Here is a 41,201-nt window from a genome sequence, read left to right on the forward strand (position 1 = left end):
ATAATCATAGAATATTCAGAAAATAACCTTTGTGGTTATCTCATATTGATAATCAAAACATTTTCGATAGAGCTCTTTTATTTCATCATAAGATGGAACTCGTGGATTGTTACTTGGACTACCACTTGCAATAGCATCTTTCGCCATTTTAGAAATAGCATTTTCAAATTCAACTTCATCAATTCCGTATTCTCTTAAATTTGGAATATGAAGATCAAAGCACAGTTTTTTAATTTCAGCAATCGTATAGTTCGCCACTTCTTCATCAGAATACGAATACAAATCTTTATTTAAGCTACGTCCTACTTCAGCTAACCTTTTTACTGCACTCACTTTTGTAAACTCTAGAACTGTAGGTAATAGTATTGCATTCGATATTCCATGTGGCACATGAAATAATGCTCCTACTGGCCGGGACATACCATGGACTAATGTAACGGAAGCATTTGAAAAAGCAATTCCAGCTTGTAATGAAGCAATCATCAGTGCTTCTCTCGCTTCCATATTATCCCCATCTTCATATGCAATACGTAAATATTTCATTATACTTTCAATAGCTGAAAGAGCGAGCACATCTGTTAGTGGTTGTGAAACTTTAGAAATATATGCTTCAATCGCATGGCATAATGCATCTACTCCTGTTGCTGCAGTAATTTGAGGTGGTAACGAACATGTTAAAATTGGGTCTATAATCGCCACTTGCGGGATAAAGCTCGGATGCTTCACCATCATTTTCACATCCGTTGTTTTACTCGTAATTACTGTGACACTTGTTACTTCCGATCCAGTGCCTGAGGTTGTTGGAATTGCGATAAGTGGCAGCGGATCTTTTTCTATTTCCACATCCTTTTGTACGTAATCTTCAATTTCTTCACCGTTTGTATGTAACACTGCTACTGCTTTCGCAGCATCAATACAACTTCCACCGCCAATAGCGATAATAAAATCACATTTTCCTTCTTTACAAATAGATAGCGCTTCTAATACGTGTAAATTTGTAGGCTCAGCGTTCACTTTATTATACGTAATAGCTGTAATCCCTTTCGCATTTAATTGCTTCAAACAACTTTCAATATACCCTAATTTCTCCATAATTGAATCACTAACTATAAAAGCACGTTTCCCTAACTTTTTTGATTGCTCCCCTAATTTTTCAAGCGAATTTCTCCCATATAATACAGACTTCGGCATACGAAATTCAGCAACTTCTTGCAAGTACTCCACCCCTTCTATTTCTATTGAATATTTTATTATATAAAATATCAATTTGATAAATCTTTTCTTTTCATCTATTAACTATTTATTAATAGATTCCTGTTAAAGTATAGAACGCGATGACTAAAAATACAGCAACCGTTTTCAAAATTGTAATAGCAAATATATCTTTATATGACTGTTTATGTGTTAATCCTGTTACCGTTAGAATAGTAATAATTGCCCCATTATGTGGTAATGTATCCATTCCGCCTGATGCCATTGATACAATGCGGTGCATAACTTCTAACGGAATATCATATTGATTGGCCGCTGCAATAAATTTATCTCCCATCGCACTTAAAACAATCCCCATTCCTCCTGATGCTGACCCAGTAATACCAGCCAAAATATTCGTTGTTACTGCCCCATTTACTAATGGATTCGTGAAAGTTGCAGAGATGCTATCTCTCATAATTGCAAAGCCTGGAAGTGCTGCAATAACACCACCAAATCCAAACTCCGCGCCTGTATTCATTGTTGCAAGTAGCGCTCCACCAATACTTGTATTCAATCCAGCTTGAAATCCAGTTACTACTCGTTTCCAATATAATAAAAGCGTTGATAAAATCCCAATAATAAGTGCCAATTCTACAGACCAAATTCCAACTACCGCACTTAATTCTACTTTTCCAAATGCTTTCATACCGATTGCTGAGAAATCAAAACCATTTGGATACCACTTTGGTATCATGATTGTGAAAACTTTATTCATTACACCTACTAAAATAAGTGGTACAAACGCAATTACTTGCTGTACTCTTGTAATTTCAATACCGCTTAGTATCGGCATATCTTTTTGTTCTAATTGTAAAGATGCTGCCATTTCAGAATTTCCATCATTAAAACCAAAATACCCTTCTCCTGCTGCTTTTGCCTTCTTACGCCTACTCTCTAAATAAAGTAAACCTAACGTTAGAACAAAGATTGCTCCTAAAATACCAAGTATCGGTGCTGCATAAATATCAGTTTTAAAAAAAGTTGTAGGTATTACATTTTGAATTTGTGGTGATCCAGGAAGCGCATCCATTGTAAATGTTGCTGCTCCAAGAACGATTGTGCCAGGAATTAAACGCTTTGGAATATCCGCTTGTCGAAACAACTTAGCCGCAAACGGAAATATAGCGAACACCACTACATACACACTAACACCGCTATACGTTAAAATAGCTCCCATTAAAACAATCGCTAAAATTGTACGTTTTTCTCCAACTAACTCTACAATCGTCTTTGCGATGGAATCAGCGATTCCTGACATTTCTACTACTTTCCCAAATATTGCTCCAAGTAAAAACACAGGGAAATATAGTTTAATAAATCCTACCATTTTCTCCATAAAAATATTAGAAAAGAAAGGTAATACAAAACTAGGCTCTGTTAAAAATACCGCAAATAATGCAAAAATCGGCGCGAATAATATTACAGAAAATCCTTTATATGCTACAAACATGAGTAAACTAAGTGCTAATAAAATAATAACTAGCTCCAATTATAACCCTCCTTTTAAACTGAAAATTCAATCTTTTAACAACGAACTTTTACTAGTATTTTGCACCCTTTTATTTCATGACATCCCTCCTCTTTTTATTACAAATTTTTCATGCTAAAAATGTCTAATTATAAGTATTCGATTACATATGTAAAATCCCTTTAAACAAAAATGATTTCATCGTCATATGTTATAAAGGGATTTCTAGGTTCTATTTCTATAATTTTACCGCACTATTCTCTATACAAAAGCTTTGTAACTCTTCGACATCTTTCACTATATGAATCGCCCTAGCATCACTCAATTCATTCTCATTACCATATCCATACAATACACCTATTGAAGCAATTCCGTTACTGTTCGCACCGATTACGTCATGCTTTCTATCACCAATCATCACAATTTCTTCTTTTTAAAGTTCTTCATTTGTTTGTAAAATATGAGCAATTATTTCTTCCTTTTTTATTCTTGTCCCATCTAAATTACTCCCAACAATCTCTTCAAAAAAAGATGTTAACTGAAAGTGCTCTATTACTTGTTTCGCAAATACAGTAGGCTTTGAAGTTGCTACAAACAAACGATTGCCAGCATCCTTTAATTCTTGCAATAGGGTTGGAATTCCATCGTATACTTTATTCTCTAATAAACCACTTTGCTTTAAATATTCCCGAAAGTAAAACACTGCTCGTTCTACTTCTATTTCATTCATATTATATCTATCTACAAAAGATTGTTGTATTGGTGGGCCGATAAATGAATCTAACTCGCTTATATTTACTTCTTCAATCCCGATTTTTTCTAACGCGTATAGAACAGAATTTATAATCCCTTCTTTCGGATCAGTTAATGTTCCATCTAAATCAAATAGAAATGTTGTATACATATTTCATTCCCCCACTGATTTTATATGTACCCCATTAAGGCCATTCTCCTACTTACACCTTTACTATAATATCACCATTTAACTTTTCAGAAAATTGTTTTTTCTAACCCTTATACTTTCAGTTACAAAATCACAAAAGATATGATAAAGTGAAAAAGTTATAATTAATTTAATAGAAACTGGTGAATCAAATGTCAATTACGTTAATTTTTATAATGGCTTTCACAATTGTTATCCACGCAGTTGAAACTAGCTCTTATAGTATTCGATTAGCTGGTGTACGTTTAAAAAAGATTGCCGTTGCCTTATCTGTCGTAGGAATGGTACTGCTTATTTCAAGAACATCTAACTTACTACAAGCCTTTTTAATCGGTGGTATTGTCGATGAAGCAAAACTAGATTCTTCTATTAATTTAGAGCATATTATACGGCTTGTTCTATTATCTGCTTCTGTCGGTACATTGCTCGCGATTATACTCTATCCAACTTTGACAAAGCTATTTGGATACGTCATTCAAAACTTTGAAACAGATGGTTCATTCATTCGAATGATGAAGACGAATAACATTCAAAAATTAAAGTATACAAAAAAATATGTACGCTTCCCCAAATTCGAAATGATTCATCGAATGAGGATCGGTGGTATCCCAAAGCGTATTATGCTTATCAACATGTTTGCTACTGCAATTTATACAGCGGGTGTCCTTTCAGCCCTTTACGCTTCCTTTTTAAACCCAGATTACGCAACAAATGCAAGTACAGCTTCTGGCCTTGTTAATGGTTTTGCTACCATTTTATTAACAGTGCTACTAGATCCACGCATTGCCCTTTTAACAGAACGTGCTTTACAATCAGAAAAGGGTGCTGAAGCAATGAGTAAAATGTATGGTTGGCTTATGATTTCTAGACTTCTCGGCACATTATTAGCACAACTACTATTTGTACCAGGTGCTTACTGGATTTTATGGATTATTGAACTGATGCATTAATTTACTAGAAAGGTGAATTTATCAATGAATATAAAAACAGAGCAAGATATAATTCGCTTAATAAAAAACGACAAATGGATGATGGACGTATTACAAATGGCAAAATCACTAGAGCTACCTGATTGGTGGATTTGCGCTGGATTTGTTCGTTCTAAAATTTGGGATACATTACATAACTACGAAGTAAGAACAGCTACACCAGACGTTGATGTTATTTATTTTGACACTTTTCATAAAGATGAGGCATACGAACAATCATTAGAAAAGGAACTGACAAATTTGGATGATTCTATACCTTGGTCGGTTAAGAATCAAGCTCGTATGCATGTAGTGAATGGAATGCCACCATACTCTTCTTCTGTTGATGCTATTTCTAAATTCCCTGAAACAGCAACCGCCCTTGGTGTTTCATTAGACGAGAAAAATAATGTCATATTAACATCCCCGTGCGGAATAGAAGATGTACTTTCATTACAAGTGAAACCTACACTTCATTTTCTTGAAACGAAAGAACGAATACATATGTACAAAAAAAGAGTTATGAAAAAGAATTGGCAAAGCAAATGGCCCAACATTACAATCACTTATCCAGAGATTTAAAGAGGGTGCTTCTCATTATTAGAAGCACCCTTTCCTTTTTCAATTCAAAAAATGAATGACTGTTTCAGCGAAGCGGTCTGCTTCTTCATAATGTGGTGTATGACCACTCTCTTCAAACACGATATACTTACCATTTCGAGTATCTCGATTAAATACTTCAATTTGCTTTTCACACGTTACTACATCATGTTCTCCTACAATTAGCAGCATCGGATTTTTCACTTCTTGCAGTTTTAATAGAAACGATTTATAAATCTCTCCCTCATCTTTTAATCTTCTAAAGTGAATCTCTGAACGTCTTGCAAATTCTCCCCACTCTTCATCACTATATAAACTATAGTCAGTTTTATCCTCCTTATTTTCATAAATCTCCATTCGATTTTCTTTTAATTCATCACTTAATCTTATATAAGCTTCTAGCAACTCTTCTGAACTAGCATTACTAGATGAATAAGTAAAACACTCTTCTGCAGCCACTTCTTTTCCATACTTCTTTAATAAATTCCCTGTCTTTTGTAAGAGGGATTTACTTGTTAATGCAAAATCAAAAGTCGGCCCTTCAAATATTATTTTCTCTATTGAATTTGGATATATCGACGCATATAGCAATGCTAAATATCCACCGAAAGAATGTCCAATTACAGACCATTTCTCAATTTGTAATAGTTTTCTTAGTTCCTCACAATCTTCAACTAAATCACTTAATCCAAACGATTCTTCTTCAGTAATTTCTTCTGAACGACAAACCCCTCTTTGATCTATCATAATTACATATAAGGAATCTTTTAATCGTTCCGCTTGATGAAATGAAAAATCATAGCAACTCTCTCCTGGTCCACCGTGCAAATATAATACTGGTTTATTTTTAGGACTTCCATGTGTTTCAACGTATAGTTTTTTCCCTCTAATGTTCATGTATTTCCCAACTTCAATCAAATTCGTCTTTATAATCATCACCTCATTTTTTACTGAATATTATAACATTTAACCCTAAATAATCCCTATTACATTTAAAAAGACGATAATTATTGCAAGTGGAGCTATAAATCGAAGTAAGAATGCCCAACAAGTAAATATTTTCTTTCCGTAATTTCCACCTACAAAAAATTCTGCTTCTAGCACTTTCTTCTCCATTTTAAATGATACGAAAATACTGATAAACAATGCTCCAAGTGGCATTAATATATTACTAGATAAAAAGTCTACTGCATCAAAAATATTCTTCCCAAAAATCGTAATATCACTCCATACTCCAAATGATAACGCAGATGGTATACCCACTAAGAAAATGCAGAAACCGATGATCCATGATAGTTTATTTCTTCTTTCCTGCTCACCATTTGCTAATGCTGAAACGACCGTTTCTAGTAGAGAAAATGCCGATGTTAATGTCGCAAATGTAAATAACGCAAGAAATACTGTTAAGAAGAGTCCACCGAATGGTATTTGACTAAATACAGATGGTAATACGATAAATAGTAATCCCGGTCCTTCTGTTGGCTCCATTCCTAATGAAAATACTGCCGGAAATATAGCAAGTCCCGCAAATAAAGAAACGAATAAATTCAATCCAACAATCGTAACTGCCGATTTTGGTAAACTTTCTTTTTTATTTAAATACGAGCTATACGTAACCATAATCGAAATCCCTATACTAATCGCAAAGAATGATTGCCCCATTGCGAACAAAATACTTTCTGAAGTAATTTTTGAGAAATCTGGCTGTAAGAAAAACTTCACACCTTGCATCGCATCATCAAGTGTTAATGAACGAATAATAAGAGCGACAAATAATACGAACAACGCTGGTAACATATATTTACTTGCTTTTTCAATTCCGTTTTGTACACCTTTTGATACAACCCATATCGTTATGAACATAAAAGCGAAATGGCCCATAATAGCCCAAACGGGATTTCCAATTGTTTCAGTAAATAACGAACCGTAATTTTGTCCCGGAGTAATAAGTTGTCCTGTTACTCCTCGGAAGAGATAAATTAAAACCCATCCACCTACAACGCTATAAAAAGATAACAATATAAAACAAGTTCCAACGCCAAGACGTCCAATCCAGTGCCATCCTGTATTTGGTGCGATACTTTTAAATGCTCCAACTGCTTGTTTCTGTGTACTGCGTCCAATCATAAATTCAGCAATAAGTAGTGGTAGTCCAATTAATACAGTAAATAATATAAAGATTAAAAAGAATGCTCCTCCCCCGCTCTTTCCAGCGATATAAGGAAACTTCCATATTGCGCCAAGTCCAATTGCTGATCCTGCTGCTGCCATTATAAAACCTAATTTCGAAGTCCATTGCTCCGTCTGTTTCATCTTATTTTCCTCCCAATTAAATCTTTTTATATAAATAATTAAATTTTATAAACCAATCCAAATAAACCCTCCATTTCTTTTTCTATAAAATAAAAAATGGCCCAGCATCTCTTTATATAAAGAGACGCTAAGCCATTTACTTAACGCGGTACCACCCTTATTGATTCCATTGTGAATCCACCTTAGTAGTAATCGTTTGATTACAAACCTAATATCGAAGGTTAACCGTTAAGATTTACTAAGAATGTGATTCCGTTCCACCTTACTGCTCCTAGGCGAGTTCAGGATGTCATTTGACTATGTCGCACCAACCCATAGCTCTCTGCACAAATACATGACCTTACTACTCCTATTCAACACATTTTAATATTTAGAATATATTTTCTTTTGAAATTAATATGAAGTATATCGGTTATATTTGTTACTGTCAAGGTATATATTAATTATTTTGTCGAAAAGGATTTTTATAGGTTTATATAGAAAATATTTACAAATAAAATATAAGGAGAAAATATGTTATGTCACTTTTAAAGAATGGATGTTTTTTTATTATCCGCTCATTTTTCATCATCTTTGGTATTATTGCGATTTGTTCTTTGCCACAATTGTTTTTTGGTACATCTCCAAGTGCATCAAGAGCGTTAGCCATGCCGCCAACACCAACTTTACAATTAAATTTTAGTAACTATTTAGATTCGATATCAAATGTTATTTCTTCTTTGTTCCACCCTACAGGTATTACTTATAAAATTAGCAATGCTGGTACTCAGTCGCCAGATCGTGATCTTTTTCCATATTTATTAGAATCATATACGCATTCATTAACTATTATGATTTGTGCCTTCCTTATCGCCGTATTCCTTTCTACTACTTTTACCATACTTACATTTTACTTTCCTAAACGCATTCAATCTCTTATCCTTAAAACTTTACACGTACTAGAATCATTGCCAGACTTATTTTTTGTCGTCTGTGTACAGTTATTTGTCATTTGGATTTATAAAAATACGAATTTACTCGTTACAGTACCTTTTTCTACTATGCAAGAAAAAACATATTTGTTACCGATATTAACACTGAGTATTTTACCGATTATTTACTTATACGAAATTTGCCTATTAAATTATAATGATGAGCTACAAAAGGATTATATAAACGTTGCGGTCGCAAAAGGATTAAAACCGTTTTACATTTTATATAAACACGTGCTTATCAACGCCTTACTCTCCATCTTTTATAATGCAAAATCTATTTTTTTATTTATGATTTCCAATATGATTGTACTGGAGTATTTATTTAATTCCTACGGCTTATTTAAATTTTTAATTATGCACCAAACACCGGAAATTATTACGGTAAGTATATTATTTTTAACAATTCCATTCTATCTCTCCTTTGAACTATTAAAACGCATTTTACCAGGAAGAAGGGATTTACATGCTTAAAAAGGTAGTTTTTAATATACGATTTTTAATCGGTCTTTTTATTTTAGTAACTATTATTATTTCAAGTTATATTACGAAAGAGAAAGTAGACGCAGGAAAAATCAAACCTGTACCTCCTTATCAATATGTCGATGGTAAACTAACTAGTACAGCTCCAGCACCGCCATCTTTTTCTCATCCTCTCGGTGTTGATCAAGAGGGGGATGATGTTTTAATTCGGACTCTCTATGATGCAAAAACACCCATATTTTATGCAGTGATTATTAGCTTTTTTCGGATTGTTTTTTCACTTATATTCGGTGTTCTTCATGCATATTTTTATCGATATGTACGCTTTTTAGATGTTCTATTCGAAACATTCCAATACGTTCCTACCACCTTATTAGCGATTTTTTTATTATCACCTGTAATGTTTGTATCTCCAGATGAAGAACATCTGTGGCTTACTTATATGATTTCGGTTTTAATTTTTATTAGCGTACCAAATTTAGTACAACTTTTCAGTAATGAAATTCGTTTATTACTACAAAATGAATTTGTGATAAGTTCTAAAACACTAGGAGGTAGTTTTTTTCACATTTGCAAGATCCATTTAAAACCCTTTCTTACGCCCAAAATTTTCATTTGGATTAATCAACAACTGCTGCAAACTTTAGTTTTATTACTGCATTTAGCACTATTTCGAACCATTTCATTTAACATTGCTGGTACACTTGTATTACTTGGGCACAATCATCAATTTTTAAATGTTTTACCTTGGGTAGCATTCGGCCCTGTTTTATTTTTCACTATCGTTATTTTAGCTGTATACATGATGTTATCTGGAATGCAAAGCGCACTAGAAAAAGATGTGAATTATATAGATAACTCGCTTTTATTAAGTGTTCTAGCAAAAGAAAAAAGAGAAAGGAAGAGTCAATATTTTCCCCTTTTTAAACCAAGTGTAAAAATAAAAGAACATTAAAAAAGAATCTTCGCGATTATCGCGAAGATTCTTTTTCACGGTATAAGTCGTGTACAATCTCTCGGAAAAGCACTCGCCTCCCGGATGTTTGTTAACTCTAAAAATTTATATACAACTCTTTCTAAACCTATACCAAATCCGCCATGCGGTGGACATCCATAACGGAATGTATCTAAATACGATTGAAATTTCTCTGGATGTAATCCTTTTTCTTTAAAAGAAGCAAGTAACATTTCATAGTTATGAATTCGCTGTGCACCTGACGTAATCTCTAGCCCTTTATACAATAAGTCAAAAGAATCAGTAATAGCTGAGTTCTCTTTATTTGGCATCGTATACATTGGTCTCGCTTCTTTCGGATACTGTGTAATGAATACAAATTCACTATTATATGTTTCTTTCACATATTTCCCTAGTAACTTTTCACCTTCTGTATCTAAATCCCCTACAGGAGATTCTTTTCGATACTTCATTTTCAAAACTTCTTGTGCTTCTGCCAACGTAATTTTAGGAATTTCTGCAATAACAGGTACTGTTACTTGTAATAGTTGTAGTTCTTTTTCACATTTTTCTCCTACTTGTTGAAACATATATCGTAAAATATCTATTTCTAATTGCATCACTTCATGAAAATCATGAATAAATCCAAGTTCTACGTCTAACGATATATATTCATTTAAATGTCTTGAAGAGTTATGATGTTCAGCCCGGTACACAGGAGCAATTTCAAAAACACGTTCGAGTCCTCCCGCTACCATCATTTGTTTATAAAACTGTGGTGATTGAGCTAAATACGCTTCTTTTTGGAAATATGGAAGATTAAAAACATTTGCTCCTCCTTCTGCCCCTTGTGAGACAATTTTCGGAGTAAATATACGTGTGAAATCGTTCTCTATTAGAAATTCACTAAAGCTTTGAACGAGTGTCGATTTCACTTTAAAAATCGCGGTGATTCGCTCATGTCTTAATGATAATACCCGTTCATTCAATAGTTGATCTAAACCAACTTGTAACTTCTTTTTATTTATTTCAAATGGAAGTGATTCTGCTCCATTTAGTACTTTCACTTCATGTGCAAGTACTTCAACACCTAATTCTGTTTTCGGTGTCTCTACTATTTCTCCAAGTATTTGGACGACACTTTCAACATCAACTTTGTATCCAGCTAACTCATTTTCTAATACACATTGAATAACTCCCGTTCGGTCCCTTAATAATAAAAAACTAACATTCCCTAGATGACGAATCTTTTTTACCCATCCTTGTAGTAATACAACCTTTCCGCTATGCTCCGTACATTCTCGTGTGAGTGAACGCTTCATTATTTGATCCATTATGTTTCCCTCCATTAATTTTATTTTTATTTACGTTATTGTTATTGTTGTCGTCATCATCATCCACGGTCACTCACCTCCTTTCAAAGAATACAAAAATCCGCCCCTATAATAGGGACGGATTATTCCGCGGTACCACCCAAATTGTCATAATGACCATCTTAGCCCTGATAACGGTAGGTACCGTTTGCTTTTACTAATTATCACGTTCAAAGCATCACTCACAGGTGTCTTTCCATCATGCAGTATCGCAATCTTCCCAGCAAACGATTGCTCTCTGTAGACCCTTGCATCATGTACTTTTCCTGATCATCACTTTTTATATTTACAGAGTATTCTATCTCTTTATTTTATAAAACGCAAGCGTTTTTTTGATATGTTCTGATTTTTCACATCCATCTTTGTACAATCTCCTCTAAAGCCATTCCACGCGAGCCTTTCAATAATACAATGTCCTTTTCATTCATTATTTCTAAAATCTTCTCTGCTACTTCACCTTTATTTTGAAATGATTGCACATGATTTTTAGGATAGTTCTTCTTTGCTTCTTCCGCTATCATCATTGAAAGCTTACCATACGTAAAAACGTATTGAATTTTCTCTGGATTTAATATTCTTCCGATTTCTCTATGATATGCCTCAGCTTCCGTTCCTAACTCCAACATATCCCCAATTACAATGATTTTTTTCTCATAAGTATGTAACTTCTCTAACGTTTCAATTGCTGCTGTCATTGAAGACGGACTCGCATTCCATGCATCATTAATAATCGTAAAACCTGTTGTAGCTGTTAGAAATTGAAAGCGCATATCTGTAATGTTTATTTGTTGTAATGTTTCCTGTATGTTCTTTGTAGACACATTATACAATTGACCTACAGCTATTCCGATGATTGCATTTAATATATTATGTTTCCCATACAAAGAGACGTCATACTGTACTTTTTTAAATTTATTTAATTTGAAATGACTACCATATTCATCCAATTGCACATTCGTAGGATAAAGATCATTTGTATCCTTTTCACCAAATGACCTATATTCTATACCTCCTTTTTTGTTATTTTGAGAAAGTAATGATTCATCACCATTATATAAAAACAAACCTTTTTCTTTTAATCCGTCTATAATTTCTAATTTAGCATTCGCAATTCCTTCTCTTGATCCAAGCGTTTCTAAGTGCGACTGTCCAATCATTGTAATTATCGCTACATCGGGCTGCGCTATATTTGATAATTTTCGGATTTGTCCTTTCTCACTCATTCCCATTTCTAGTATTAAAAACTCGGTATCTCGCTTCATTTCTAAAATCGTTAATGGTAATCCAATTTGACTATTTAAATTACCTTTTGTTTTATGTACGTTATACGTTGTATTTAATATTGCTCCTATTATATCCTTCACCGTTGTCTTTCCGTTACTACCGGTAATACCGATTACTTTCACATTCATTTCATTTCGATAAAATCGTGCTAATTTTTGTAGTGCGAGTAATGTGTCATTTACAAATATAATCGGTATTCCTTTTGGTGGATCACCGTGAGATTTTTTCCATAAGCAAGCAGCCGCTCCGTGATTCATTGCTTCGTGGACGTAGTCATGACCATCCTTCACTCTAATTATTGGAATGAATAAGTTTCTTTCTTGAATTTTTTGAGAATCAATAGACACTCCCGCTGCAACTAATTTATAAAACGACTCATGTAGCCCTTTACCATCTACTACTTCTTCAAGTTCTTTCAAACTAATTTGAATCATTATGCCACCCTTTCCATTTTATTACATAAAATCTATGTTTTTTACGCATATTAATATAAATTTTCTAGCGGAGGTGTACATATGAGAAAAACCATTAGCTTCTTTCTCCTATTGTTATGCATAGTTGTAGTTAAAGAAACGTATGCTTATTCCCCAAAATCTTTACCCGTCTCTCAAAACTCTAATCAATGGCAAGTGAATATTGATGAAGTGAAAAAAACAAGTGAAAAATTGTTACAACCAAAAAAAGGTGTATTTCAAACATATCATTTCTCTGTAAAAAATCTCGGAAAAAATGAAGTGTATAATGTACACGTTGAAGTTTTCCGCAGCGAGCCAAATACAAAAACAAAATATGAACTTTATTCTCAAAAAGAAGGCCGTTTAGCAAGTGGCAAAACTGGATTTAGACATGCTAATTTACCGATTTCTACAAAAGCCGATGAAGTTGACGTGATCATTACGTGGCAAGAACACCCTTTCCGCTCTATGAGAAACGGTCAAAAAGTTGAGGCTAGAAAATTTAAAGAGCATTTTGTTTTTAAAGACGCAAAAAAGTAAATGGAATGTGGATATATTCACACTATCATTGATATAACTGTATTTACTAGTACCAGTTCTTAAGCAAATTAAAAAGTCGTGGCTTATTAAACGCCACGACTTTTTATATTAATTCGTACTAATTCCTCTTGCTGCCCAAATACGATCGATATCAGCAGCATGTTGTCCGCCATATAAAAGAGCATCCGCTTGCTTAATTGCTTTCGCTCCATCACGGAATTTCGCATTTGGCGTTAAAGACCAATGTGATTGTAAAATAATTTTTGTTGCAACATCACGACCAAAAGCTTGTGCCATTTCGTATTGGCCTTGAGCCCAAATTTCCCCATCATCATGTACTTCGTTCGTAATATCTTTCGGATATACTTTATTCGTATCTAATCGGCGTAAGCATGTTGGATCTGAACTAGAGTAAGCAGTCGCATCCCATTCTCCAACACATGCTTTTCCGTATCCTGTCGTCGATACCGCATCTTCATAAGTAGCACCTAAGAAATCTCCAAATCCTTCTCCCATCGCTCCGCCTTCTGGTGAACTTCCGAAGCCAGGTACTTGATTATCTTGAATAGAATGTCCATATTCATGCGCAATAATGCCAGCATCTTCTGCATCATCTACTCCGCCAGTACCGAAAGTTAAAGCTTTCGTTGATGGAGAATAGAATGAATTATCGTCAGTTGTACCATTTACATTCACTTTAATCGAACGTTTATTAACATTTTGAAAGCCTAATCCTTGAATGTAACGCTGTAATGTATCAATATGATAATACGACATAACATCTTCAAAGCTATCATTTGCACGTGTATAGTTAAATTGTAAGTTTGTAGATTTCGTCTTCGCTTTTGATGAAATTGTTACATACTCCCCAATTAAAAACCCACTACCATCTAAACCTTTTAGAGTAACGGTTTTCAATTGATTCGTTAGAGCTGTAGAATCTGCATCATTATTATCCTTTAATCCTGCTAAACTACCACTTGTTACGACAGGATTAGGTAAAAATACTTTTCCTGTTCCTTCTGCTTTTCGGTTTATATCAACCTTTTTAATTAACTTTCCATTTTCTGCATCAATAAATGTTTCCCATGCACCAAATGGATTATTAGAGTGGACTAAAACTTTATAAACTGGGATAGCTACTCCATCCTCAATAATATATCCAAATTCTTTCTCTGTAGGAGCCCATAGATTTTGCTCACTTTCTCCTCCAACATACGCCATTGATTTTTGTTCAGCATCTTTTTCACTAATCTTATTCGCTATTTCTTTCACACTTTGAACCGCCTGGTAATCAGACACAGCAAGTACGCCTTGTCCCTGTCCATTAATAGTAACTGTTATTTGTTTTGAGAATACAGGTGCACCATTGACAACTTGTTGAAATCTAACGTATGAAGCTACTGACGTTTCTGTTGTAGAAATATATTGTAAGTCTGAAAGGTCTGGCTTTAATCCATACTGATCAGCATTTCCTTTTAAATATTCAATTGCTTTTTTCTGTGGTGAATAAGCTTCTAGCTTTACTTGCTGTTGTTTTTCCAATGCCGAAACCGTAGAAATCGTCCCCATTACTAATGGCACAGTCATTGCCATTGCCACCATTTTTTTGTTTAACATAAAACCACTCCCCCTAATAAATTGAATCCTTTACCCCATTCCTATAAGGCTATTACTGTCCACAAGTAACGAGATAAATTGAATCTACGAGTAATTCTATACGAGCAATTCTATTACCTTCACATTTATGGTGAGTGAAATTTTCTCAATAATTATGTATAAAATGAGAACAATACTTTAGAAATATATTTATTTCCCACTTCGATTAACTATATTTCACCAAAATAATGTTTTGAAAAATAGGTTATTTTTTACCTAACGATAGGTTGAAAAATACCTTAATAAATGATACGCTTTAATTAACCTTTTTTATTGGGAGGATTTATTATGAGTAAAAGTGAAGAAACACGCTCTTCCATAATCGAAGCAAGTTATCGACTATTTGCCGGTCACGGCATTGCCAAAACGACCTATACAATGATTGCTGAAGAAGTTGGTATCGCCAAGCCATCTATTTATTATTACTTTAAATCTAAAGATGCTTTAATCGAAAGTATTTTTAATGAATTATGCGAAGCGATGCAGTTCTCCTCATTCTTTCGTACAGAAGAATTTACGAAAGAGAATTTCATTGAGAAATGTATTAAAATTGGCTTTAAAATGATAGACGAACAACAGAAAGATCCTTATTTTAATCGTGTATTACAAGAATATGTATTACTATCTTCAAGAAACGATATGTACAAAGATCGATTACTAACTGTACAAACAGAATATTTAAACGGATTTGAATCACTCCTAACAAAAGCAAATGAACTTCAACTCATTCAAAATAAAAATCTAGTTTCAAAAGCTCATATGTTGGCATTAGTACTTGATAATATCGGAAACTTCATGATGTTTGATGTAAATATGAATTATAAACAAATATGGATTGAAGCCGTCCACAGCATATTCGAAAGAAGTGATTCATATGAAAACTAAAAAACGAATTATCGGCTTAGATTTTGCTAGAGCGTGGGCGATGTTTGGAATGTTACTAGTTAATTTCATGGTGATAACAGGGGCGGAAGGAAATGGGCCTCCTCTGTTAAAAACCTTTATGACACTTTTTGAAGGTAGAGCTTCTGCCTTGTTTGTTATACTTGCTGGGATTGGCATAACTTTAATGACTAAATCATCTGTTGCTAGCCAAGAAAAAATACAAATCAATACCAGCCGAATATTGATTTGGAAACGATCACTATTCTTATTTATTTTAGGATTATTATTGTATGTAATGGAATGGACGGGAGATATTTTACACTACTACGGCGTTTACCTTTTCATCGCTGCATTACTAATTACTGTACGAAGAACTATACTAATATGGCTTTCTATCATTATTTTACTTGCTGCACAATATCTCCAACTTACTTTCAACGCCTTCGAAGGATGGGGAGGCACAATCCCATTTATAAACTATATAGACTTTTGGACCTTTAAAGGATTTCTTCGCAACTTATTTTTTAATGGCTATCACCCTATTTTCCCATGGTTTTCTTTCTTCTTAATCGGTATGATAATTGGCAGATTAGATCTTCATAATAGAAAAATTAGACATAGGTTGCTCTTACTCGGTATAAAAGTAACGATAATTATAGAGCTGTTGTCCAAAGCATTAACTCACCTTTTTATCCCATACATTGGTGAGGAAGCATCTACATTTTTGTTTAATACAGGCCCTATTTTACCAAGTATATTATACGTCGCATCTACTGCAGGATCCGCTATTGCTATATTAATAATTTGCCTCTACATTGCTGAAAAACATGAAAAGAATTGGTTTATTACATCCATTGTACAAACAGGCCAATTAACATTAACTCATTATGTAAGTCATGTATTTATCGGTATTGGGATATTGATTCTATTAAATAGGATGGAACATCAAACACTATTATTCGTTTTACTATTTGCTACTGGATTTTTCATTTTCAGTGTTTTATTTAGCGTGTTATGGAGAAAGAAATTTCCTAGAGGCCCTATCGAATGGATTATGAGAAAATTAGCCGGATAAAGTGAAACTTTAATCAGTGGGGGTTTTGTCCATCCCCACTGATTATTAGCCCTCACCAATCGGGCTTTTACGGGCAGCCCGACTCCCAACTAACTTCCTCGCATTCGCCGAATTTCGAGTTGGGAGTCTTACTGCCCACAAATAGCCGGATAATCTCCTAGCATGCAAAAAGGAAGTTGGAATGATTCCAACTTCCTTTTTTCTTTAATTAGCCGCGTTTAATTTAATTCGGACTTTTGTCTCACCTAAAGAAAGTTCATCGTCCTCATTCGTTAAGTGACCAAATGTAAATTGCTTGACGAGTAAGTTTTCTTCCAATAAATCTTTATGATTCGTTAACGTTTGCTGTAGTTCTTCTTCTGTATCAAGAATTACATCCACTCGTAAATTAACCGGTAAATTCAACTGCTTACGATATTCTTGAACTGCACGAATAAATTCACGTGCTACTCCTTCTTGTAACAATTCCTCAGTTACATTCGTATCTAACATAACCGTATATTGTCCGTTAGTCGTATTTGAGAATCCTGATTTCGCAACTTTCTCTACTAATACATCTTCAGCCGTGACGATTACTTCTTCCCCTGCTGTTGCTTCGTATACTGCTTTCTCTGTTGATACAAAATTTTGTACTTCTTCTTGTGATAATTGTTTTAGCCACCCGTTTACTGCATTCACATTCTTACCAAACTTCGGTCCCGCTGTTTTAAAATTCAACTTTAATTGATATGATGTGTATTTCGATTCATCCAGTTCAACATGGAATGCTTTAACATTTAGCTCATCCATTACGATATCACGATAAGATTCCCAATCGATATCATTTTCGTTATGCTCAAGTAATACAAGCTCTGCTAACGGCTGCTTTACTTTTAATGAATGTTGATTACGATTACTTCTTCCAAGTTCAACAACTTGTAAAACAGCATCCATTTCTGCTTCTAACTCAGGCTGAATAAGTGATTCGTTTACAACCGGATAATCTGCTAAATGAACGCTGCTTCCTTCTAAATTCAGATGAATATCCTCAGCTACAAACGGTGTAAATGGTGCGATTAATTTACTAATTGTTACAAGCACTTCATGAAGTGTTTCATACGCAGCTGCTTTTTCAGGATTCATACTAGATTCCCAAAAACGATTGCGTGAACGTCTTACATACCAGTTACTCACTTCATCTACAAGAGCAGCAATTTCACGAGCTGCATTTGTGAATTGATAATCATCAAGTGCAGTTCTTACCTTTCTCGTTGTGCTATGCAGTCTTGATAACACCCATTCATCTAATTTCGTACGTTTAACTTCATACTTTTCTTTCGGATTATATTCATCTAAACTTGCATATAAAACATAGAAGCTATACACATTGACTAACGTATCTACAAATTTAGATTTCGCTTCTTGTACTGTTCTTTCAGAAAATCGTTTCGCATTCCACGGCGCACTATCAACGAGTAGAGCCCACCTTAGAGCGTCGGCACCAAACTTCTCTACTAAATCAACAGGATCTAGTGCATTCCCTTTACTTTTAGACATTTTCTGTCCTTCTTCATCTAGAACATGCCCTAATGATAATACTCGTTTATATGGTACTTTCCCTGTATATAGTGCTGATACCGCTAATAAACTATAAAACCAGCCGCGTGTTTGATCAATTCCCTCCGCAATTACATCTGCTGGAAACTGTTCTTCAAATAACTCTTTATTTTCAAACGGGTAATGATATTGCGCAAAAGGCATGGAACCACTATCAAACCAAACATCAATTACTTCTGGTGTTCGATTCATTGTACTTCCGCATTTTTCACAGCACACTTGTACTTCATCTACATATGGCTTATGCAATTCTAAATCTTCAGGCGTTTCTTTTGTACTATGCTTTCTTAATTCAGCAATACTTTTCGGTGAAAATTGATGATCACAGCTTTCACATTCCCATACGTTTAACGGTGTTCCCCAATATCTATCTCGGCTAATATTCCAGTCCACCATATTTTCTAAAAACTTACCAAAGCGTCCATGTTTCATATGATCTGGATACCACGTGACAGAATTATTATTTTGTAAAAATGTTTCTTTAATCTCAGTAGTGCGGATTAACCAGCTTTCTCCTGCATAATAAAGTAACGGAGAATCACAGCGCCAACAGTGTGGATAGCTATGCTGATATTTTTCTTTATGATATAGCAAACCTTCTTTAGCTAAATAACGAACGATATCAACGTCACATTCTTTTACAAACTTTCCTTTTAAGAAGGGTACTGCTTCTGTATACTCACCTTTCTCATTTACAACATGTAAGAACGATAACCCTTCACTTTGAACGATTTTATAATCGTCCTCTCCATATGCTGGAGCGATATGAACGAGTCCTGTACCACTATCTGCAGTAACAAAATCTGCCGCAATAACACGGTATCCATTTGTAACTTCCTTCATCGGAAACGGTGCTGTATACGATGTGTTTAATAATTCTTCGCCTTTATGAACGGATAATACTTCATAGTTTTCTTTTAGCACTTCTTGCACACGTTCTTTCGCAACAATGTATACATATCCTTCTTGTTTGGCTTTAACGTATTCCATATTCGGATGTACGGCAAGTGCAACATTCGCTGGGAGTGTCCACGGTGTTGTCGTCCATCCAAGGAAATATTCATTTTCACTATCTTTCACTTTAAACTTAACTGTCGCGCTTAAATCTTTCACTGTTTTATACCCTTGTGCAACTTCATGTGAACTAAGAGATGTTTGACAGCTTGGGCAGTACGGTGAAACTCTATGCCCTTTATATAACAAGCCTTTTTCATGAATTTTCCCTAAAATATTCCATACACTTTCAATATATGGATTCTCTAGAGTAACATACGGATCATCCATATCTACCCAATATCCAATACTCTCCGTAAATTCACGCCACTGCTTCTCATATGTGAATACACTTTCTTTACACTTTTGAATAAATGGTTCAATGCCGTACTCTTCGATTTCATGTTTACCTGAAATGCCAAGTTGTTTTTCAACGCCTAATTCTACAGGTAATCCATGTGTATCCCATCCGGCTTTTCTTAAAACTTTATATCCAGCCATCGTTTTATATCTCGCTACTAAATCTTTAATCGCCCGTCCAAGTGCATGGCCGACGTGTGGTAGTCCGTTCGCTGTTGGTGGCCCTTCATAAAACACAAAAGATTGTGCGCATTCTCGATTCTGAATTGATTGCTCGAAAATACTTTGTTCGTTCCACTGCTTACGAATACGTGTTTCTCTCCCTACAGCTGACTCTTTTACATCAACTTTTTTCATGTACAATCACTCCTTTGAATTTTTTAAAAAGCACACAAAAAACCCGTCCCTATGAAGTAGGGACGGGTTTACCCGCGTTACCACCCTAATTCTATTAGCTTTTCACTAATAGCACTTAGCAACGTACTAACATACGCGTTCTTTGTAACGGTAGACATCCGTCCGAGCTTACTTTATTCAGCCACGGCTCCTCGGAGATGATTTTCAAATAACGTCTGCACACCGGATTTCAGCAATACACCGGCTCTCTGGGGAACAGCTCACTACCTTACTCTTTCTCGTCTTCAGATTTGTATACTTTATTAAAAGTTATTTTATGCCATTCAACAATTAATTGTCAACTAATTCAAAATATATTTTTATTTATACCCTTTTTCTCTATTCTTATACAATTACTTTTCAAACTCTCGCAATCCCGCTAAATCTTCATCTTCCTCTGCAAGTTCAGCGAAAAATCCCGTTTCATCTTCACGAAGCACAATTTCAAGTTCATCTCTTGCCTCTTCATTTCTGTTTAATAATGTTAAATAACAAGCATGATCGTATCTTGCTAACAAGTCAGTAGCATCAATTTCCAATATTTCACTTGTTAATTTTTCTGCCTTTGCCGTTTGCCCAGCTTTATGATACGAGGATGCTAAAGCAAGAAGAATTGCCGTTTCATTTGGATGATGTACAGAAGCATCTTCTAATAAATGAATCGCATCCTCATACCTCTCTTGACTTTGATATACTTCTGCTAAAGCAAGGAATCCTCTACTTACAAATGGCGTTTTCTCAATTAATTGCAAGTAAATTTTTTCGGATTTTCTTTTTTCTCCAGTCTTACATAATACATTCGCTTGTAAAAGAAGAGTGTCATAATCATCCGGTAACTCTCGAACCATTTGTTTCGTTAATTCAAAAGCATCTCGTAACATATCTTCTTCCTCACACTCAATGAAAAGATTTACAAGTTGCTTCGCTACATCATAATCCCACTTATTTTCTAACGATGTTTGTAAAACCTCTATAGCTTCTTTATTCATCGCCGCATTCTCATAAAATATTGCGAAACGCTGCGCTACCATACTATTTTTCGGGTTTAACTTCAAGGAGATTTCAAATAAATCAATAATAACTGTAATCATTGAAATTTCCTTCGCACGATTTTTCATGCGATAAAATGTTCTTGTAAATATAGATTTTTTCGGTTGCTCATTTTGCTGCCTTTCTACTAATCTTGCGGCAACCGCAGTAGCTGCATACATAAACGCTGTACTTCTTTCTGCTTTTTTCACCTTTAGCGTATGAAGTACGTCTCGTATTTGGGATAATTTTTTATGTTGTTCCATTGCTTTTACGTACACACCAAATATACGTTCACTTTCCAAATCTTTATGCATTACTTTCAGCGCAACTTCGATTGCTTCTGCACTCTGCTTTTTAACTAGTACTTTCGCATAATGATATAGTACTTCCACATGCTCTTCATCTATTTTCATTGCATATTCGATATATTCTTTTTCTTTATCTATGTCATTCATCGCGCCAAACACGTATGCAATCGCATCTAAACGCCATGTTTCAGGAACTTCTTCCGCTAATTTTTCTAATTCAACTAGCAATTCTTCCTGAAGATTCATTTCTACTGAAAGCTGCGCTAAATATTCCATATTTATATGCATTGGTTCTTCTTTCATCGCCTGGATCATATGACTTTGTTCTTTGGAACGATTCTCTTCTTTTTCGTATATTTCAGCAAGCTGCAAATGTACACCTAAGAAATTCTTATTCATTTCTAAACATGTTTCATATGCATGCTTCGCTTCTTGAAATTGCCCTAACGCCATGAATGTTTCACCGATACGGAAATACGGCAATGAATCTTGTTTTTTCTTAAGTGCATTATTATACCGCTTTATCGCCTGATCATACTGTCCAATAGATTCATATAAAACACCAGCGTAACAACCGTATTCAATTACATCCGTTTTCTCTTTTTCTAACGTTCTTAAAAACGCTATGCCCCGTTGCACAAAAGCTGTGTCTTTTATTCGATTTACATACTCATCCAACACGCTCGCTATATTAGCGTATACTCTTCGTATACCGTTCTCTAATTTAGAAAGTGCAAGTTTTAACTCTTTTTCATCCTCGCCTAATGCAATTTCAGCATCCCATAGCACCATTCCAGCATTCATAAGGAAATCTTGATTGTCTTCAAATTGCTTATTGATACTAACAATATAGTTTTTTGCATCCTCATATTGTTCCTTTGCCATATAAACTTGAGTTAAACCGAAATGAGAATATACATCTTCATTATTTTCTTCTAAAGAACGCTTATATATAGTTTCCGCTTCTTCAAGTTCATCATTTTGAAAATGCACATCTCCTAAACGAACATATAAAGATGCCTGATCTTCACAATTTTGAATTCCTTGTAATAAAATTTCCTTCGTACTTTTCCCATCATCCAAATCTGATTCATAGATTTCCGAAAGCTTCGTATATAAATAGGCTGCTGTTTTATCTAATTGAATTGCTACTTTAAGTCCTTTTACCGCCAAATACACTTTTCCTAAATGCTGAGCACATCTTGCACGTTCATACCATATGTGCGCTTCATACTTATATTCTTTTAATAAATCATTAAAGAATCCATATGCTTCTTCATATCGTTCTAAATCTATTAAAATTAAACCGTGATTTACAAGTGTAAACCTTTCTGGGCTACGTTCTATAGCTGTTAGAGAATACTCTAGCCCCTTTTCAGATTGATCCATATACATGTATGATAATGCTAAGAAACTCCACGCAACTGGTTGATCTGCATCCAATTGTAATGATGAACGAAAACTAGCAATCGCTTCTGCATAATTATCTTGCTCAAAAGAATAACGTCCATTTATAAAATGATACAACGCTTGATTGCTTTTCTTCTCCACACTTTGAAGCATATGTCCTGCTTTTTCCATATCTTGCAGACGAATAAAACACTGTGCACTATGCAATTTCACAAAGTCAGAGCTCGGAAACTTTTCCATTAATTTTTCTATACAAAACTGAATAAAATCTTTATCTACTTCAGCATCTAAATGTTTAATCGTATATAGCCAAGTGTTTGGATTTTCACTTGTTTCTTTTAAAAATAGTACTAACTTTTCAATTCCCTCTTTATCTTGCTCAGCTAAATGATCTGTAAGAGAAAAGATTGTTTTATAATAAGTGTGTTCTTCCTCATTTAAAAATGAAAGTTGTTCCATTCTATCTTTTGGTATAAACGTAATAGCTAAACAATCTGTATAACGATATTTTTCTTGCAACTTATCATATTCCACAAGAATCGGTTCCAAGAAATTCGGATCTTGAATATAAAAAGCTTGCAGTACATCGTCATAACCAGAAAGCACTTGTACATGGGAAGCGTGCTCAATATCTATACTTAATAAAACGGGAATACCTTGATTGAGTAATTTCTTATAATTTTCCTCATTCCCTTGAAAATAACGATATTCGTAACCTTGCTCTTCTATATATGTAACTGTATCTGAAAACTTAGAACCTGTTACATCAAAAATATGTTGTGCAATTTCATCTTGCGTACGTTTTTCTCCCCATACCCCTAACATCATTTCCAAACTAGTCGGAACGCAATAGTTATCCTTTTGTACAACCGGAACTATCGGTAAGCGCACCTTTTTTCCATCAGGATTTTTTTCTATATGATGATATAGAGAATTTTTTAAACTCTTTTCACTTTTCAATAGTGCTTGCAAATCGTGAATATTATTCATTTTATAAAATGCTTCTGCACGTAAATGTATAAAATAAGTTGTATATGCATGATGCGGAAGCATATGATTCATTTTATCTATTACCGCTAACATTTCTTCATAGCGCCCTAAATCTAATAAATATTTTACTTTTTCAAAATAGAAATATGGTACTTGAGGGAACTTTGCAATCGCATCATTAATGAGTTGTAATGCTCGCTGCTGTTCACCTTTATATGCATATAATTGCGCCAATAAGTACGTAGCTAACTCTTCACAATCTTTATGCTGCTGACCGGATAAAAGTTGTTCCTCTGCCTTCTCCCACTCACCAGTCTGTATATATAAGTAACCCCATTTATCAAAAACTGCACGTGTACTATACTTTTCCGCCTTTTGCATATAGGCATAGGCCTCTTCATTTCGCTTCATATCTAACAAACATCTAACTAACGTAAAATATGCTTTCGTTAAAACATCCGCATCAGTTTCTTCTTCATTTACCTCTTCCAAAGAATCTTTTAATAATTGTTCAGCATCAAGAATTTTACGCTCATCAATTAACTCATCACAATATAAAGAGAGCGTTCTCATATTCGGGAATTTTTTATACGTATAACGAATTAAAAAGGAGCTATATTGATGCATCAAACCTTCATCAGCAAGACGAATTAATGTATCAAACTCCGCAAATGATGCAACGTTATAAAGCCAGTTCTTCACGTATGATAACTTTTTCGTTTCTTTTATATGTGCAATTTCATTATTTATCTCCTGTAATCCATCTACAAATCTCTTTTCTTTCAAACAAATCTCTAATTGCTTAAAATCTAGCATGCATTCACCTCAAATTATTATTTATACTGCCATTTGCAAGCAGTATTCTAACCTACTTGCTTAGATTTTACACATCATATAGTATGCATTCAACTAAAACCTCATATAATGAACGATATAATTTAATATTATTCAAGTTTATAACTAAATATCTTAAAAACATTGATTTTTATGGGGATTTTGTTTAATTTGATGAAATAACATGTATTATTCGAAGATGGGTTTTATCTTCTTTTTTGAGGCTTCATTCAGTGAATGAAATTATATCAACGATTTCCTGAATATATCTATCGTAATTTACAATATATCAACGATTTTTCAAATATATCTATCGTAACTCAAAAAATATCAACGACTCGACAAGATATATCGATTTACCGACAAAAACGACAATCATCCTATCTTCAATTTCATAATATTAGGGCGGTTGTTCCAAATTACCTTTGGAACAACTTCCCTTTTGTTTCACTTTTCAAATTTTAAATCCACAAAAACACCGTAATGATCACTTGGGAATACGCATGATGAAGTTAATGCTGAATCCGCAAATATAGATACATCTTCTATATTTGGAAATTCAAACGCGTCATTTTCTTGTATCATAACCCAATCATATCGTTCTCCTTGCTTTTCATCCCCTATTAAATTTGTATTCTTTCCATAATCTAACGTTGGCTGGGCAAGAATGTTATCTTGATTTTCTTTAAGCTGAGCCACATCTATCCATTGATTACTTATTAAGTATTGATGCACCCCTGAATGTGGATCATCATTAAAATCACCACATAATAATTCGTAGCCACTAACTCTGTTTTTAATCCAATTATTCACGGTATTCATTTGCTCTTGTCTTACCTTACTAGATTTCCAATTTAAATGAACATTCGTTATCCCGAGATTATACTCTTTATATTTTAACATGATTCGAATGGCACAATAATTCGATTCCTCTATATCGGTTTCCCAAATAGCTTCTTCAGCTAAGATAGGAATTTTACTTAAAAAAGCTAGGTCTTCATCTGGAGAATCTGGATACTCTTTAAATATACAAAATGGATAATTTATTTGATCCGCAAGATATTGTGCACCATTTGTCTTCTTTTCTTCATTAATACAACTCCGAACTTCTTGAATTGCTAAAATATGAGGAGCAATATTTTGGACTTCTTCACAAATAGCCTCTAACCTTTCAGACCACAATGTTTCATGATTCCAAATATTAAAAGTAGCAATTCTCATTATATCCCCTACTTTTCTAGTATGGTATTTATCACTTAACTTCCCCAAAAGTAATCCTCATATTTGGAGCATATAACAAAGAAGAGTGTATATGAAACACTTCAAAAAATCGTAGTTCTGCTTCATATTGAGCGAGTGCTTCAGCAAACGTTAAGCCCCTACTCATTAAACGGTTTATAAATTGTTGTTTCTCACCTGGATTACTAGCGATTCCCTCTTCTTTTAGAGAATTATATAAACCTTGCTTCTCATTTTGATTTATATTAGAGTCTAAAAAATTCACTTTATCGCTTACTCTACATGCAATATTTTTAACACCTAATTCACTTAAATATATCGGTATCTTCATACCAATATTGCCATCTTTACCACTTCTATGTGCATCTTCTTCAAATAGCTTCTGCAAAACACCAAGCCGGATAATTTCCGATTGAATTACTCCATCTAGCGTGTATGAAGACATATTAGAAATCCAATTCGGTTCAAAACATATTATCTTTCCGCCCTCCTCAATTGAATTTATCATTTTTTGCAACATCGTTTTGGGCGAATTCATATGTAATAAGAAAGCATGACTGACAGCTATATCGTATTTATTTTTCAATTCAATTTCTGTAGCATCCCCCTCAAGAAATTCAGATTCATATGGAAGTGTACGAAACAACTCTCTCGCTTCAGCTATTAATGCTTCCCCGCTATCAATGCCTGTATACTTTGATCCATTTGGAAGTAAAGGCAACAAAATTAAACCTAAATAACCATATCCACAACCATAATCAACAATATGTACAGGTTCAGTAATCTTCCAAACTGAATTGACTAAAAAACTTAAATAATCATCGTTATAATATAAATCTCTCGTATTTCTTAAATACGCTAGCCTACTATTCCAATCATACTCTTCCAAGTCTAACGGCCCCCTTTTATATACACAACTAAAGTTCTCTATATTATAGATATATTCCTACACTTTTGTTGAAATTTTAGATAGTTAAGACCAAATAAAAACAATACATAATACATGTACTTTATATCTCCCCGCCTAATCGATAAACTAATTTTTAAAAATAATTATTAATCCCAATCATACAGAAAAACCTTGTGTGCATATTAGTGGTTCGATAAGATAATAATTGTATATAATTCGTAATAATCCCAATAAATAACATTATTATGTAAGGTTGAGGAAAGGAGATAATATATGATAGTAATAGATTCCAATCCGAAACAACAAACTTATGTTGATTTACTAGACTTAGCTTTTGACATTTGTGATGAATTCCATTTAGTTTTAAGAAATGATATGGGACCGTTACACTCTTTTGAGCCCGTCTTAATGAAACTAGAAGGTTCATTCAAAGAAATGACTGAGCAATCTGAGTGGGCCAGTACTATTTTAGGCGATAATCAAACAGCAAAAGTGTATTTCTATTACGCTGATGCCAACGCTAAAAACGTCCTGAAGGAATTATCTAATTCTTTATATGAATGGGTAATGCCTTACTTACCGGAGGATTTATCATTCTTTAAATCCAGAAAAAAATGGTTAATAACGTGTTCTCACGAAAAGGAAAGCTTTATTAATACAGAAGATAAAGAAGAAATCGAAAGAGTATTAAATATCCGGGGATTACAAGCACATATAGGAGAATTTTAAACAAAAGGCCAGTACATCTTTAAAAATACGCTAGCCTTTTTTACTTATTAAAGACATATAGATAAGTAAAAGCTTAATCAGTACAATCACAATCTAAACAATCAGTACAATCTAAATTGCTACAATCAAAATTTCTCTTCTTTTTTCTTCTTTTAAGATAATAATATAGTAGTCCAATAAATAATACGCAAATAACAAACGCTATTATTGCTTCTGTATATTTTTCATGAATAATAAAACCGATTCCACTTCCTCCTGAAATGAAAATTAGAATTAAATAGATCCAAAACATATAAGTAGCTACCTCCGTTGATATGTGGTTTAAGATATAATCCATATAATACTAGATGCAATAAATAGTCCCATACCATTACCACTTAATAAGCCGGTCGTTACTCTTAGCAAATTTGTGCTGTTTCTCCATTTCCACTTTTGGGTGAATCCATCGATGAGTAAAGGAATTTGAGCAAAAAAGAATAGCATTAATGGGAGAGTAAACGAAGAGGTTATTAAAAAGTAAATTGGAAACATACAGAAACCAATAAGCATACCTGTGCATCGTGCACATAAAGGTATGTGTTTTTGTAATTTATGGAAACTCCTTTTCGGTATTCTATGACAAGGAATATGTAAAATGAAATCTCTGATCAATACGAACCATCCTCTCTACAAATATTTTAATTGATTTCGCAACAAAATTATAGAGTTCTTACACTTCGTATCATATAACTCCTTATAGTTAAGAGGTTTATTCAAAAAAGCAAAAAAACAAACCGGATAAATGATTCATCCGGTTTGTTTTTTTGTTTCTATATTACACTTATTTTGTATATATCATTCACAGTTCATTACCAAAGTAACGTATATAATTGTCATTGTACATTAAATGGATTCTTTCCGTTTCTTTTTACATCTCCTCAGGAGCACCCATCCCAAGTAAACGTAAGCCTTCTTTTAATACAACCGTCACAGCATAAGCTAATGCGAGTCTACTCTCTTTTTCTTCGTTCTCTTCTAAAATACGAACATTTCCATAATATTTATTGAACGCTTGTGCTACATCTAATACATATTTTGAAATAATAGATGGCTCATTTTTGTTGAAGGCCGCTTCAATTACTTGCGGGAATTTGTTGAGTAATTTTACTACACTCCAGCTGTAATCGTCTTTTAATTCAAAATTACACGTTTCAAATTCCACACTTTCTTTTCTTAAAATTGAACACGCACGCGCATGCGTGTACTGTACATACGGTCCTGTTTCTCCTTCAAATTTCAACATATTTTCTAATGAAAATTCGATATTATGCATACGCTCATTTTTTAAATCGTGGAAGATAATTGCTCCAACACCGACTTGTTTTGCCACGTCTTCTTTTTGTTTTAAATTCGGATTTTTCTCTTCAATATTTTGTTCCGCAAGTGCAACAGCTTCTTCTAGCACTTCTTCTAATAAAATAATTCTGCCCTTACGTGTCGACATTTTCTTACCGTCTTTTAATATGAACCCGAATGGTACATGTTCCATACCATTGACCCAGTCATAACCAAGCTTTTTTAATACAGTGAAAAATTGATTAAAATGTAAACTTTGTTCTGGGCCAACTACATATAGCGCTTTATCAAATTCGTATGTGTTTTGACGATACACAGCTGCCGTTAAGTCACGTGTTGCGTAAATGGTAGCACCATCTGATTTTCTAATTAAGCATGGCGGCATACCTTCTTCTTCTAAATTAACGACTAATGCCCCTTCTGATTCTTCCAGTAAGTCGTGCTCTTCTAAAATCCCAACAAAGTCTTCCATTTTATCGTTATAGAAAGCTTCTCCTTGAAAATTTGTAAATTCCACACCGAGAAGTTCATAAATACGAGAAAATTCTTTTAAAGACTCATGACGGAACCAATTCCAAAGTTCAACTGCTTCTTCATTTCCTTCTTCTAGTTTTTTAAACCATGAGCGTCCTTCTTCTTCTAGTTTTTTGTTCTCTTTTACTTCTTCATGAAACTGAACATATAGCTTAAATAACTCACGTATTGGATCCTCTTTAACTATTTCTTCATTTCCCCATTTTTTATATGCAGTAATTAACTTCCCAAACTGTGTTCCCCAATCTCCAATATAATTGATTCCTACAACTTCATATCCACATTTTTCGGCGATATGTTTCAGCGAATTACCGATCATTGTAGAACGTAAATGCCCCATTGAAAAAGGTTTCGCGATATTAGGAGAGGAATAATCGATAACTACCGTTTTTTCACATCCAAAGTGATTTTGACCGTACTCTTCTTTCTCCGCTAAAATTGTTTTTAATACTTCATCACTTACTGTTTGACGATTAAAAAAGACGTTTACATACGGGCCAACAGCCTCTATTTTCGTAAAAAATGGGTCATTTAATTTCTCCGCAACTTCCTTTGCGATAGTAGCTGGTGATTTTTTATATTGTTTCGCTAGTGAAAAACATGGGAACGCTGCATCACCGAATTCATCTTGTTTTGGTGTTTCGATTAAATCTAAAATTTGATTTTGCGTTAATTCGTTCGTAATAATATTTGATAAGCTCTTCGCAAACTGCGTTTTATACTCCATACTGTAACCTCCTTATTTTTTAAAACACAAAAAACTCGTCTCTAAAAAAGAGACGAGTTTTAACCCGTGGTACCACCCTTGTTGTTCATTCCGAACCACTTTCCCGTTTATAACGAGGACAGGGGGCCTCGGCTTACTCTACTATTCGTTCAAGAAGCGTCTCCGAAGTGCGCTTCATCTTTTTCTTCTGCACTAGGCTCACACCATCCCTAGCTCGCTTTCCTTCTGAAAAAGACTACTCTCTTCATCACAGACAGTATATTTAATTAATTATTGCTTATTATACATCTTTTCAAACAATTAGCAAGGGTCAATTACACCAAAGTGAAACTTTGCACTTTTTCTTTTATATACGTGAAAATTGTGTTTTTCAAATCTAGAACTACGGAAATGATCTTTCAGAACGACACGCTTTCTCGCCACACGCTTCGCTTCCGCAATTGTTTCATCAGTAATATCATGATACAAAGCGAAGTGTTTTAACCCTTTAATTCCATCTGATTCTATGACAGTTTCTTCAAACATCGGATCAAGGTATACGACGTCATAACTATTATCTTCACATTGCGTTAAAAATGCGAAATGCTCCGTTTGTTTTACATCAATTCTTTGCATTGCCTCATCGATTTCAGAAACAGATGAAGACCATGTTTTTAAACCATTTTTCATAATATAAGCCATATATTCATTGCCTTCAAGTCCTGTTACCTTTCCACTTTCACCAACAACATAACTAGCTACAATACTATCTGATGCCATACCGAGCGTACAATCTAATACTGTCATTCCGCTCTCTAATTTGGCAGCTTGTATAAACGGATCATGTTCTCCGCGCATTAACCTTTTCACACGAAACATCGCTGAGTTTGGATGAAAGAAAAACGACTCTTCCGTACCCTTTGGATAAATAGCTAATCGGTTTTTCCCTACGATAAGCACATCTTGTTCATACTGCTCATGCAGTTTGTGCACAGGTATATCATTACGTAAAACGAAAGGACTCTTTAATTCTGCCGCTACCTTATTTGCATAAGCTGTCATTTCTTTATTTGTTCTTCCTGCTGTTGTTACTATCATTGTGTCACCTCTATATAAAGAAAAGAGGGAGATTTACTCTCCCCCTTCTTTAGCAATTCTTTTCGAAAGCTTGTTCTAAGTTCGTAATAATTTCGTCCATAGTTGCACCTTCAATTTCATGACGGTGAATGAAGTGAACAACTTCTTTTCCTTTTAGTAATGCCATAGATGGTGAAGATGGAGGAATTTCTCCGAAGTATTCACGCATTTTTGCAGTAGCATCTTTATCTTGACCTGCAAATACAGTTACAAGATGCTCAGGTTGTTTTTCAGCACGAACAACCGCTTGACCTGCTGATGGGCGTGCTAAACCAGCTGCACAACCACAAACAGAGTTTACAACTACTAAAGTTGTACCTGATGCATTCTCCATAAATTCTGTTACAGCTTCTTCTGTAGTTAACTCTTCAAATCCAGAACGCACTAACTCTTGACGCATTGGAATTACCATTTGACGCATGTATTCTTCATATGCATTTGACATCTTGTAATCTCTCCTTCAACTTTCATTCCAAATTCATCATATCACGCTCTATTAATAGGTGCAAAAGAAAGATAACGATGATTTCATTTTTTTGTAGGGATTTCACAAACCCCTTCACGGCAGTGTCCAACTGGGACAAGTTTTCTATTGTTGGCAATATATTCGTATACTTTACTTCCAAATCCAACTACGATAGATAGCTTTATAAAAGGAACTGCAAACCAATAAGATGGAACAGCCTTCGCTAATACGTAAATGCTGTGAATTCCGTCATACCACTTATTATTTTTTAAAATATACAGTCTTTGTTCCATCTTACTTTGTAATTCTTGAGATAGTTCATACTTCTCAACTACATCTTCATCTCGAAATGAAACAAATTTCATTTTTCCCTTTTTATCTAACCTTTTCGTCCGCTCTGCCACTGCCGTACACATCGGACACCAACTATCATAGAAAACAATCATATATTATTCCCCTTTACGAGACTCCGTCATTTGCTTCCATACAGAACCTTTTGCTTCTTCGCCGCCTTCAATACGTTCTAAAGCTAAACGTGCTTGCATTGCTACTTCAAACTCTGGATCATCTTCTGCTGCTTTTAATGCCGGAATTGCACTTTCATCACCAAGTTCAAATAAGAACATTGCTGCACGCCAACGTACTAATTTACTTGAATCTTTCAGAGATTTAATCATAACGAACATCGCTGCTGGGTCACCTACATCTGATAAGCAATCCCCTGCTGTACGGCGAACACTTACAGAACGATCTAATAATGCTTTATATAATAACGGCAATACTCCATCACCTTTTACCATCCCTAAATAAGCTGTTGCTAAGCGGCGGATTGAGACTTTCTCATCATCTAACGCCATTTTCAATACTGGCATATCCTCTTCTGATGGATCCATTTGTTCTAAAGCTGCAAAACGGTTTTTCCAGTCAGAATCTTTCATCATCTCTTCTGTTACTTTATATGGCTCACGCTTTTGAATCGTTACTTCAACAGCACCTGCTTGATCTAATAATTCTTTAACTGTTTGATTTACACGTTCTTCTGAATACGCAGCAACGATTTCTTCCACAACTTCTTTACCGATTTCTTCAAAATTACCGTAACGTGTACTTTGCTCTACCCATTTGCGTTCTTTCACAACGTTAGGCGCAGACATTTGCACCTTCATAATTGATTCTTTAAAGCGCTCGGGTAAGCCTACACGCTCTTCTGTCATTCCATCTGTTAACTTCACTTGCATCGGAATTGTAAAGAACATTTGAACAAACACTTTTACTTCTCCAAAGTGAGAAAGTTGTTGCTCTTCATTTTCTCCTACTATTTCTTCGCCGAAAACAGCACGAACTTGTTGTAATAATACTTTCCAGTCAAACTTCGCATTTCGCTCCACTGCTAAAAAGTCTGCTACATGATACACACCTTTAATGCCTTCAATTTTCAAAATCTCTTGCACTTGCACTGGTGCTTGTTCTTTATTTTCATTTGTATAATTATTACGTGCCCCTGATGGTAATATTTCATTTAAAATAACTTTCATTGTATTCGGACTTGGCGTCGGTTCAATTGCTTTAATCTTCACGTGAAAAACTCTCCTTTATTGCATGTTCTTAGGGGTATTGTAACATGTTCCACCTATCTAAACCTACTCGGATGCTTTATTTTGCTGATTTCTTTCCACTATCATACTTTTTCATTCTTTCTCTTTCCACCTAATTCTCCCGAACCTATTGTTTAAAATCCCATTTTATTGCGATGCCCCCTCCCTCCTTCTCTCCAAAAATGTAATACTCTCAATTACAACTTCAGTTCTATACATTCTCTTTCCTTGTTCATCATCGTAATTACTCGTATGAATACGCTCTGTAATCCCAACAAGTGACCCCTTCGTACAATATTCTGTTACATTTTCAGCGGATCTTCGCCAAACGACACAATTTATAAAATCGACTTGTTGTTCACCTAAACTATTTCGAAATCCTCTATTTACCGCAACACATATTCGTGCATAAGCGACTCCTTGTTTTGTGTAGTATAATTATGTGTAGCATCCTAGCTCGTAAGAGCTAGGGTAGCTACTAACCCTTACGGGTCGCGATAGGTAAAGTTTTGACGTTATCTTCACTTTTTCCCCCGCCCCAAACCGCACGTGCGCCTTTCAACGCATACGGCTTTCCATCAACTTATCCTACTTCTTAACTCAATACATGGAGTTAATTCTTTTTCATTAGATTGTTCGTCACCGATACAACCCTATAAGTTTTAACGATTCATTTTTGAAGTAATTTACTTCTGAATTTGTCAATTTTCTTTATTGTTTTAGCATTATAACTTAACACATAGTTTTCACAGTGTATGGATGTATGACATTCTTTACATACCCATGCTAGATTAGCGACTCTATTAATTAAATCCATGGGTAAGTACGGTTCGATGTGATGGCAATGTGCATTTTCCTTCATAAAGTCTAATCCGACATTACAGCACCTACATTTTCCTCTATCCCTGTTATACGCATATTCACGGTTCATAAAGTATTCAAAGTTATATTTACTCTTTGTATCTTTGCAGAGATAAAAATCCTGTAGTGTCATTATATGAGGTCTATCCAGCCTTAACAGCTTCTTCCTTTGTTTGTAGTAGATTTCTCTTCCTACTATAGTGTAAGGTGTCGTCCTTTGGTTAAATGGTTTTTCCAGCCACTCCGAAGGAGTATATGAAGCTTTTGTGACTCCAACCCAAAACCCTTCCTTTTTGATTGCGAAGGTTTTTGCCTGATATTTATGGTGTCTACTAGGTCGGTTTCCTAACTCACACATTTTTACTTTATGCCTCATGTAGCCGCTAGGAAACAATTTCTTGAAAGTTCTAAATAAGGAATTATTTACGTTGTAATCAATTCTATCGAATGTGTCCGCGCAAATACCGACTTTCCAATATTCCGCATATCCTTCGAGCATTTGATTAACTTTGATGATTTGTTCTATCCAAAATTCTTCTTTTAAAACTTTCCTCATCTTCCTTATTTCTTTACAAACTTTACTAATTTGACCACTGACTTTTCTATGATTGGGCTTGTTTTTGCCAACTATATTTCCACTATTACTGCGGAGAGGTGTTTCAGCATAAATATCAAACCCTAAGAAGAGTGCTGGCTTTGCCCTTAAGTCTGTTATGACTGTTTTCTCTTTGGACAATTCAAGTTTTAGCTTAATTCTGAAATACTTGCGCAAATATTCAAGATAACGTCTTGCTTCTTGATAGGTTTGAGTAAGTATAATCCAATCATCTGCGTATCTAACTAGGTAGCATTTATTTCTACCTTGTCTAACCAGCCTTTCCCTTTGCTTTCTCGGTTCCTTTGAAATTCCAGTTGGTTTCGCTTTGTAGAATCTACGTGCTACCATCCAGTCGAAATCATTTAGATACACATTTGCAAGTAAGGGTGAAATTATACCGCCTTGTGGAGTTCCCTTTTCCGTAGTGAATTTAAAATCATATTCCATATACCCTGCTTTAAGCATAATTTGAATAATCTTTATTATTCGCTTGTCCCTTATGCCTAATCTCCATAGTTTTTTAATTAGAAATCTGTGGTTGATATTATCAAAGTAACCTTTTATGTCACCTTCGATTGCATAATAAGACTTAGTAGTATTAATGAAATGATTCACTTGTCTAACAGCATGTTTAGAGCTACGGTAAGGACGGAATCCGTAACTATGGTCGTAAAATTTTGCTTCTACGATTGGTTCAAGTATTGTACGAATACATTCTTGAATAATACGGTCAACGACCGTTGGTATCCCTAACGGTCGTTGACTTCCATCCGCTTTTTCGATATAAACCCTTCGGGCTGGTTTGGATTTGTAGTTTCGTGCAGCTTTAGTGATTAGCTTTATAACGTTGTTTTTATCCATTTGCAAATATCTTCGAATATCATGTCCGTCAACACCAGGAGTGTTAGCCCCTCTATTGGCTTTGATTTTATGAATAGCTGTAATTATTGTGGTCTCATTGAATGCCATTTCATATAAGCTATGAAAACGTGTATTTTTCTTTGATAATTCATATAATTTGTCCTGAGCTCTTTTGAGTTCAGTTTCATTTGAGAAGTTTGTGCTAAAGTTCATAAAGACATCACCTGCCTTTAGGGTTCACAATTCATTCTTACAGAAAGTTTGAACTTCTCTATCGAATCGTTAAACTTGATAAGTTGACTGGTCCCCTTCGCCCTGTAAAGGTTTTTCTCCATCTCTGACTACTACGAGACCTCTGACTTCCTTTAAACTTCAACGTTCTGTAAAACTCCACTTAAAGGCTCTCCCACGTTCCGATTAATCTATCCTTTTTCTGTAACCCTTAGGTCAAGACTATATGCCGATAGTTCTAAGTAAGGTTTGAGAAATAGTTGTTCCTTACATTTCAACTTACTATTTCAAGTAAGAGGGAATACGCAAAACCAGAATGCTATATTCCAACTATATTGGGGCTCCATTTCTGGAGTAACAAATGACGACACTTCAAACATCTTTTCGTTGCCTAACCGTAGGTTACGGACACCCGCACTATATATATTCCGTATCTGTACACAGATTTAGGATTTCAAGTTACGTCTTTACCCCGCTTTATACGTCTGTATATTACAGCATACATCGCATAGGGGAGTCTCAGTGTTTATACCACAGATGAGTTTACCATTTCTCATACTTATGTGTTTTCTCCGTATATCAACGGTACTTCCCCGTTGAAACTCGATTAATCAGTTCAATCAATATGTGATAGTATCTGTTTCAACCTATAGCATAGGTATATATTCGATTTCTCACGATTGTCACTTTATCCCACCACTGGTACGTGGTGGTTATGCGAAACGTGGCGCACCTGGCTCCTTTGTCAATCTACCGATTAATACAACTCGATTTATCATAAGTTATACCACCTCACATATTTTTCTTCATTGTAAAGAAAAATGTGTGAAGGGTAAAAAGTGCAAAATAATATGTTTATAAGTAAAAAGTATTACTATATGTCTTACAAAAGCAAAAAAGAAACCTTACATATTTCAAACATGTAAGGTTACAAAAAAATATTATACTTCACTACAAGATATGTAATATCCTCCGTGAGCCATCTTTATTTCAGCGCTATACAATACATCTTCTAAGTAGAATGTAATCGGTTTAACTTTACTCTCAAATTTTAGGTGTTCATTACATTCAGCCACATATCCTTCGATAGCTGAACGAATGACTTCTGCTGATGGATACATTAAAGCGTCATCTAGTTCTATGAAAAAACTTTTAGAAAATAGTTTTTTCATAATCCCTTTTTTCTCTTTCATCATATTCCATCCCCCTCAATTCAAGTCGCCAACATCATATTTTCAATTTATCTTTAAAAATAAAAAATCCTGCACATTTCATGCAGGATTTTTTTATTAGTCATTTTTCGTAAAGTAAGAAACAAAACGAAGAATTTCTAAGTATAGCCATACTAGAGTCATCATTAGACCCATTGCACCGTACCACTCCATATATTTTGGAGCTTGGCTACGTGCGCCGCTTTCGATTAAATCGAAATCTAGTAATAAATTTAATGCAGCAACTACAATAATAACTGCACTAATGATCATACCAATTGTTCCACCTTGGTGAATATATGGAACAGTAACACCGAACATGTTTAGTAAGAATACGATTAAATACATAACCGCAATTCCCATTGTCGCTGCTATTACACCCGTACGGAATTTATCAGTTACTTTTACTACGCGCGTTGCATACAACACTAGCATCGCAAATAGAATTGAGATTGTTAGTAATACAGCGTTTAAAACGATAGAATCATGAAATTTCATTGCATAAACTGCTGAAATACTTCCTAACACTACCCCTTCTACTGCCGCATAAATCGGTGCACCAATTGGTGATATACGCGGGAAGAAGATAGATGCAAACGCAACGATTGCCGCAATAACTAAAGCACCAATTAATACTGGCATCTTCATCATATTATTTGTCATCTGTATGTATGAATAGACAGACGTTGCAAGAAGTAAGATAAGCATGATAAACGTTTTGCCTACTGTTCCACCAATAGTCATCGCAGAAGCACTTGCTCCCTCTTTACGAAATGCGTCTTTTTTCAACATTGGATTAGATGTTCTCATTTTTTTCCCCTCCTAAAATAGGTTCTACCAATAGTGTAAAGTTTTTCTCTTTACATTTCAATATATGCAGCTTGTTTTTATTTTAAACCTTCAACGATGTCAGATAACTCGCTCCATCGTTCCATCGTTTTTTCTAGCTTTTCTTCTATCTTCTGCCCTGCTTCAGATAATTCTTGTGCCTTTGTGAAGTCAGATCCAACATTCGCAAGTTCTTCTCCAATTGACTCAAGTTTCTCTTCTAGTTGTGCAATTGTATCTTCAATTGTTTCCCATTCGCGCTGCTCGTTATATGACAGTTTACGTTTACGTTGTTGTTTCGGCACTTCTTCTACTACTTTTTTCTCTTTCTGAACTTCCGCTTTCTCAATGAGCTCTTTCGTTTTTTCCGTTTCTAAATAATCAGTATAACTACCTAGGAATTCACTCACTTCGCCTCCACCACTAAAGATGAACAATTCATCTACTACTTTATCTAAGAAGTAACGGTCATGTGATACAGTTAAAACGACACCTGGGAAATCTTCCAAATAATCTTCTAGCACTGTTAATGTTTGTGTATCTAAATCATTCGTAGGCTCATCAAGTAGTAGTACGTTTGGTTCTCCCATTAAAATACGCAATAAATATAAACGTCTTCTTTCACCACCAGATAGTTTTCCAAGCGGTGTACCATGTGAATGCGTCGGGAATAAGAAACGTTCTAACATTTGAGATGCGCCAATTACTTTTCCGTCTGTCGTATGAATAACTTCTGCAATCTCTTTAATGTATTCAATCATACGCTGATTTAAATTCATCTCTTCATTTTCTTGCGTATAATAAGCAACTTTTACAGTTTGTCCAACTTCAATTTCACCACTATCAGGAGATAATTTTCCTGCAAGCATATTTAATAGTGAAGATTTCCCGCTTCCATTCGCTCCAATAATCCCAATACGATCGCCTGGTTTCACAATATGATTAAAGTTATGTAATACCGTTTTATTGCCGAATTTTTTCGTTACATCTTTTAGCTCAAGTACTTTCTTCCCTAAACGACTTCCACTAAGCGCAATATCAACTGATTGCTTCGCTGCTGGTCCTTCTTGTCCCTTCAGCTCATCAAAACGCTGAATACGCGCCTTTTGTTTCGTAGAACGGGCTTTTGCACCACGGCGAATCCACGCAAGTTCACGACGATACAAATTTTGGCGTTTTGATTCTTGTGCCGATTCTTGCTCTTCACGAAGTGCTTTCGCTTCTAAAAATGTACTATAGTTTCCTTCGTAGCTATATAGTTTACCGTTATCTAATTCAAAAATACGGTTTGTCACACGATCTAAGAAATAACGATCATGGGTTACAAGTAATACCGCACCTGTATATCTCGCTAAATATTCTTCTAACCATTCAACTGTCTCATGGTCAAGATGGTTCGTAGGCTCGTCTAAAATTAATAGATCAGGTGTTTCAATAAAACATTGTGCCATTGCGATACGTTTTTTCTGTCCACCAGATAAATTTCCAACAGTTGCAGTGAAATCTGTAATTCCTAATTTCGTTAAAAGAGATTTCGCATTTGCATTTGCTTCCCATGCACTCATTGCATCCATACGTTGCTGCACTGCAAATAATTGTTCCTGTACTTTTTCATTACTTGGATCTTTTTCGATATTTAATAGTGCTTTTTCATAATCACGAAGAAGACGAATTAAAGGTGTATCACCATGGAACACTTGCTCTAATACTGTTAGTTTTTCATCAAACTCTGGTTGCTGTGATAAATAACTAATTGTATAACCACGTGAATGCGTCATATCACCTGTATCAGGAGTTTCTAACCCTGCAATAATTTTTAATAATGTCGATTTACCAGTACCGTTTACACCAATAATTCCGACACGTTGTCCTTCTGTAATACTACATGATAATCCATCAAATAACGGTTTTTCTCCGTATGATTTCGATAAGTTCTCCACAGTTAACATTTTCATATTTGTGCATTCCACTCTTTCATAAATTGTTCAATAAACTCTTCCATATAACGATGACGAACTTCAGCCTCTTGTTTTGCCGCGTTCGTATTCATTAAGTCTTTTAATTTTAAAAGTTTTTCATAAAAATGATTTAAAGATGGATCGTTATTTTTTCGGTATTCATCTTTCGTCATCACTTCACGAGGCGGAACATTGGGATCATACATTAATCTCCCTTTCGCTCCTCCGTATGCAAATGTACGAGCTATTCCAATTGCACCAAGAGCATCTAAACGATCCGCATCTTGAACAATTCTCCCTTCCATTGATTCCACTTTACCACCATGGCCACCCTTAAAGGACATATTCGCAATAATGTGGAGAATATGTTTACTTTCCTCTTGTTCAACATGTAGCTCTTCTAACCAATCCGAAACCTTTTTCATTCCTGCTTCTTCACTCTCATTTAACTTCTCATCTGCTACATCGTGAAGTAATGCTGCCATTTCAATTATAAAACGATTTCCCCCTTCTTGCTCGGATAAAGAAATCGCCAATTTATGTACGCGTTCAATATGATACCAATCATGCCCACTCGCATCTTTTTCTAAAATATGTTTTACGAAAGTTATTGTTTTTTTTATTTTTTCTCGTTTTATCATTTTATCTTCACCCAGTTACTTATTGTAACACGCCCGCATTTTTTCATCACATATTTTCTTGTCCGCCCATACACTAGGTGGTAGGCATCATTATGAAGGAGGAATAAACATGTTCTATAATAATCAACCGCCTTACCCACAACAACCTTTTTCCCCTCAACATAAGGAACAAAGATATGCTGAACAGTACGGGGAGCAAGAGACACAACATCAAGA

Annotated in this window: 32 protein-coding genes, 1 pseudogene and 4 other annotated features; of the genes and pseudogenes, 8 read left to right on the forward strand and 25 right to left on the reverse strand. The window is 34.8% G+C overall.

Annotated elements, in window-relative coordinates; translation table 11 throughout:
* Nucleotides 1–15: 15 nt before the first annotated feature.
* The 3 genes and pseudogenes from MR071_RS13555 to MR071_RS13565 form a co-directional block, all read right to left on the reverse strand.
* On the reverse strand, nt 16–1,215 hold the full coding sequence (locus MR071_RS13555) for an iron-containing alcohol dehydrogenase (protein ID WP_105586376.1): 1,200 nt from the start codon (nt 1,213–1,215) through the stop codon (nt 16–18).
* 88 nt (nt 1,216–1,303) lie between these two features.
* Nucleotides 1,304–2,743, reverse strand: coding sequence for a GntP family permease (locus MR071_RS13560; protein ID WP_242236378.1), 1,440 nt, complete (start codon nt 2,741–2,743; stop codon nt 1,304–1,306).
* Between the two features lie 217 nt (nt 2,744–2,960).
* Nucleotides 2,961–3,626 (reverse strand): annotated as a pseudogene (locus MR071_RS13565) (HAD family hydrolase).
* A 191-nt stretch (nt 3,627–3,817) separates the two neighbouring features.
* Between MR071_RS13565 and MR071_RS13570 the strand changes: the two are divergent.
* Both MR071_RS13570 and MR071_RS13575 read left to right on the forward strand, forming a co-directional pair.
* Complete coding sequence (locus MR071_RS13570) at nt 3,818–4,615, forward strand: lipid II flippase Amj family protein (RefSeq protein ID WP_071745224.1); 798 nt, start codon at nt 3,818–3,820, stop codon at nt 4,613–4,615.
* 24 nt (nt 4,616–4,639) lie between these two features.
* Nucleotides 4,640–5,215 carry a nucleotidyltransferase family protein gene (locus MR071_RS13575; protein WP_105586378.1) on the forward strand — a complete coding sequence of 192 codons (576 nt, stop codon included), beginning with the start codon at nt 4,640–4,642 and terminating at the stop codon, nt 5,213–5,215.
* A gap of 39 nt (nt 5,216–5,254) precedes the next feature.
* Here the strand turns inward: MR071_RS13575 and MR071_RS13580 are convergent, their stop codons facing one another.
* Complete coding sequence (locus tag MR071_RS13580; protein WP_105586379.1) at nt 5,255–6,169, reverse strand: alpha/beta fold hydrolase; 915 nt, start codon at nt 6,167–6,169, stop codon at nt 5,255–5,257.
* Nucleotides 6,170–6,205: 36 nt separating this feature from the next.
* Complete coding sequence (locus tag MR071_RS13585) at nt 6,206–7,546, reverse strand: sodium-dependent transporter (protein WP_242236380.1); 1,341 nt, start codon at nt 7,544–7,546, stop codon at nt 6,206–6,208.
* Nucleotides 7,547–7,663: 117 nt separating this feature from the next.
* Nucleotides 7,664–7,912: a binding site (T-box leader), on the reverse strand.
* 152 nt (nt 7,913–8,064) lie between these two features.
* Here MR071_RS13585 and MR071_RS13590 point away from each other — a divergent pair.
* Nucleotides 8,065–8,991 carry an ABC transporter permease subunit gene (locus MR071_RS13590; RefSeq protein ID WP_242236384.1) on the forward strand — a complete coding sequence of 309 codons (927 nt, stop codon included), beginning with the start codon at nt 8,065–8,067 and terminating at the stop codon, nt 8,989–8,991.
* On the forward strand, nt 8,984–9,955 hold the full coding sequence (locus MR071_RS13595; protein WP_242236387.1) for a peptide ABC transporter permease: 972 nt from the start codon (nt 8,984–8,986) through the stop codon (nt 9,953–9,955). Before MR071_RS13590 ends, MR071_RS13595 begins: the two co-directional genes overlap by 8 nt.
* Before the next feature lie 35 nt (nt 9,956–9,990).
* Here MR071_RS13595 and aspS read toward each other — a convergent pair whose 3' ends face one another.
* Nucleotides 9,991–11,289 (reverse strand): aspartate--tRNA(Asn) ligase, encoded by a 1,299-nt coding sequence (gene aspS, locus MR071_RS13600; RefSeq protein WP_242236390.1) that lies wholly within the window; start codon nt 11,287–11,289, stop codon nt 9,991–9,993.
* A gap of 110 nt (nt 11,290–11,399) precedes the next feature.
* Nucleotides 11,400–11,611: a binding site (T-box leader), on the reverse strand.
* Between the two features lie 67 nt (nt 11,612–11,678).
* A complete protein-coding gene (locus tag MR071_RS13605) occupies nt 11,679–13,046 on the reverse strand; it encodes a UDP-N-acetylmuramoyl-tripeptide--D-alanyl-D-alanine ligase (RefSeq protein ID WP_242236392.1) in 1,368 nt (455 codons plus the stop codon).
* 81 nt (nt 13,047–13,127) lie between these two features.
* Here MR071_RS13605 and MR071_RS13610 point away from each other — a divergent pair, with 81 nt between their 5' ends.
* Entirely contained in the window at nt 13,128–13,607 is a 480-nt protein-coding gene (locus tag MR071_RS13610; RefSeq protein ID WP_105586384.1) for a hypothetical protein, read from the forward strand.
* Nucleotides 13,608–13,715: 108 nt separating this feature from the next.
* On the opposite strand, the gene MR071_RS13615 is transcribed toward MR071_RS13610, so the two are convergent.
* Nucleotides 13,716–15,227, reverse strand: a complete 1,512-nt coding sequence (locus MR071_RS13615) for a M36 family metallopeptidase (RefSeq protein ID WP_105586385.1) — start codon at nt 15,225–15,227, stop codon at nt 13,716–13,718.
* A 327-nt stretch (nt 15,228–15,554) separates the two neighbouring features.
* On the opposite strand from MR071_RS13615, the gene MR071_RS13620 reads away from it, so the two are divergent.
* Together MR071_RS13620 and MR071_RS13625 are read left to right on the forward strand one after the other, a co-directional pair.
* Nucleotides 15,555–16,151, forward strand: a complete 597-nt coding sequence (locus MR071_RS13620) for a TetR/AcrR family transcriptional regulator (protein ID WP_105586386.1) — start codon at nt 15,555–15,557, stop codon at nt 16,149–16,151.
* Nucleotides 16,141–17,226, forward strand: coding sequence for a DUF418 domain-containing protein (locus tag MR071_RS13625; RefSeq protein ID WP_242236394.1), 1,086 nt, complete (start codon nt 16,141–16,143; stop codon nt 17,224–17,226). The genes MR071_RS13620 and MR071_RS13625 overlap by 11 nt, the downstream gene beginning before the upstream one ends.
* 204 nt (nt 17,227–17,430) lie before the next feature.
* On the opposite strand, the gene ileS is transcribed toward MR071_RS13625, so the two are convergent.
* The 4 genes from ileS to MR071_RS13645 all read right to left on the reverse strand — a co-directional run bounded on the left by ileS (nt 17,431) and on the right by MR071_RS13645 (nt 27,273).
* Complete coding sequence (gene ileS / locus MR071_RS13630; RefSeq protein ID WP_242236395.1) at nt 17,431–20,532, reverse strand: isoleucine--tRNA ligase; 3,102 nt, start codon at nt 20,530–20,532, stop codon at nt 17,431–17,433.
* Between the two features lie 55 nt (nt 20,533–20,587).
* Nucleotides 20,588–20,826, reverse strand: a binding site (T-box leader).
* 98 nt (nt 20,827–20,924) lie between these two features.
* Nucleotides 20,925–25,127: a bacteriocin-processing peptidase family protein gene (locus tag MR071_RS13635; protein ID WP_242236397.1), complete on the reverse strand. Its 4,203-nt coding sequence runs from the start codon at nt 25,125–25,127 to the stop codon at nt 20,925–20,927.
* Between the two features lie 465 nt (nt 25,128–25,592).
* On the reverse strand, nt 25,593–26,366 hold the full coding sequence (locus MR071_RS13640; protein ID WP_309243134.1) for an endonuclease/exonuclease/phosphatase family protein: 774 nt from the start codon (nt 26,364–26,366) through the stop codon (nt 25,593–25,595).
* Nucleotides 26,367–26,397: 31 nt separating this feature from the next.
* Nucleotides 26,398–27,273: a class I SAM-dependent methyltransferase gene (locus tag MR071_RS13645; RefSeq protein ID WP_242236401.1), complete on the reverse strand. Its 876-nt coding sequence runs from the start codon at nt 27,271–27,273 to the stop codon at nt 26,398–26,400.
* 294 nt (nt 27,274–27,567) lie between these two features.
* Here MR071_RS13645 and MR071_RS13650 point away from each other — a divergent pair, with 294 nt between their 5' ends.
* Nucleotides 27,568–28,023: a stage III sporulation protein AH gene (locus MR071_RS13650; protein WP_105586391.1), complete on the forward strand. Its 456-nt coding sequence runs from the start codon at nt 27,568–27,570 to the stop codon at nt 28,021–28,023.
* 73 nt (nt 28,024–28,096) lie between these two features.
* Here the strand turns inward: MR071_RS13650 and MR071_RS13655 are convergent, their stop codons facing one another.
* From MR071_RS13655 to MR071_RS13715, 13 genes are all read right to left on the reverse strand, one after another.
* Nucleotides 28,097–28,315 carry a hypothetical protein gene (locus tag MR071_RS13655; protein ID WP_105586392.1) on the reverse strand — a complete coding sequence of 73 codons (219 nt, stop codon included), beginning with the start codon at nt 28,313–28,315 and terminating at the stop codon, nt 28,097–28,099.
* A 29-nt stretch (nt 28,316–28,344) separates the two neighbouring features.
* A complete protein-coding gene (locus MR071_RS13660) occupies nt 28,345–28,674 on the reverse strand; it encodes a DUF2085 domain-containing protein (protein WP_242236404.1) in 330 nt (109 codons plus the stop codon).
* Between the two features lie 256 nt (nt 28,675–28,930).
* The gene (argS, locus tag MR071_RS13665) at nt 28,931–30,619 is read right to left on the reverse strand and encodes an arginine--tRNA ligase (protein ID WP_242236406.1); all 1,689 of its coding nucleotides are present in this window, start codon (nt 30,617–30,619) and stop codon (nt 28,931–28,933) included.
* 45 nt (nt 30,620–30,664) lie between these two features.
* Nucleotides 30,665–30,879, reverse strand: a binding site (T-box leader).
* A 40-nt stretch (nt 30,880–30,919) separates the two neighbouring features.
* Nucleotides 30,920–31,696: a class I SAM-dependent methyltransferase gene (locus MR071_RS13670; protein ID WP_105586395.1), complete on the reverse strand. Its 777-nt coding sequence runs from the start codon at nt 31,694–31,696 to the stop codon at nt 30,920–30,922.
* Nucleotides 31,697–31,745: 49 nt separating this feature from the next.
* A complete protein-coding gene (locus tag MR071_RS13675; RefSeq protein ID WP_105586396.1) occupies nt 31,746–32,180 on the reverse strand; it encodes a BrxA/BrxB family bacilliredoxin in 435 nt (144 codons plus the stop codon).
* Nucleotides 32,181–32,263: 83 nt separating this feature from the next.
* Nucleotides 32,264–32,647, reverse strand: a complete 384-nt coding sequence (locus MR071_RS13680; RefSeq protein ID WP_105586397.1) for a thiol-disulfide oxidoreductase DCC family protein — start codon at nt 32,645–32,647, stop codon at nt 32,264–32,266.
* Nucleotides 32,648–32,650: 3 nt separating this feature from the next.
* A complete protein-coding gene (locus tag MR071_RS13685) occupies nt 32,651–33,778 on the reverse strand; it encodes a conserved virulence factor C family protein (protein ID WP_105586398.1) in 1,128 nt (375 codons plus the stop codon).
* Nucleotides 33,779–33,943: 165 nt separating this feature from the next.
* Entirely contained in the window at nt 33,944–34,198 is a 255-nt protein-coding gene (gene ssb / locus MR071_RS13690) for a single-stranded DNA-binding protein (protein WP_242236416.1), read from the reverse strand.
* A 268-nt stretch (nt 34,199–34,466) separates the two neighbouring features.
* On the reverse strand, nt 34,467–36,329 hold the full coding sequence (gene ltrA, locus MR071_RS13695) for a group II intron reverse transcriptase/maturase (protein WP_242236408.1): 1,863 nt from the start codon (nt 36,327–36,329) through the stop codon (nt 34,467–34,469).
* 959 nt (nt 36,330–37,288) lie between these two features.
* Nucleotides 37,289–37,543 (reverse strand): DUF4318 domain-containing protein, encoded by a 255-nt coding sequence (locus tag MR071_RS13700; RefSeq protein ID WP_242236410.1) that lies wholly within the window; start codon nt 37,541–37,543, stop codon nt 37,289–37,291.
* 93 nt (nt 37,544–37,636) lie between these two features.
* Nucleotides 37,637–38,368 carry a Bax inhibitor-1/YccA family protein gene (locus MR071_RS13705; protein WP_105586401.1) on the reverse strand — a complete coding sequence of 244 codons (732 nt, stop codon included), beginning with the start codon at nt 38,366–38,368 and terminating at the stop codon, nt 37,637–37,639.
* A gap of 77 nt (nt 38,369–38,445) precedes the next feature.
* Nucleotides 38,446–40,341 (reverse strand): ABC-F family ATP-binding cassette domain-containing protein, encoded by a 1,896-nt coding sequence (locus tag MR071_RS13710; RefSeq protein WP_105586402.1) that lies wholly within the window; start codon nt 40,339–40,341, stop codon nt 38,446–38,448.
* Complete coding sequence (locus MR071_RS13715) at nt 40,338–40,985, reverse strand: HD domain-containing protein (protein ID WP_105586403.1); 648 nt, start codon at nt 40,983–40,985, stop codon at nt 40,338–40,340. The genes MR071_RS13710 and MR071_RS13715 overlap by 4 nt, the downstream gene beginning before the upstream one ends.
* Between the last annotated feature and the right edge of the window lie 216 nt (nt 40,986–41,201).

Origin of the sequence: Bacillus cereus group sp. BfR-BA-01316, assembly GCF_022664195.1 — a bacterium.
GTDB lineage: Bacteria > Bacillota > Bacilli > Bacillales > Bacillaceae_G > Bacillus_A.

Excerpts from the sequence above, each read along its gene's own strand:
- MR071_RS13570 (WP_071745224.1), top strand. The coding sequence starts at position 3,818 with ATGTCAATTACGTTAATTTTTATAATGGCTTTCACAATTGTTATCCAC.
- MR071_RS13625 (WP_242236394.1), top strand. The coding sequence starts at position 16,141 with ATGAAAACTAAAAAACGAATTATCGGCTTAGATTTTGCTAGAGCGTGG.
- MR071_RS13590 (WP_242236384.1), top strand. The coding sequence starts at position 8,065 with ATGTCACTTTTAAAGAATGGATGTTTTTTTATTATCCGCTCATTTTTC.
- MR071_RS13580 (WP_105586379.1), bottom strand. The coding sequence starts at position 6,169 with ATGATTATAAAGACGAATTTGATTGAAGTTGGGAAATACATGAACATT.
- MR071_RS13680 (WP_105586397.1), bottom strand. The coding sequence starts at position 32,647 with ATGATTGTTTTCTATGATAGTTGGTGTCCGATGTGTACGGCAGTGGCA.
- MR071_RS13595 (WP_242236387.1), top strand. The coding sequence starts at position 8,984 with ATGCTTAAAAAGGTAGTTTTTAATATACGATTTTTAATCGGTCTTTTT.
- ileS (WP_242236395.1), bottom strand. The coding sequence starts at position 20,532 with ATGAAAAAAGTTGATGTAAAAGAGTCAGCTGTAGGGAGAGAAACACGT.
- MR071_RS13650 (WP_105586391.1), top strand. The coding sequence starts at position 27,568 with ATGATAGTAATAGATTCCAATCCGAAACAACAAACTTATGTTGATTTA.
- MR071_RS13585 (WP_242236380.1), bottom strand. The coding sequence starts at position 7,546 with ATGAAACAGACGGAGCAATGGACTTCGAAATTAGGTTTTATAATGGCA.
- argS (WP_242236406.1), bottom strand. The coding sequence starts at position 30,619 with ATGGAGTATAAAACGCAGTTTGCGAAGAGCTTATCAAATATTATTACG.
- MR071_RS13675 (WP_105586396.1), bottom strand. The coding sequence starts at position 32,180 with ATGTCAAATGCATATGAAGAATACATGCGTCAAATGGTAATTCCAATG.
- MR071_RS13710 (WP_105586402.1), bottom strand. The coding sequence starts at position 40,341 with ATGAAAATGTTAACTGTGGAGAACTTATCGAAATCATACGGAGAAAAA.
- MR071_RS13615 (WP_105586385.1), bottom strand. The coding sequence starts at position 15,227 with ATGTTAAACAAAAAAATGGTGGCAATGGCAATGACTGTGCCATTAGTA.
- MR071_RS13610 (WP_105586384.1), top strand. The coding sequence starts at position 13,128 with ATGAGAAAAACCATTAGCTTCTTTCTCCTATTGTTATGCATAGTTGTA.
- ltrA (WP_242236408.1), bottom strand. The coding sequence starts at position 36,329 with ATGAACTTTAGCACAAACTTCTCAAATGAAACTGAACTCAAAAGAGCT.
- MR071_RS13620 (WP_105586386.1), top strand. The coding sequence starts at position 15,555 with ATGAGTAAAAGTGAAGAAACACGCTCTTCCATAATCGAAGCAAGTTAT.
- MR071_RS13700 (WP_242236410.1), bottom strand. The coding sequence starts at position 37,543 with ATGATGAAAGAGAAAAAAGGGATTATGAAAAAACTATTTTCTAAAAGT.
- MR071_RS13635 (WP_242236397.1), bottom strand. The coding sequence starts at position 25,127 with ATGCTAGATTTTAAGCAATTAGAGATTTGTTTGAAAGAAAAGAGATTT.
- MR071_RS13575 (WP_105586378.1), top strand. The coding sequence starts at position 4,640 with ATGAATATAAAAACAGAGCAAGATATAATTCGCTTAATAAAAAACGAC.
- MR071_RS13705 (WP_105586401.1), bottom strand. The coding sequence starts at position 38,368 with ATGAGAACATCTAATCCAATGTTGAAAAAAGACGCATTTCGTAAAGAG.
- aspS (WP_242236390.1), bottom strand. The coding sequence starts at position 11,289 with ATGGATCAAATAATGAAGCGTTCACTCACACGAGAATGTACGGAGCAT.
- MR071_RS13640 (WP_309243134.1), bottom strand. The coding sequence starts at position 26,366 with ATGAGAATTGCTACTTTTAATATTTGGAATCATGAAACATTGTGGTCT.
- MR071_RS13715 (WP_105586403.1), bottom strand. The coding sequence starts at position 40,985 with ATGATAAAACGAGAAAAAATAAAAAAAACAATAACTTTCGTAAAACAT.
- MR071_RS13655 (WP_105586392.1), bottom strand. The coding sequence starts at position 28,315 with ATGTTTTGGATCTATTTAATTCTAATTTTCATTTCAGGAGGAAGTGGA.
- MR071_RS13605 (WP_242236392.1), bottom strand. The coding sequence starts at position 13,046 with ATGATTCAAATTAGTTTGAAAGAACTTGAAGAAGTAGTAGATGGTAAA.
- MR071_RS13670 (WP_105586395.1), bottom strand. The coding sequence starts at position 31,696 with ATGATAGTAACAACAGCAGGAAGAACAAATAAAGAAATGACAGCTTAT.